Consider the following 56,127-nt stretch of genomic DNA (forward strand, 5'->3'; position numbering starts at 1 on the left):
TGTTGCCGACGAACCCGAGCACATCGCCCTGGCGGACCGTCTGGCCCTCCTCGATCCCGGGCGCGTAGGCGTCGAGGTGGGCGTAGTAGAAGTCGTACTCGCCGTCGGGGCTGCGGAGGTAGAGGACCTTCCCGCCGAGCCGGTTCGTGTGGATTCGCGTGATCTCGCCGTCGGAGATCGCCAGGACCGGCGTCCCGCGCGGGGCCATGATGTCGATGGCGCGGTGCGTCCGACCGCCCGAGCGGCGGGCCGAGAACGTGTCGTCGAGATCACTTGGCGCGAGGCCCTCGACGGGCACGAGCAGGCGCTCGGCCGAGAACGAGAGGGCGCGAGTCGATGCGGACCGCTCGGAGACGGCGCGGACGGGCGGTGCGGACGTCGTGTCGGCCGTGGCGCGGACGGGGGCCTGGGCGAGCGACGGGACGGCGAGGGCGACCGCCAGAATCGCGGCGGCGAGCGTGCGGGGCATGGGCTCCGTGGTGGGGAGCGAAAAAACTAGCGGCACGCCGAGACCGTGGCACTCCTTTTTGCCCTGCCACCGCATTTTCCAGCCGACGCGCCGTTAGCCCGGCTCCCTCCGCCTCGGTGCCGAGGCGGGTGGGGTCAGCCGCGGACGAGGGCCTTCAGCACGAAGAACGCGTTCTCCTTCCGCTCGCGGAGCCGGCGCGAGAAGTAGGGGAGCCACTCGGTCCCGTATGGCACGTAGACCCGCATCCGGTACCCGTCGTTGATCAGCTGGCGCTGCGTCTCGGGCCGGAGCCCGTAGAGCATCTGGAACTCGAAGGCGTCACGTGAGACGCCCCGCTCCTCGACGAGCTGCTTCACGGACTCGATCAGCTCGTCGTCGTGCGTCGCGATGCCCGGGTAGCGGGCGTCGGTGAGGAGCCGGTCCGCGTAGCGCCGGTAGTGCCAGCGGATCGTCGGCATGTCTGGGTAGGCCAGCGACGGGGGCTCCTTGTAGGCCCCCTTGCAGAGGCGGACGCGCGCGTTCAACGCGCACATCCGGGCCACGTCGGCGTCGGTCCGGTGGAGGTAGGCCTGGAGGACCGGCCCGACGTGGTCGGGGAAGTCGGGGTAGACGGCCTCGAACACGTCGAGCGTCGACTGCGTGAGGGCCGAGCCCTCCATGTCGAGGCGGACGAACACGTCGGCCTCCTTCGCTTGCGCCAACAGCGAACGGAGGCTGGCCTCGCAGAGGTCGCGGTCGACGACCTGCCCGATCATCGACAGCTTGATCGAGATCCCGACCGCTTCGGGCGCGGCGCCCCGCGCGTCGCGGTAGTCCGCCAGCCGGCCCACGAGGTCGGTGTAGACGCCCGCGAAGGCCGCCGCGCGGCCCCGGTCGGTGACGTCCTCGCCGAGCAGGTCGAGCGTGACGAAGCGGCCGTCGTCGAGGAGCGGGTCGAGCGCGGGAAGCGCTTCCGACAGGGTCTGGCCGGCGACGAACCGGCGGGCGAGGGCGAAGGGGAGCGTCATGGGCGGTCGGCGCGGGGCAAGACCAACCCGCGGCCCTCGAAGCTAGTGCCCGGCCCCGCCGCGCCTCCTCCCTCGAATCGCCACAGAACCCGCCCCAGGGGCGTAGAAGGCGAAGAATCCATTTCCCGGTACAGAGTGTGCGGCACGTGCCGATACACGTTTCGTCCTCCCGTTGAGCGCTCTCGGCGTCCAGCGCGTTACGAATCCTCCCTCATGACGCCCATCTCACCCCATTCGTCGTCTCACCCCGTGGCCGGGTGGATCGATCGGTGGATCGACCCGAACCGGATGCCGGAGGGGCCGCGCGGCATCCGCCAGGCACGGATCGTCGTGGTCGAGGGATGGCTCGGGTTGCTGGCTCACGCCATCCTGGGCGTGACGCTCGTGCTGGGCGAGGTCCCGATGCTGCCGCTGATCGAGGTGGCCGTCGCCATCGTGCTGACCGTGGCGGCCCTCGCGGTCGTCCGGTGGGGCGGGCAGGTCGAGGGCGCCGCCTGGGTCCTGGCCCTGTCGCTGGCCCTGACGCCGGTGTTCCAGGCGTCGGTCGACCTCGGCATCCGCGACCCCGCGCTCGCGCTCGTGATGCTGGCCCCGTTTGCGGGCGCGCTCACGTCGGGCGCCCGGCTGGCGACCGTCTCAGCGGTCGTCGGGGCGCTGGGCGCGCTCGTCCTGTTCGGGCTCGACGTGATGGGTCTCGCGCCGGAGCCGTTCTCGACGCCCGACGAGGCCGCGGGCTACGCCATCGTCATGGTCACGGTCGGGTCGGCGCTGTCGGCCACGGCCGGCGTCCTTTACGCCAAGCACACGCGCCACGAGCTCGTCGAGGCCGAAGGGCAGAGCACGCGGCTCGACGCCGCCCTCCGGGCTTCCGAGGAGCGGTACCGCTCGCTCTTCGACCACATCCCCGTGGGGATGTACCGGTCGGCCCCCGACGGGCGCGTCCTCCTGGCCAACGCCACGCTCGCCCGGCTCATCGGCGCGCCGTCGCCCGAGGCGGCCCGGGCCTACAACGCCATCGACTTCTACGTCGACCGCGTCGACCGCGACCGCTTCCGCGAGACGATCCACCGCGACGGGTTCATCCGCGGGTTCGAGACGCGCTGGCGGCGGCCGAGCGGCGACGTCCGCCACGTCCGGATCGACGCGCGCGTGGCGTTCGGCGCCGACGGGGAGCCCATGTTCTACGAGGGCGCGGTCGAGGACGTGACGGCCGAGCGGGAGGCGAGGCTCGCGCTCCACCGGAGCGAGGCCCGGTTCAGGGCGCTCGTCCAGCGCTCGTCCGACGTCGTCGTCGTGGCCGACCGGGCCGACCGGTTCACCTACGTCAGCCCGGCCGTGGGGCCGCTCCTGGGCCACCTCCCCGAGAGCCTGATCCACACCGCGCTCGTCGACCTCGTCCACCCCGAGGACCGCGACCGCGCCGAGGCGTTTCTGGCCGAGGCCCGCGGCGGCGTCCCGTCGGCGAGCGTCGAGCTTCGGCTCCGCCACACCGACGGGCACGACGTGTTCGTGGAGGGCGCCGCGACGGCGCTCTACGACGACCCGGCCGTCGGCGGGCTCGTGCTCAACCTCCGCGACGTGACCGAGCGGAAGCGGGCCCAGGCCGTGCTCGTCCAATCCAAACGCCAGGCCGAGGAGGTCGCCGCGCTCAAGAGCACGTTCCTGGCCAACATGAGCCACGAGATCCGGACGCCGCTCACGGCCATCCTCGGCTTCGCCGACGTGCTCGCCGAGGAGGTCACCGACGAGACGCAGGGCGAGTTCGTCGGGCTCATCGCGCGGAGCGGGCGCCGGCTTATGGACACGCTCAACTCGGTCCTCGACCTGGCCCGCCTCGAGGCCGGCCGTGGCGGGCTCGTCGAGGAGCGCGTCGACCTCGGCGACCTCGCCCGCGAGGCGGCCGACATGTTCGGACCGGCCGCCTCCGAGAGCGGGCTCGTCATCCGGGCCGAGGTCGAGCCCGGCGAGCACGCCGTGACGGCCGACGAGGCCGCCGTCGTCCGGGTCCTCCACAACCTCGTGGGCAACGCCATCAAGTTCACCGACGAGGGCAGCATCACGGTCGCCGTGCGGACGGACCGGAGCGGCAGCCCGCGTGTCCAACTCGTCGTTCGCGACACGGGCATCGGGGTCGACGAGGCGTTCCTCCCCCGGATCTTCGGCGAGTTCGAGCAGGAGTCGACCGGGGCGGAACGGAAGTACGAGGGGGCCGGCCTCGGGCTCGCCCTCTCGCGCCAGCTCGTCGACCGGATGGGGGGCGTGATCACGGTCGACAGCGAGAAGGGCGTCGGGACCGAGTTCACGGTCTCGTTCCCGGCCCTCGTCGCGGGCACCGAGGCGGCCGACGACCGTCCGGTCGTCCTCGTCGTCGACGACAACGAGCAAGCCCGCGAGATCGCCGTCCACACCCTGGCCGACACGTTCCGCGTGGCGACGGCGGGCGACGGCGAGGGCGCCTTCGCCGTCATCGAGGCGGACCGGCCCGACGTGGTGCTCCTCGACATCCACCTTGGCCTGTCGATCTCGGGCGAGGACGTCATGCGCCAGCTCCGGGACACGCCCGCGTTCGCGGGCCTGCCCATCGTGGCCGTCACGGCGTACGGTCTGCCGGGCGACCGCGAGCGGTTCCTCGCGGCCGGCTTCGACGCCTACCTCACGAAGCCCTACGCCCGCGCCGATCTCCGCGCGGCCGTCGCGCGGGCCACCCAGGCCCGGACGCACGGCGTGGCCCCGCGGCCCCCGACGCCCGCCGAAGGAGCCTGGGATGAGGACCCGCCCGGTGGCGGCGTCTACATCTCGCGTGCGGGCCCGTCGTCGGTTTCGCCACCGGCCCGGTCGGCTCCGGCCGTCCCCGACCCCGCGGCGTAGCGGAACCGCGTCGGCGGCCCCTGGTGGACCGCGGGCCCCGTCTCCGCCTCCATGCGTCTCGCCGTCATCGGTGCCGGCCCCGCCGGTCTCGCCGCCGCCCACGTCCTGTCGCCGGACGTCCACGTCACGGCCTTCGAAAAAAGCCGGGGCGTCTCGGGCCGCGCCGCCACGCGCTGGCGCGACGCGCCGGGCCAGCCGGCCCTCGCCGAGGCCCACGAGCCGTTCCGCTGGCGTTACGATCACGGCGCGCAGTACCTCGGCCCGGACCCCGACAGCGACGTCGGCCGCTTCCTCCGTGCCCTCCTCGACGACGACCTCGTAGAGATCGGCGGCGCCGTCTGGCCGTTCGACGACGCCGGCACGCTCCACCCCGACGAAGCCCGCCAGGACTCCGCCCGGTGGACGCTCCCCGACGGCATCGCCGGCCTCGGGCGCCGCCTCGCCGAGGCCACGCCGGACCTCGACCTCCGCCTCGAGACCCGCGTCACCCGGCTCGTCCGTGAGGGGACGTCGTGGACCGTCGAGGCCGACGACGGCGCGCGGCATGACGGGTTCGCCGCCGTCCTCCTGACACCGCCGGCGCCGCAGACGGCCGACCTCCTCCGCGCGAGTGACCTCGGCACCGCCGACGCCGCGGCGCTGGCCGACGCGCTCGGCGCCGCCGACTACCGCAGCCAGTTCACCGTCGTCTGGGCCTTCGACGCCGAGATCGACCGGCCGGCCGACGTGTACGCGCTCGTCAACGCGGCGGGCGAGAGCGGGGGCGGAGGCTATGACGTGGCGTGGGTCGCCGTCGAGAGCGACAAGCCGAACCGCGCGCCCGTCGGCGCCTCGCTCTTCATCGCCCAGATGGCGCCGGCCTGGACCGACGCTCGCTACGAGGACGCCCCCGCCGACGTCGTCCGCGCCGCGGCCGAGGCGGTCGAGGGGCTGTGGGGCCCGCTCCCAGATCCGCTCTGGACCGACACGCAGCGTTGGCGGTATTCGCTCCCAAACGGTGCGGCCGACACCGACACGCTGGAGGCCGCCTCGGAGCACGGCCTGTTCTTCGCCGGCGACTTCACGGCCGGCAAGGGGCGCGTCCACCTCGCGGTCGAGGAGGGGCGAAAGGCCGCCGAGCGGATCCGCCAGCGGCTCGGCTAGGCCCGCCTCGGTGCCGAGGCGGGCGGGGTCAGGTGCCCCGTCGTCCGTCGGCGAGCTGGCGGCCGGCGTCGGCGAGCGCCCGGTGCTTGACGGCCTCGCCGAACAGACAGAGGCCAGCGTTCACGACGCACAGCGCCGCCGTCCCATAGAGCACGAACGGCTCGCCGCGGCCCTTCCGCAGCGTGGCCTCGCCCACGAGCGACAGCCCGAACCCGACGGAGGCCAGCCCTAGCGGCGCGAACCGGCGCCACGTCTGGAGGTGGCTCTCGACGTTGCCGAGGCGGGCGGGGGCAGAGGGCGGCGGAGGGAGGTCGGGCATCGAACCGGAGCGGGCGCGTGTCGTCCTAGACCGTCCCGGACGCCGCCCGTTCCCCATGCCCCAGACGCCCTCCGTCGCCGACCTCCGCGAGTCCTACGAGCGCGCCGCGCTCGACGCCGCCGACCTCGCCGCCAGCCCGTTCGACCAGTTCGCCGCGTGGTTCGCCGAAGCGCAGGCCGCCGGGACGCGCGAGCCCAACGCCATGACGCTGGCGACGGCGTCGGCCGACGGCGTGCCCTCGGCCCGGATGGTCCTCCTGAAGGGCGTCGACCACGGCTTCTGCTTCTACACCAACCTCGAGAGCCGGAAGGGGCGCGAACTGGACGCCAACCCGCGCGCGGCGCTCGTCTGGTGGTGGCCCGAGCTCGAGCGGCAGGTCCGGGTCGAGGGCCGCGTCGAACGCGTCGAGGACGACACGGCCGACGCCTACTTCGCCAGCCGGCCGCGCGGCTCCCGTCTCGGCGCGTGGGCGAGCCCCCAGAGCCGGCCCGTTCCCGACCGCGCGACGCTCGAGGCCCTGCTCGACGAGATCGAGGCGGAGACCGACGGTGAAGACGTCCCGCGCCCTGGCTTCTGGGGCGGCTTCCGCGTGACCCCGGACGCCGTCGAGTTCTGGCAGGGCCGGCCGAGCCGCCTCCACGACCGCCACGTCTACCGGCGAGAGGGCGACGGTTGGCAGACCGAGCGGCTCGCGCCCTGAGCCGGTCCCGCCCGCCTCGGTCGGTCGACGGGGACCGAGGCGGGCGGGGCTAGGCGTCGTCGGGAGCCTCCTCGTCCCCGCGGTTGTCCGCCACGCCGCGGAGGTTGGTGATGACGAGGAAGCACTGGAGCGCGACGAGCGCCCACGCGGCGTCGTGCCAGCCCCAGGCGACCCAGAGGGCGTTCGACACGAGGAACAGGGCGAAGCCGACGAGCCGCCAGTGCCGCGTGTCGGAGGCGACGAGCCAGCCGGCGGCGACGGTGACGGCGAATGCGGGCCACTGGAGGAGATCGAGCCAGTCCACGGGCGAGGAGGGAGGGGAGCGCGCCAACGGCGACGGCCGCGCGGCGGTCCGGAGTCGGCGCCGTTCGTGGAACGCCCGAGAGGGCCGGCCGGACTCGCGCGATTTTTTTAACATGCAGCCCGTTCCGCTGCCGCCATGCTCCGCCGACTCGCATCTCTCGTCCTCATCCTCGCCGCCGTGGTGGCGCCCACGTGCGCGCAGGACGCGGCCGTCGTCGCCTTCGAGGGCGTCACCGTCGTCCCGATGGACCGGGAGCGGACGCTGCCCGGCCACACCGTCGTCGTCCGCGGCGACCGGATCGAGGCCGTGGGGCCCGACGGGAGCGTCGTCGTGCCGGACGGCGCGACCGTGATCGACGGGCGCGGGAAGTGGCTGGCGCCGGGGCTGGCCGAGATGCACGGCCACGTCCCCCCGCCGAGCGCGCCGGCAGAGCTCACCGAGGAGACGCTCTTCCTCTACCTCTCGCAGGGGATCACGACGGTCCGCGGGATGCTCGGGGCCGAGGGCCAGCTCGACCTGAAGCGCCGCGCGAACACGGGCGAGGTGCTCAGCCCGACGCTCTACCTCGCCGGGCCGAGCTTCAACGGCAACAGCGTGTCGTCGCCCGAGCAGGCCGAGGCGATGGTCCGCCAGCAGGTCGCGGATGGCTGGGACCTCCTGAAGGTCCACCCCGGACTGACGCGCGCCGAGTACGACGCGATGGCCGAGACGGCGAACACGCTCGGCATCCGGTTCGGCGGGCACGTCCCGGCCGAGGTCGGGCTCGAGCACGCGATCGCCTCCGGCCAGGAGACGTTCGACCACGTCGACGGCTACGCCGAGGCGCTCGATGCCAGCGCCGGCCCAGTCGACCCCGCCCGCCTCGGCGACCTCGTCCGCCAGTCGCGCGCGGCCGGCGTCTGGATCGTCCCGACGATGGCGCTGTGGGAGACGATCTACGGCGCGCTCCCGCTCGACACGCTCCGGGCCTACCCCGAACTGGCCTACCTCCCGCCGCAGCAGGTCGAGGGCTGGGTCGGGACCGTCGAGCAGATCCGCTCCGGGGCCGACTACGACGCCGAGGCCGCTCGCCGGCTCATCGAAGGACGCGACGAGATCCTCCGCGCGCTCCACGCCGGCGGCGTCCGCATTCTGATGGGCACCGACGCGCCGCAGCTGTTCAGCGTGCCGGGCTTCTCGCTCCACCGCGAGTTCCCGCGGATGGCGGCCGCCGGCATGAGCCCGTACGAGATCCTCCACTCCGGGACCGCGCTCGTCGGCGAGTACTTCGCCGACGAGGACACGTTCGGCGTCGTCGCGCCCGGCCACCGCGCCGACCTCGTCCTGCTCGACGCCGACCCGCTGGCCGAATCCGCGAATCTGGCCGAGATCGCCGGCGTCATGGCGCGAGGCCGCTGGGTCGACCGCGCCGACCTCGACGCCCGCCTCGACGCCCTCCGCTCCAAGTACGCCTCCAACTAACCCCGACTCCTTCCCGCTCTCGTCCTCCTGTTCGCCGCCCCGGCGTTCGCCCAGTCGACGGCACTCTCGGCCGACGAGGCCTCGCCGGAGGCCGTCGTCGAGGCGGCCTGCGCCGCCAGTCAGCGCGCGCCGGGCGAGGCCTTCGGCTGGGCGCGGTTCCGGTCGCTCTTTCTCCCGCAGGCCACGCTCATCCCGAACACCGAGCAGACCGGCGGCCCGTTCGTCGTCCACACGCCCGGCAGCTTCATCGACCGCGCCGACGCGAACACGGTCGTCGGCAGCGAGGGCGACCGCGGGTTCGCGGAGGAACAGATCCATGCAGAGGTCTTGGAGTACGGCGACATCGCGCAGGTCTTCTCGACGTACCAGAAGCGGTTCTGGGGCAGCGACGAGATTCTTGGGCGCGGGATCAACTCGTTCCAACTCGTCCGCCACGACGGCCGCTGGTGGATCGCCGGGATCGTGTGGGACGAGGAGACCGGTGCCGGGCCGATCCCGGAGGCGTACCGGTAAGGAGGGCACCCCGCCCGCTTCGGTGGGGATGCCGAGGCGGGCGGAGTCGGGGGCTACGCCGGGACGGCCTGCGCGGGCGGCGTCGCGCGGCGGGCGCTGCCGCCGGGGCCCGCGCTCTCGGGCCGCGCCAGCACGGCCTCCCAGTCGAGCCGGCCCGTCGCCTGCATCACCACGAACAGCGTCGCGACGGAGAGGAGCGTGACGGCCAGCCCGGTCATCCCCTCCAGGAAGAACGTCCCGGCGAAGGCGACGAGGTAGACCATCTGCGCGCCGCCGACCTCGACGAGCGCGAACCGCAGACCGGCCACGAGGCGGACGTACGACACCACGAGCCCGACGCTCACGGCCGACGCGATCAGCATGGCCGTCGCCACCGACACGTGGTCCACGAGGTAGGCCAGGAGGAGGTGGAATGCGAAGCACGCCGCGCCGAGGAAGAAGTAGTGCATCGGGTGGAGCCGGACGCCGCGGAGCACGCTCAGCACGAACACGCCGAAGAAGAACAGGAACAGCGAGACGGGCGCGAAGAACGTGACGCGGCTGACCCACGGGCCGGGGTTCAGGCGCTGCGGCATCTCGACGCCCACGTCGGCCGAGGCCACGAGCGTGCCGTGGTCCCAGACGAGCGTCCACCCGCCGTCGACGCGCTCCTTCGACGTCGGCGAAAGCGTGCCGTCGGGGAAGTCGATGGCGTCGAAGTCGGTCGTCACGGCCACGCGGACGTCGCGGGCGGTGCGGACGCCGCTGGCGCTCGGCACCGGCCGGCCGGTCTCGTCGAACTCGACGCCGCGGTGCTCGCCGCCGAAGGCGTAGCGCCACGTCCCGACGCCCTGCGACCCGTACCGCACGCGGACCTCGGACGATTCGCCTTCTTTCAGGTCGAACGCGTGGCGGATCCGCCCGCCCTCGGCGTCCACATCGACCGCCTTCCCGTCGACCTCGACCGCGAGATCGGAAAACACCGACGAGCCGGAGGGAAGCGGGAACGTGAGCTCGAAGCGCCCGGCCTCGCCGTCGTTCTCGACGCGGAACCGGCCGTCGACATCCGCGGCGTAGGTCGGGTACCACATCAGCCCCTTTTTGCGGTGGGCGAGGTGGAGGTCGGCGTCGACATCGGTGCCGGCGAGCGGGACGGACGTCCGCGTCGTCTCGGTGACGGTTTCGGCTACCGGCCGCGTCGAGCCGTCGGGCCGGCCGGTCGGCTCCTGGCGGGTCACCGTCCGCGAGCGCTGCCCGAGGCGGGCGACCGTCGGCGCGTGCTGCGTCTGCGGCCCGCCCCACAGCTCGCCGACGTCGCTCCGGGTGGAGGCGCCCGACGTCTCGGTGCGGTGGACGACCGTCCCGCCCAGGATCATCCAGGCGACGGAGCAGCAGGCGAAGATGAAGGCGATGGCAACCAGGCGTTTGATCATGGGTCCGGGGGAGAGGAGGTCGAGACGCCGGAGAAGGATCCGGACGAGGCCGCGGACGCCCAGGAAGACGAGCGTCGCGAGGGCCAGGAGAAGGGTGGAGAAGGCGACGGCGAACACGTCGGCTCAGGCGGCGAGGGCGCCGAAGCGGCGCTCGCGCTGACGGAAGTCGGCGAGGGCGTCGGCGAGCGTGGCGCCGGTGACGTCGGGCCAGGCGAGGTCGAGGAAGAGGAGCTCGGCGTAGGCGCTCTCCCAGAGGAGGAAGTCGCTCAGCCGCCGCTCCCCGCCCGTGCGGATCAGGAGGTCGACGGGCGGGGCCGGCGCGCCGTCGGGGTGGAGGGCCGCGGCGAGCGCGGCGTCGAACGCGGTGTCGTCGGGCGCCTCGACCCGCCCCGCCTCGGCGGTTCCCCTGAGCGAAGCCGAAGGGCCGAGGCGGGGGGCGTCGGCCAGCCGGGCGGCGGCCTCGCGGATCGCCCACCGCGCCGAGTAGTCGACGGCGATGCGGATCAGCAGGCGCTCGCCGCCGCGCGTCTCCCACTCGGCCCGCGCCGCCGCATTCCGGAGCGCGCCGGGCAGCCGGTCGCGCCGCCCGATGAGCTGGAGGCGGACGCCCGCGCGCTTCAGCCGGGCGGTCTCGGAGCGGAGGTAGCCGCCGAGGAGCGCCATCAGCGCCGAGACCTCAGCCGGCGGTCGCTTCCAGTTGTCGGCCGAGAACGCGTAGGCCGTGAGGGTGCCGACGCCCAGGCCGGGGGCCGCCTCGACGACGCGGCGGAACGCCTCGGCGCCGGCGCGGTGGCCGGCCACGCGCGGCAGGCCCTGGCGCGTCGCCCAGCGGCCGTTGCCGTCCATCACACACGCGACGTGGAGACCGGCTGGAATGGGGAGAGTTCTTTGCATAACAAAGCAACGGATGGTGAGAACGCCCGCCTCGGTGCCGAGGCGGGCCGACTCGGGGAGCTAGAACAGGACGGGGAAGGCGAGGACGACGACCAGGGCCCAGAGCGCGTAGACCGTCAGGAAGCGAGCCGTCCAGGCGTCCTCCGGCCCGGCTCCGCGCCCGAGCGCTCGCCGCACGAGCGGCCCGACCAGCCCGGCGAAGTGGGCAGCGATGAGCACGTTCAGCCCGACGATCGCCAGCCGGTTCGGCGTCAGCCCGCCCGCCAGCCGGGTGACGATCGAGCCGAGCGCGGCGAGGTCGGCCAGCAGCGCCAGCGCGACGAGCGCCGCGGCCACGCCGTCGGTCCAGACGCGCGTGCGGTCGGGCCGCTCGGCCTCCATCAGGAGCACGAGCGCGAGGACGGCGACGAGCGCGACGTTCAGGATCAGGAGCGAGTCGCGCTCGGCGAGCCCGCCATTCGCGACGAGCGTCGGCAGGTAGACGGCGAGGACGACGAGCGCCATCGGCCCGAACACGCGCGCCACGAGCGGCGCCAGCCGCCCGGCCTCGACCCGCTGGCTCGCGAGGAGCGCGCCGACGGGCAGCACGCCGATCGCGCCGTAGACGATCACCCACTCGAACAGGACGGTCTCGACGCTCACGCCGATCGCCTCGAAGAGCGCCGCCGTGAGGGCGAGCAGGATCCCGCCGCCGAGCGTCAGCACGCCCGCGAGCGCGGCCGTCTCGCCGCCGAACTGGAGGTAGGCCAGGCGGGCCTCCGCGTTCTGCCACCGCGACCCGAGCGCCAGCACGCCGCCCGCGGCCAGGAGCAGGATCGGCAGGTGGATGATCGATAGGATGCCGGCGTCGGAGTCGATGTCGCGGAACGACTGGAGCAGGAGCAGCGCCGCCAGCGCGCCGCCGACGCTCCACACGATGCGGGCCGGGGGCCGGTACCGCTGCAGCAGCACGCCGAGGAGCGGCAGCCCGACGAAGAACGGCGCGTACCGCGCGAGGAACGGCTCGATGAGCTCGCCCGACTCGCTCCAGCCGAGGAGCCACGGGAGTTTGGCCCACGTCCCGCCGAGGACGATGAGGGCGGCGGCGGTCAGCAGCAGCGCCCGCGCCCGCTCGGGCGTGAGGACGGACGCGAACGACCAGGCCGGGGCCGTGCCGTCGGCCTTGCCCTCGGCGACCGGCGGGAGGTCGAGGCGGGCGGCCCAGGCCTGGAGGACGAGGTCGGCGGGGGCGCGGTCGAGCGCCTCGGCGAGCGCGCGGGCGAAGCCGTCCGCGGCCCCGCGGTAGGCGGCCTCGAGCTCCTGCGGCTCGTGGCGGAGCGCGAGGATCGTCTCGGGAGACATAGCTTTGTGATTCAAAGTAGAGGCTCGTGCGGCGCCGTTGGTGGGAGGAGCGTCGGTCATGACGGGCGGGCGGTTTGGATGAGGGCCTCCATCTGGTCGAGGTACGCTTCGAGCGCGACGCGGCCCGCCTCGGTGAGCGCGTACTCCGTGAGCGGCGTCCGGTCGGCGAACGACTTGCGGACCTCGAGGTAGCCGGCGTCCTCCAGCTTCCGCGCGTGGACGGAGAGGTTGCCGTCGGTGAGGTCGAGGACCGTCTTGAGGTCGGTGAACGAGGTCGTGCCGCCGGCCGCGAGCGCGCTCAGGATCCCGAGTCGCACGCGCTGGTGGATGACCGGGTCGAGGTCGGGGACCGAGGGGACGGCCCGCGGCGCTCGCCGGAGGGAGGTCTGGTTGGAGTCAGGCATCGGAGTAGAAAGTCACAGCGTCGTCATCCCCCGTGGCGGCGGGCGACGACCACGCCGAACACGACGTGGAGCCCGCCGAAGCCGGCGGCCATGAACGCGTCGCCCCAGGCGGCCGGCGCGAGGAGCGCGAGCGCGCCGAGGAGCATGAAGAGGGAGCCCAGGAGCGGGACGAGGCGGACCGAGAACATCCCGGCCGAGGCCACGCCCGCGCCGTACAGCAGCAGCCACGCGCCCGGCAGCAGCCGGTAGCTGGCGACCGCGTCGGCCGCGCCGCCGCGCGCGAAATACTCGCCCGTCGGGCCGACCTCGTAGGCGTACACCGCGAGCGTGAGCGCGACGCCGACGAGGAGCGGCGGCAAGAGGCCGAGGAGGAACTTCCGCCCCTGGCCGCTGAGCAGCGGGGCCCCGCCGCGCCGGGCCTTCGCCCACGTCGTCCACGCGCCGATGACGACGCCGACGAGGGCCGTCGCCGTCCACACCGACAGCCAGTCGTTGACCGTCGACTGGCGCGCGGCGATCGCCGAGGCGGCCAGGGCCACGACGCCCATCGCCACGCCGCCCCAGCCGGGGACGGCCGTGAACGTGCCCGTCCGCGCCATCGTCTCGCGGATGAAGCGGAGGCTGGACGCCGCCGCGTCGTCGGGCGCGGTGTGCGGCTCGTGCCGGCGGAGGGCGGGGCGGTCGCGGGACATGGAGCGGAGGCTCTTTGTGATCCAAAGTAGAGAGCCCGCTTTGCGTTGTCAAGTGGTCGGCCGCGAAGCGCCCCGTCTACCTTCCGCGCGCCCCCACTCTCCCGCCATGCTCCGCCTCATCCCGCCACCTGCGTCGACCTCCCGCGTGGTCGCCCTCGCCATCGCGCTCGCGCTGCCCTCCGCCTCTGCCCAGACCGACGACGCGCTCCTCGGGCGGATCGACGACCTCGTCGCGGACGTGACGCCGCGCGTGGTCGAGTACCGCCGGCACGTCCACCAGAACCCGGAGCTCTCGAACCGCGAGGTCGAGACGGCCGCCTACGTCGCCGCGCACCTGGCCCGCCTCGGCATCGAGGTGGAGACGGGCGTCGCGCGGACCGGCGTCGTCGGCACGCTCCGCGGCGGGCGCCCCGGCCCGACCGTCGCCCTCCGCGCCGACATGGACGCGCTGCCGGTCACCGAACGCGTCGACGTCCCGTTCGCCTCGACCGTGCGGACGGTCTACAACGACATCGAGGTCGGCGTGATGCACGCGTGCGGGCACGACGCGCACGTCGGGATGCTGATGGGCGTGGCCGAGGTGCTGGCGGCGGTCCGCGACGACCTGCCGGGCACGGTCGTGTTTCTGTTCCAGCCGGCGGAGGAGGGCGCGCCGGCGGGCGAGGCCCCGGCCGGCGCCGAGCAGATGGTGGCCGAGGGCGCGCTCGAAGGCGTCGACGCCGTCTTCGGGATCCACGTGACCAGCAGCTTCGAGGTCGGCGAGCTGAAGACGCGGCCGGGCGCGATGATGGCCTCGGCCGACGACCTCCGCATCGTGGTCACGGGCAAGCAGACGCACGGCGCGTACCCGTGGGGCGGCGTCGACCCGATCGTGACCTCGGCGCAGATCGTGACCGGGCTCCAGACGATCGTGAGCCGCCAGATGGATCTGACGAAGGCGCCAGCCGTCGTGACGGTCGGGCGGATCGACGGCGGCGTCCGCTCCAACATCATCCCCGACTCGGTGATGATGATCGGGACGATCCGAGCGCTCGACGACGAGATGCGGGCCGGCCTCCACGAGCGGATCCGCCGGACGGCCACGAGCATCGCCGAGAGCCAGGGCGCGACGGCCGAGGTCACGATCGCCGGCGAGTACGGCTACCCCGTGACGGCCAACGACGCCGCGCTCCTCGACCGGATGACGCCCACGCTCCAGGCCGTCGCCGGCGACGGCTTCGATCCGGCCGTCGCGCCGGTCCTCGGCGCCGAGGACTTCTCGTACTACGCCAATGAGGTCCCCGGCCTGTTCCTCTGGCTCGGCATCCGCACGCCCGGCGCGGACCGCGAGCTCTTCCCGCCGAACCACTCGCCGCTGTTCCGGATCGACGAGGACGCCCTCCCGCTCGGCGTCCGCGCCCTCGCCCACCTCGCCGTCGACTTCCTCGCCGGCGACGCCTGACCCTGCCCGCCTCGGCGCCGAGGCGGGGCTACTCGGGGTAGCGGTCCGGGGCGTAGCGGCGGGCGAGCCGGCCCGTCGCCGTGCCCAGGTCGAGGTCCGCCACGAGCGTGCCGGGCTCGCCGTACGGGAGCCGCGCCACGAGCCCGCCCTCCGGGTCGATCACGGCCGTCGCCGACTCCGGGAAGCGCGTCGTCACGTTCACGCTCGCGACGTAGACCGTGTTTTCGAGCGCGCGGCACAGCACGGCCTTCTCGTAGTACGGCCCGGCGGGATCGGCCCACGTCGTGAGCGTCGGGCCGGCGGTGTCGCTCCCGGTCCAGTGCGGGTGGAACACGACGTGCGCCCCGCGCCGCGCGGCCCAGCGGACCGTCTCGGGGTACCGGAACGCCTCGTGGCAGATGGCGACGCCGAACCGGAGCCCCCCCACCTCGAAGAGCTGGCGGCCCGTCCCGGCGACGTACGGACCCTCCTCCGTCGGGGCGAGCTGCGTCTTGAGCTGGACGCCGAGGAGCGCGCCGTCGGAATCCCACACGGCCGCGCCGATGTGGCGCCTGGCCTCCGCGATCCACTCCACGCCCAGGACGACGGCGATCGCGTGCTCCCGAGCCCACCCGCCGACGGCCTCCGCCACGCGTTTCTGATCCGCCATCTCGTACGGCGGCACCTCGACGCCGACGCCGTGGAGGCCGGGCACGTACGCCTCCGGGAAGCAGACGACGCGGGCACCGAGGCCGGCCGCCTCGGCGACGTGGTGGCGGACGGCGTCGAGCGCCGCGTCGACGCTGGGGGCGATGCGCGGGGAGGCGAGGGCGATCCGCATCGGGCGGCCGGAGGGACGGCGGAGCTTACGCCTCGCGCAGCCGGTCCGGATGGAACCGGTGGTCGGCCGTGAACAGCCGCCGGTAGGCGAGGCCGACGACGCCGAGCGCCGCCAGCGCCACGCACGCCGCGATCATGAACACGATCAGGATCTGGTAGCGGACGGCCTCGGCGGGCGGCGCGCCGGCCAGGATCTGCCCCGTCATCATGCCCGGGAGGCTCACGACGCCCATCACGGCCATGCTGTTTGTGATCGGCACGAGGCCGGTGCGGACGGCGTCGCGGAAGAGGGGGCGGGCAGCTTCCCATCGGGTGGCGCCGAGCGCGAGCCGGGCCTCGACGAGACCACGGCCCCGGCTGGCGCCGTCCATGAACCTGTCGAGCGACAGCGAGATGCCCGTCAGCGCGTTGCCTAGCAACATCCCGTGGAGCGGGATGAGGTACTGCGGGTCGTACCACGGGTCGATCTGGAGAATCCCGAGGACCGCCGCGCCGGTGACCACGAACGATGCGCCGAGGACGCTCACGAGCGCGTCGGCCCAAATCTGGGGGTACCGCCGCGACGTCCGGCGCACGGCCGCGTGGCCGGCCAGCAGCGCCATCCCCACCGCGAGGGAGACGATCAGGAGCGCGCTCTCAGACGAAAAGACCCACTCCAGCACGAGCCCGACCAGGAACAGCTGGACCACCATCCGGGTGGCCGCGACCGCCAGCCCCTTCGTCAGCCCGAGCTTGAGGGCGACCGACAGGCCGATGGCGACGAGCAGCAGGACCGACGCGAGCGCCAGCTGCCACAGCGAGATGTCGACGGCGCCGGTCACAGGTCGAGGGATCGGTCGGTGACGCGGTCGAGCTGGGCCGCGTCGTGGCTGGTCCAGACGGCGGCGCGGCGCGCGTTGGCCCGGAGGGCGTCGGCGATGACGGCTTCGACCGCCTCGGCGCGCTCGGGGTCGAGGCCGGCGGTGGGCTCGTCCAAGAGGAGGACGGTCGGGTCGGTGAGGAGCGCGCGCATCAGCCCGACCGTCTGGGCCTCGCCGCCGGAGAGCCCGTCGACCGACTGGCCGAGAAGGTCGGCCGGCCGCCCGAGGCGGGCGAGGAGGGCGCGGGCGCGCTCGGCGTCGTAGCGCTGCCCGTCGCGGACGGCGAGGGCGAACGGCGCGCGGAGGTTGTCCTCGACGGTCCCGTCGAAGAGGGCCGGCCGCTGGGCGGCATAGGCGACCTCGGCGCGGTGGCGGGGGAGGCTCCGGACGGGGCCGCCCTCCGACAAGAGCTCGCCCTCGTCGAGCGCGTCGAGGCCAGCGAGCGCGCGGAGCAGGACCGTCTTGCCCGCGCCCGACGGCCCGCGGACCGCCAGCCGGTCGCCCGGCGCCACGTCGAGATTCAGTCCACGCCACACCCACCGCTCGCCGACGCGGCGGCCGGCGGTCTGGACTGAGACGAGAGGCGAGGCCATGCAGGGCAGACCGCATCGTGCCGGCGGGGTTTCCGGGCAACGGTCCCGCGACACGCCCGGCTCCGCCCGCCTCGACGCCGAGGCGGGCCTGGCCACGGGACGAGGTGCGGCAATGGCCTGGGTCGTGTCGTCCTGAACGCAATGAAGGGTCTCGTCTCGGCGGCCCCAGCGTGTCGATGAGCAGGGCGGTCGAGCCTGACGAGATCCTCCGCGTACGTCCAGGATGACGAGGGGAACGCCGCCCGGAGAAGAAAAGCGCTTCCGGAGGCGAATCAGGTCAGGGCGTGCTCGTCCCCCTTGCGCGGCGTGGACGGCGGTGGCTACCCTCCGTCCATGATCGTCGCCCGCCCCACGCTCTCCAGCACCTCGTTTTACTACGGGTATTGGTTTATGCGTCCGGCGGGCCGGAAGCGCTAGGAGACCCTTACCTCCTCGCCTCTTGCAGCCCGCCCTCCCCGGCGGGCTTTTTTGTTGCCCCACCCCCATGCCCGACTCCCCCGACCTCTCGACCCTCCGGTCCGACCTCGACGCCGTGGACCGCAAGCTCGTCGAGGCCCTCGCCGAGCGGCAGCGCCTCGTCTCCGACGTGGCCGCCGTCAAGGCCGCCGACGGCGCGCTCCCGATCCAGGACCCCGACCGCGAGCAGTCGCTCCTCTCGCGCGTCCACCAGCTGGCCGAGGCGGCCGGCGTCGACGGCTACTTCGCGTCGCAGCTGTACCGCCAGATCCTGCGCCACTCGGTCCGCTACCAGGCTGTCCGCCAGTCGGGCGAGGCCGGGCTCCGGGTGGCGTACCAGGGCGTCGAGGGGTGCTACAGCCACTCGGCCGCGCGCCACCACTTCGCGGCGGTCGACGGCGTGGGGTACCTCGGCACGAGCACGTTCGGCGGCGCCATCGAGGCGCTCAAGGGCGGGAAGGCCGACCGCGCGCTCCTCCCGGTCGAGAACACGACGGCCGGGCCGATCTCGGGCGTCTACGACCTCCTCGTCGAGCCGGGCCTCCACATCGTGGGCGAGGAGGTCCTGAAGGTGGAGCACTGCCTGCTCGGGCTGCCGGGCGCGTCGCTCGGGCACGTCGAGCGGATCGGGACGCACCCGCAGGCGATCCGCCAGTGCAGCCTGTTCCTGGACGACTTCAAGCACCACGGCGGCCACGTCGACTCGGAGGACGACACGGCCGGGGCGGCCAAGGCCGTCGCCGAGGCGGGCGACCCCACGCGCGCCGCGATCGCGGGCGAGGACGCCGCCGAGCACTACGGGCTCGAGATCCTCAAGCGGAACGTGGCGAACCGGAAGGACAACTTCACGCGCTTCCTCATCGTGGCGGCCGAGCCGCTCGCGCACGACCAGCGGCTCCCGCATAAGACGTCGCTCGTGCTCTCGACCGAGCACGGCCCCGGCAAGCTGGCCGCCGTCCTCCAGGTGTTCGCCGAGGCCGAGGTCAACCTCACCAAGCTCGAAAGCCGGCCGTCGCCCACGACCCCGTTCGAGAGCCTGTTCTACCTCGACCTCGAGGGCGGCACGCACGAGGACGCGGTCGCCGACGCCATCGAGGCCGCGGAGGCCCACACGAAGTCGCTCCGCGTGCTCGGCTCGTACCCCGTGTTCCGCGCCGAGACGCCGCGCGCCGCGCTGGGCGTGGCCGCCTCGGGCGACGGCGCGGCGCCCCGGGCCAAGGCCACCGCCCCGCCGAGCGTCAAGCCGAGTCGCCGGACGCTCGGTGACCGACAGGGCCGGCCGGACACGGTCGTCGAGATCGCGGGCGTCCGGATCGGGGGCGACGAGCCGCCGGTCCTCATCGCCGGGCCGTGCTCGGTGGAGAGCCGGGACCAGATCTTCGAGTCGGCCCGGGCCGTCCGCGAGGCGGGCGGGCTCATGCTCCGCGGCGGCTGCTTCAAGCCGCGGACGCTGCCCTACGACTTCCAGGGGCTCGGCTTCGAGGGGCTCGCCATGATGCACGAGGCGGGGCGGCAGAACGGGCTCCCCATCGTGACCGAGGTGGTCCACCCGAAGGACGTCGAGGCGATCGCCCGCGAGGCCGACGTGCTCCAGATCGGCGCGCGCAACATGCAGAACTTCGAGCTGCTCAAGGAGGTCGGGAAGAGCCACGCGGCGGTCCTCCTCAAGCGCGGGATGTCGTCGTCCATCGACGAGTGGCTGGCGGCGGCGGAGTACGTCCTCGCCGGCGGCAACGAGCGCGTGATCCTCTGCGAGCGCGGCATCCGGACGTTTGAGACGGCCACGCGCAACACGCTCGACCTCAGCTCAGTCGTCGTCGCCCGCGAGCGGACGCACCTCCCGGTGATCGTGGACCCGAGCCACGCGGCCGGCCTCCGGCGCTGGGTCCCGGCGCTCGCGAAGGCGGCGATCGCGGCCGGCGCGCACGGGCTCATCGTGGAGGCCCACCCGGACCCCGACCACGCGCTCTCCGACGGACCCCAGTCGCTGACCTGGGACCAGCTCAACGAGCTGGCGCGCGAGATCGGCGTGGCGCCGGCCGTCGCGGCCTAGGGACCAGCTCCGCCCGCCTCGGTGACGACGCCGAGGCGGGCAGGGCTCAACGGAAGCGGGACTCCACGTCGTCGTCCTCGACGATCTGGCGGAGGACGGGGTCCTGGATCTCGTCGGGCGCGCCGTCGCCCTCCAGCTCCTCCTCGACCGACTCGAGCAGCATCTCGGCCTCGGTCTCGCCGGCCCGCTCCAGCACGACGAGCGCGGCGAACCCGTCGGTCGCGCCGCCGCCGCCCATCGGCGAGGTCTGGGCCACGCGCCAGCCGGCGCGGAGGTGCTGGTCGAGGTCGTCGAGCGAGGCCGTCCGGGCGCCGGTCGGGCCGACGGTGACGACGAGGGCTTTCTGGGTCATGGCACGTCGCGGGGGGACGCTGAGAGGGCGCGAGGCGCGGTCCGGTTCCGCCCGGCCTGGGAACCCTCGGCAGACGTCGGGCGAACGTCTCGTTCCCTCCCGCCGCCCCCATGCCCCGTCTGTTCGCTCCTCTCCTCGCCGCTCTTGGGGCGCTCGCCGGCTGTGCCGGGACGCCGGCCCCCGGCACCGCCCGCACCCCGCCGATCACCGCCGTTGAGGCCGAGACCGCCGGCTTCGTCACCCGTCTCGGCGACGACACGCTCGCCGTCGAGCGGTTCACGGTCACGCCCGGCGGGATGGAGGCGACCGTCGCCGTCCGCGCCCCGCAGACGACCCTCGCGACCTACACCCTCGACCTCGACGACGACGGCGGGCTGGAGGCCTACGAGGCCGTCGTCCGGCAGCCGCTGACCGACGAGGTCCTCCGGACGCAGCGGGCCGAGCCGGTCGGCGACAGCCTGCGGGTCACGTCCTCCGAGACGATGGGGGAGACCGAGACGCGGATGGTGGCCGGCGCCGCGCGACCGCTCCCGTTCGTCGACCTCGTCCACTGGCCGTTCGAGCTGATGGTCCGGCGGGCCGTCGCGGCGGGCGGGCCGCTGGAGCAGCCGCTCTTCACGCCGCGCGGCGTCGTTGCCTTCACGAGCGACGTTGAGGACGACGGGTCGGTGACGGTCACGCACCCGTTCCGCGGGAGCATGGTCGTCGAGGCCGACGACGAGGGCCGGCTCCTCGAGCTCGACGCGGGCGCCACGACGCGGAAGCTGACCGTGATGCGCGTGGCCGACGTCGACGTCGAGGCTGTGGCGGCGCGCTGGGCCGAGATGGACGCGGCGGGCCTGTCGGCCGGCGAGCTCTCGGGTCGCGGCGAGGCCGTCGGCGAGATCGGGCCGGCGACGGTCTCGGTCGACTACGGCGTGCCCCAGAAGCGGGGCCGCGAGATCTGGGGCGCGCTGGTGCCGTGGGGCGAGCTCTGGCGGACCGGCGCCAACCGCGCCACGCACCTCGAGACGAACCACGCGCTCGTGCTCGGCGAGGGCGACGACGCGCTCGCGGTCCCGGCCGGCGTCTACACGCTCTACTCGATCCCCGCGGCCGATGGCGGCGTGCTCATCGTGAACCGCCAGACGGGCCAGGGCGGGACGACCTACGACGAGGCCCGCGACCTCGGCCGCGTCCCGCTGACGCGCTCGGCCCTCGGCGAGACCGTCGAGGCGTTCACGATCGCCGTCGACGAGACCGGCGCGCGGTCCGGCGTGCTGTCGCTGCGGTGGGACCGCGACGCGTTCTCCGTCCCGTTCACCGTCCCGGATTGACCTCCCCCGCCTCGGCGCCGAGGCGGGCCGACTCGCCCATGGACTTCGACCTCGACGCGCTCGCCCCGCGGGCCGGCTACAAGCTCCTCTCCGCGCTCGTCGTCCCGCGCCCCATCGCGTGGGTCACGACGCGCAACGCCGACGGGAGCGTCAACGCGGCGCCGTACAGCTTCTTCAACCTGATGGGCCACGACCCGCACCTCGTGGCGCTCGGCCTGTCGCAGCCCGGCGACCGGCACGCAAAGGACACCGCCGCGAACGTCCGCCGGACCGGCCGCTTCGTGGTCAACGTCGTGAGCGAGGCCGTGGCCGAGGCGATGCACCGCTCGTCCGGCCCGTACCCGCCGGGCGCGAGCGAGGTCGACGCGCTCGCGCTGGACCTCGCCGATCCGCCGGCCGGCGACGTGCCGCGGATCGCCGCGGCGCCGGCCGCTCTCGCCTGCCGCGAGCACACGACGCTCCAAATCGGCCGGTCACGCGTGCTGATCGGCGTGGTCGAGGGGCTCTATCTCCGTGACGACCTGTACGACGCCGAGCGCGGCTATGTCCGCCAGGAGGCCGTGCGCGCCGTGGGGCGGCTCGGCGGCGGCCTCTACTCCCACGTCGACGCGTTCTCGCTCGGCCCGCGCCCGTCGACCGAGGAGGTCGGCGGGAGGTAGCGCGCCTCGCGAACCTCGACCTCGTCGGCGAGCCCGTCGCCCGCGCCGTCGCCGCCGAGCGGAGCCAGCCCCGCGGCCTCCTCGATGGCGCCGACGGCCCGGCCCTCGGCGCGCGCGATCCAGCGGCGGAAGCGGCTCGTCGTCTCGGCCTGGGCCGCCTCGGCGTGATGGTCGAGGTAGTCGAGGAGCGGGTCGAGGTCGAGCGTCTCGGCGTGGACGCCCGCGCCGGCCGCCACGGCGTCGACGGCGTTGCAGCGCTGCTCGTAGTGGCCGGGCGTCGGGACGAGGAGGGCCGGCGTGCCGAGCCACATGGCCTCGGAGACCGTCTCGAACCCGGCCGTGCAGACGACGCCGCGCGCCGCGGCCATGCGCTTGAGGAATTCCGTCCCGCTGAGGCCGTGGAACGTCAGCGACGGGCTGTGGTCGTGCGGCTCGACGGCCGCGAACGTGTGGATCCGGACGCCCGGGTTCCGGTCGCTCCACGCCGCGAGTGCGGGCGCCATCGCCGGCTCCATGAGGTAGACGAGGATCGACCCGTCACCCGGCGCGTCGCCCAGGTCGAACAGCTGTGACCGGAGGAGCGGCGGGACGACGCGGACGCCCGGCCGGTCGGGCGCGTCGTAGAACGAGAGCGCGAGGCGCGTCTCGGCGCCGACGCCGACGAGCGACGTGTACGCCTCCATCGCGACCCGCTGGAGCGGCTGGCCCGGAAGGAGCGGGTAGCCCGGGTGCCCCGAGAAGAACTGGTGGCCGACGGCGACGACGGGCACGTCCGACACGCGGAGCAGCCCGTGAAGGCCCATCAGCCCCTCGTAGAAGTTGACGACGACGTCGGGTTCGAGCCGGTCGAGGACGGTCGTGATCCGGTCGAGGCTCGGGGCGAAGCGCCGCATCCGTGCGACGTTGGCGGCGAACGTGGCGACGGGCCGGATCCGGCCGTCGGCGCCGGACACGAAGCCGGGGCTCTCCACGGTTTCGACGCGCGCCGCCAGCCCCTCGCGGAAAAAGTCCGGCACGTCGCCCCAACGGCTCGTCCCGGCCACCGCCCCGACGACCTGATGGCCGCGACGGCGGAGCATGGCGGCCACGGCGAGCGCCTGCGTGAGGTGGCCGCGCCCCTCGCCCTGCACGGCGAAGAGCACGCGGAGCGGATCCCGTCTCATCGCTCCGCTCCGAGTGTCCCCGCGTCGAGCCCGAGGCGGGCGGCCTCGGTGCTGAGGGCGAGGCGGGGCACGAGCGCGGCGACCGGCTGACGCACGCCGTCGCCTCGTGCCTCGGCGTCCCGCTGGATCGCGCCCGTCCACCGGACGATCTCGAGCCGGCCGTCGTGGTGCTCCACGAGCGCCGTGCAGTTCTCGACCCAGTCGCCGCAGTTGGCGTAGAGCGTCGCGCCCGCCTCGGTCACGACGTCGCGGAGCTCGGGCCGATGGATGTGGCCGCACACGACGCCGTCGACGCCGGCCTCGACGGCTCGCATGGCGACGGCCTCCTCGAACCGGTCGATGTACTGGAGCGCCCGCTTCGTCCGGTCCTTGAGCGCCGCCGCGAGCGACCAGTACGGCTTCCCCATCCGCTCGCGCACGCGGGCCACGACCGTGTTGAGCGCCAGCGACAGCTCGTAGGCCCGCGCGCCGACCCGGCTCAGCCACGGCGCGAGGCGGACGACCCCGTCGAACTCGTCGCCGTGGAGCACGAGGAGCTTCCGCCCGTCGGCCGTCGTGTGGACCCAGTCGCGCTGGACGAGGATGCCCCCGAACGTGAGCCCGACGAACTGGCGCGCCGCGCCGTCGTGGTTGCCGGGCACGTAGACCATCTCGGACCCCTTCCGGACTTCCCGGAGCAGCTTCTGGACCACGTCGTTGTGGACCTGCTGCCACGTCCAGGACCGCGCGAGGGCCCACCCGTCGACCACGTCGCCGACGAGCACCCAGCGCTGGGCCTCGTGGTGGCGGATAAAGTCGAGCACGCGCTCGGCCTGGCAGCCGCGCATGCCGAGGTGGAGGTCGGACAGGAAGATCGTCCGGTACGAGGTCATCGGGCATCCGGGGGGGATGCCTCGAAACCTCCCCCACGGCGTTCGTTTTAGGATGACCGGCGTGCGACCAGACGGTTACGGTACCGTGTCGTCGGAGGCCGGTCCAACGCGAGGGCGGACGGTCCCGCCCGCATCGGCCCTGCCCACCTCGGCAGCGAGGCGGAGCCATCCAGTCGCGCACGGCTTTCCCGCCGTGTCATCCTGAGCGGAGTGGAGGGCGCCAGCTCGGAGCGGAGTCGAAGGATCTCGGGCGAGCACAGCCGCGATGAGGTCGCCCAGGCCCGGTGCACGTCGGAGATCCTTCGACTCCGCCACTGCGCGGCTTCGCTCAGGATGACCCAGTTGAAAGGCCGTGCGCGACTCGACCCTTCCTGCCTCGGCACCGAGGCAGGCGGACTCAGAGGCGCCGGCCCTTCGGCCCCCAATCCAAAAAGCGAGCGCCGGCCCCCTCCCACAGAGGGCCGGCGCTCTAGCTCAGTCGCGGCAGATGACGGGCAGCCGCGGCCGAGATTCGAGGCGTGCCTTAGCGGGCGACGCTCAGCTGGCGGGCGACGGCGCCCGTCTCGCCCTGGAGGCGGAGGACGTAGACGCCCGTCGAGAGCGTCGCGGTCGGGACCGTGGCCGCGGCCGCGCCGGCCGCGAACGCGCCCTCGGCGACCGTGGCGACCCGGCGGCCGAGCACGTCGTAGAGCGCGATCTCGACGCGCTGGGCGCGGTCGAGCGAGAACCGGACCGTCGCGTCGCCGCGCGTCGGGTTCGGCCCGACGGCGAGGGCGAGGCCCGCCTCGGGCGCGTCCTCGTTGGCGACGGCCGGGCCCGAGAGGATGCCGTTCTGGTAGAGCGCCGTCCAGCCGCCGAGCCACGTCGGCGTCGAGGCGTCGCCGGTCCCGCTCGTCGGCGCGAAGGCGCCGCGGTAGTCGACGACCTCGAAGAAGTCGTCGCCGTCGAGGGCGTTGCCCTCGAAGAGGGCGCCGGCAGCGGCCACGCTGCTCCCGAGCGGGCGCGGGTCGAAGCCCATCTCCCGGTCGACGTTGGCGAGCGACGGGTCGGCGATCGTGTTCGAGCCGGCGAGGGCGGCCTCGATGGCCTGCTGGCGGGCCGGCGAGTTGTCCGAGTCGTCGTTGACGAGGTCGGCGAACGTGCTCCCGGCGCCGAACCCGAAGAAGATGTTGTTGGCGATGATGAGGTCGTCGGTCCCCTCGGTGTTCGTGCCGAACCGGTTCTCGGTGTCCTCTCCCGACGAGAGCGCCTCGAGGTCGAGCGCCGAGCCGGGGAAGTCGACGAAGATCGAGTTGTAGATCCGGCCGCCGGTGTTGTCGCGGAGCTGCAGGGCCGCCGAGTTGAGCTCCTCGCCGAGCTGGGTGTCGTCGGCGTCCTCGCCGGCCCCGATGCACGTGATGTTCGAGTAGACCGGGACCGAGTACGGGGTGGCGTCCTCGCCGCCGAGGCTCGAGACGCCGCCGTCGTTCTCGAAGCAGCGCCCGGCGTCGTTGCCCGGGTTGTTGATCGAGAGGCCGAACTGGAACTTGCCCCGGAAGCCGCGGTCGGTGTCGAACGTGTCGTCGCCGTTGAAGGCGCCGACGAGGTACCGGGCCTGAGCCGTCCCGCCGAAGAACTCGAAGGCGTCGTCCGAGTTGGCGAAGACCTCGACGTACTCGATGGTCGTGCCCGAGCCGACGGCGCCGAACGTCATCCCGTTGATCTCGGAGTCGGTCTCGAACCCGAAGCCGGCGTGGCGGACCGAGACGTAGCGGAGCGTGCCCGAGTCGTCCGCGTCGTCACACTGGAACGTCGTGCCGTCGCAGCCGAAGCGCGTGTCGTCGCTGGCCGGGACGCCCTCGACGTTGTTGATGGCCGGGGTCGAGTTGGTCGTGGCCCGGCCCAGGACGATGAGCCCGCCCCACTCGGCGCGGTCGTCGGGCCCGAGGTCGGACGGGTCGTCGACGTTGTCGGCCTCGGCCGTGAAGATGATCGGGGCGTCGGCGCGCCCGTTCGCCTCGATGTTGCCGTCGACCATGACGACGAGGCCGGAGGCGAGGTCTCCGGTGGCGGCGCTCGGGATCGCCCGGCCCTTGATGATGGTGCCGGCCTCGATGGTCAGCGTCGCGCCGGGGCGGACGTAGATGAGGCCGTCGAGGAGGTAGACCTCACTGGCCGACCACTGCGTGTCGGTCGAGATGTCGGACGAGACCGTGACGGTCGGGGCCTGAGCGAACGCGGGCCCCGCGAGGAGCAGGGCGAGCAGGGCCGTAGCGAAGCGATACATGGGGGAGGGGTGGGGGGTGAGAGAGGAGGCGGACGTCGGGCTAGTCGCCCGACGCCGTGCCGGTGCCGATGGGGGAGGCGGACGAACCGGGCGCCGGGATGGACGCCGGCGCGCCGACCCCGAACGAGGGGTTGACCGAGATGCCGAGCGAGAACTGGGTCCCGCGGGCGTAGCGGAGGAACGGGGCGACCTCGGAGGGCCCGCCGAGGTCGAACCCGCTCACGTCGTAGGCCTCGAGATAGTCCGAGCCGAGGACGTTCTTGATCGAGCCCTTGAGCGTGAACGCTCCGAAGACCTGCTGCGAGGCGGTGAGGTCGAGCTGGGGCGCCGGCCGCTCGTAGACGTCCGGGAGCGGGTTGCCGACGCGCGACAGCCGCGGCCCGGCCACGTTGAAGAACACGCCGGCCGAGGTCCCGCGGAGCGGGTCGTCGTAGCTCAGGTTCGCGTTGAGGAGGTAGGGGCTCTGGCCCTGGAGGTCGCGCGTGTCGGGCGCCGAGGGGTCGAGCTCGCGGCGGGCGGCCAACTCGCGGCCCGTGATCGATATGCTCGACTGGGTCAGCGAGAGGTTGGCGCCCAGCGAGAGCCGCTCGCCGAGCACGCCGCCGAGGCCGAACGTCCCGAGCCGCTGGCGGGCCTCGAACTCGGCCCCGAAGACGTCGGCCGCGTCGACGTTGGCGTACGACGTCGCGCCGTTCTCGGGGTCCGTGATGATCCGCTCGATGGGGTTGTCGAGCCGCTTGTAGTAGGCGCTCGCGGCGAGGATGCCGCCGGGCTGGTTGAACCACTCCCAGCGGAGGTCGAGGTTCGTGATGAGCGTCCGCTCGAGGGCCGGGTTGCCCTGGAGCGCGCCGTCGGACGTGAAGTCGTAGGTCGTGACCGGAGCGATCTCGCGGAACGTCGGGCGGGCGAGCGTCCGCGTCGCGGCGGCCCGGAGGTTCATCGCGTCGCTGAGCCCGTAGACGAGGTTGAGCGACGGGAGCACGTCGTTGTAGCTCCGGTCGGTCCCGAGGAAGGCCGTCCCGTCGACGGTCACGACCGAGTCGGCCGGAGTGTCGGCGGTGGCGAGGGCCTGGGAGGCCACGAGGAGCCGGGAGCCCTCGTAGCGGGCGCCCGCGATGAGGCGGAGCCGGCCGAGCCCGACCTCGACCATCCCGTAGCCGGCGGCCACGTCGAACGTCCCGTCGTACTGGTTCTGGTCGCGCGTCGCGTCGATGAGGTAGTGGCCGAACTCGTACTGCGTGACCTCGCCGGCCGAGTTCGTTCGCGTGCCGATCACGCCGACGTTGTCGGGGCCGAGGTAGGTCGCGAGCGCGTCTCCGTCGGTGCCCCCGAGCGCCACGCCGCGGTCGAGCTCGTAGAAGAAGAACCGCTCGCCGTAGGCCCGGTCGGTCCGCTCGACGAGCCCGCCGACCTTGAGCTGCGCGCCGTTGCCGAAGGCCCGGAACGGGAGCGAGAGGTCGAGCGCGCCGCTGCCAAGCGTCTCCTCGAGGTCGCGGAAGTAGCGCTGCGGGCCCGGCGGCGTGCCGACGAGCGCGTACGACGTCGTCTCGTTCCCGTCCTCGTCGACGCTCACGTTCGAGCGGATGGCCGCTTGACGGAGGTCGGGCTGGTCGAGCTGCGTCCGCGAGAGGTTGGCCCGCCAGTCGACCTCGAGGTTGCCGAGGGCCGGGAGCGCGTGCTCGCCGCGGAGCTGGGCCGAGCCGAGCGTCCGCTCGGTGTAGCCCGTGACGATGTCGGTGACCGGCGTGCCGGCGGACAGGACGTTGTCGACGCCGGCGAGCGTCCGCGCCTGGCTCTCCGTGATGTGGCTGAAGAGCGTGTTGAGCGCGACCTCGTTGTAGCTGCCGAGCTGGACGGCGAGGTTGGCGATGCCGCCGACCTGGGCCGACTGCGTGGCCCGCTGGTCCGTCCGGAACTGCGTCGTGTCGACGGCGACCTGGCCGGTCGTGGCGTCGCGGCCCGTGAGGTCGAGGCGCGCGAGCGTCCCGCCGTCGTAGGCGCTGACGCCCTGGTCGGCCGTGAGCCCGACGATGTAGCCGACGGCGTTCCGCCCGACGGGCACGCGGTCGCCGATCGAGAGCGAGACGCTGCCCGTGAAAGGGACCGTCCCCTGCGTCGGGGCCACCATCGGCGTGAGGGCGTTCGAGAGGTCGTCGAGGCGCTGCGAGGCCGCGGCGTCCTGCCGGACGAGCGGGCCGGTGCCCGGGCCGCCCGGGCCGTCGAGCCGCGTCGTCGGGCGGATGAACTGGTCCCGCGGCGTGTCCGCGAGGAGGCCCGGCACGGCGAGGTCGCCGGCGCCGAACCGGAACAGGCTGCTCCCCTGGACCGGGTCGATGACGATCGCGTCGCCCGGGACGGCCTCGGTCGAGAACCCGGTCGAGACCGAGAACGACGACGTGAACGCGTCCGGGAACGACCGCGTCGTGATGTCGACGAGGCCGCCGGAGAAGCTGCCCGGCTTGTCCGGCGTGAAGGTCTTCAGCGTGACGATGTTCTCCAGGAAGCCGGCCGGGAACAGGTCGAACTGGACCGCGCGGCGGTCGGGGTCGGCGGTCGGGAGGACGGCCCCGTTGAGCTGCGTGTTGGCGTAGCGGTCGCCGAGGCCGCGGACGAACACGTACTGCCCGCCCTGGACGCTCGCGCCCGTCACGCGCTCCATGGCGTCGCCGGCGTCGGAGGCCCCGCTCTGCGAGATCGTCTCGGCCGAGATGGCGTCGCTCACCTGCGCGGCCCGCGCCCGGACGCGGAGGAGCCCGACCTCGCTGTTCGTCGCGATGATCTCCTCGGCCTCGACGACGACCTCCTCGAGCAGGGCGTCGGTCGTCAGCGTGACGTTGATCTGGGTCGGCGCCCCGGCCTCGATCTGGACGTTGTTGACGACCTGCGTGGCGTAGCCGACGAACGAGTACCGGACGGTGTACGTCCCGACCGGGAGCCGGTCGATCCGGTAGTTCCCGTCGACCTCGGTGGCGGCGCCGGTGCCCTGCTCGACGACGAGGACGCTGGCGCCGGGCAGGCCGCCGCCGAAGTCGCCGTCGACGACGGTACCGGAGAGGGTCCCGGTCTGCGCGAGCGCGAGGCTGGGGAGGAGGAACGCGACGAGAGCAGCGGCCCGTCGGGCGTGCTCCGAGGCCCGCGACGCGCGGGAGGTCCAGAACGACATGGGGAGGGGGTGTGGGAGTCTCGGCGCGGCCGAGCGAAAGCAGAGAATGGCGGGGGCGGTGGGGAGCCCCTGAGCCCGTCGACCCCCACACTAGCGGGCGCTCGTTACGTCGCGTTTACCCGCCCGTTATCGCAGCATTACGCCCCCCCGAGTTCCATGAAGCGCCGCCGAACTCTCGGGTTCGCACGCCGGTTCGGACCGCCGCTCCACCCCGCCCACTCCCGAACGGAGGTCGCGCGTGGTCGGCGAGCCGGAGCGGACCCTCCCACCTCGGCGCCGAGGCGGGGAGGGCCGTCGCGCGCCGTGTCTCTCGCGTCCTGAGCGGAGCCCGGCCGTGGCAGACGGAGGTCTCGTCGACTCCATCCGCTCGACGCGCACCCGGCGGCCCCACCTTCCGACACGCGATCCTCGGCGCCGCCGTCCCTCCCAGGTCGCTTCGCTCGATGGCAGGGAGTGGCGCGGTGACGAGAGACCAGCCCGCCTCGGTCCGTCCGCGAACGCGCCGAGGCAGCGGAAGGCGAGGCGCCTCGTCCCAGAGCGTCGGCGGTCCGACGTCCCGCTAGGCCGAACCTTTCGGCGGGCGCCGCCGTCCAGTAGATCCCTGTTGCAACGGACGCCTCTGACCCACTCCTCGCTCCGCACGACGGCGACGCTGTTCGCCCTCTGGCTCCTCGTCTTTACGGCGGCCAGCCAGACCATCATCATCACGCCCATCCTTCCGCTCATCGGCGAGGCGCTGGGCGTGGGGACAGGGCCGTTGGGGCTGCTCGTGTCGGTGTACTCGTGGGTCCTGGCCCTGGCCGCCCTCGTGATGGGGCCGATCTCCGACCGAGTCGGGCGGCGACGCGTCCTCCTGATGGGGTCCGGCGCGCTCGTGGTCGCCCTCGCGCTCCACGGGTGGGCCGACACATTCGAGGCCCTCCTCGTCATGCGCGTGCTGGCCGGCGCCGGCGGCGGGATGCTCTCGGGCGCGGCCGTGAGCTACGTCGGCGACGCGTTTCCGTACGAGAAGCGGGGGTGGGCCACGGGTTGGGTCATGAGCGGCGTCCCGTTCGGGCTCGTCATCGGGATCCCGCTGGGGCGTGCGCTGGCGGTCGCGTTCGGATTCCGGATGCCGTTCGTGGCCTTCGCTGGGGTCATGGCCGTCGCGTTCGTCCTCATCCTGACCGTCGTGCCCCAGCCCGACGTCCAGCTCTCGGAGGAGCGGCCGACGGTCCGCGGCGCGCTCCGCCAGTACGCCGAGCTCCTCCGCGGGACGGGCGGGACGGCCGCCGCCGCGGCGACGTACTTCCTGATGTACTTCGGGCTGAGCCTCCTCATCGTCTACCTCCCGCAGTGGCTGACGGCCCGGTTCGCGATGGAGGTCGCGCCGTTCGGCGAGCCGCTCACGGTGTTCGGCCTCCCGCTCGACTTTATCGCGACGCTGTTCCTCGTGGGCGGCCTCGTGAGCGTCGTCGTCGGGCCGCAGGCCGGGACGCTCTCCGACGCCGTCGGGCGGAAGCCCCTGATCCTCACGTCCTGCCTCGGGCTGGCCGTCGTCACGGCCGCGGTGCCCTACGTCGTGACCGAGCGGTGGGCGGCGTACCCGATCTACGTCGCCATCATGGGCCTCTTCGCGCTGCGGATGGCCCCGCTCCAGGCGCTCCTGACGGCGCTCGTGCCGAGCCGCCAGCGCGGGGCGTTCCTCTCGCTCACGATCGCGGTGGGGCAGATCGGGACGGGCGTCGGGGCCGCGGTCGCGGGCGTCCTGTACGCGGAGGTCGGCTACGCGGCGACCACGACGCTCTCGGCCGTCGTGGTCCTGGCGATGGCCGCGCTCGTGTGGAGGTGGCTCCCGGAGCCGACCGAGCAGGCCGTGGACCCCGAGCCGGAGCCCGTCGCGGAACCCGCCGAGGCGGGCGTGGTCGCGGGCGAGACGGGGGCGCCGTAGCCGGGCCTGCGCTACTCGCTCGTGTCGCCGGAGTCGAACGTCGCCAGGAGCGCCGGGAGGGTGTCGGGCGTCGAGAGGACGACGCGGGCGCCGGCGCCCATCAGCGTCCGCCCGTGCTCGAGCACGTCGAGGCCGGGGGGCACCACGCCGACCGCCACGCAGCCGGCCGCGACCGCCGCGCGCATGTCGTCGACGGTGTCGCCGGCGTAGACGGCCTCCTCCGCCTCGACGCCGAGGTCGGCGAGGGCGAGCTCGAGGCCGTAGGGGTCCGGCTTTTCGCGGCCGGCCTGCCGGTCCATCCCCACCACGACCGGGATGTGGCCGTGCCACTCGAACCGTCGGAGCGTCCAGAGGGCGTCGGCCTCGGGGCGGCCGGTCACGAGCGCCAGCTTGTAGCGCTGGACGAGGTCCTCCAACGTCGACGTCTGGATGGCCGGCGGCTCGGTCGCGATGAGCCCGTCGTACTTCGTGCCCTGGTAGATCTGGTTGAACCGGTCCTTGATCGCCTCGAACGGCGCGTCGGCCTCGGCGACGCCGGCCTCACGGACGAACGCCTCGCTCAGCACCCAGTCGTTGTTGAACCCGCCGGCGTCCTTCTTGGCCTGGATCTGCTCGGGCGTGGGGCCCTCGCCAGCGAAGTGGGCCACGGTCTCGGTGATGGCCCGCCGGTACGAGCCGCGGACGTCCACGAGGACGCCGTCCATGTCGAGGAGAACTGCTTTCAAGGGGAAGAGGGCGGGGTGCGAGATGGGGGACGCGGGGAGCTCATGCCTCGATCCCGTAGCCCCCGATCCCTCCTAGCTGTTCATCGTCTCGAGGAACGCCTCGTTGCCGTCCGTCCCGCGCATCTTGTCGAGGAGGAACGTCATGGCGTCGGTCGGGCCCTGGTCGGCGAGGAGCTGCCGGAGGACCCAGATGCGGGCGAGGCGGTCCTGGGGGAGGAGGATCTCCTCGCGGCGCGTGCCCGAAGCGACGAGGTCGATGGCCGGGAACGTCCGGCGGTCGGCGAGGTCGCGCGAGAGGACGAGCTCCATGTTGCCGGTCCCCTTGAACTCCTCGAAGATGACGTCGTCCATGCGCGAGCCCGTGTCGACGAGGGCCGTCGCGATGACCGTCAGCGAGCCGCCTTCCTCGACGGCCCGGGCCGCGCCGAAGAGCCGCTTCGGGCCCCGCAGCGCGCTGGCGTCGAGGCCGCCTGACATCGTCCGGTTGCTGGTCTCGACGGCCGCGTTGTGGGCCCGCGCGAGGCGCGTGATCGAGTCGAGGAGGACCACGACGTCCTGCCCCGCCTCGACGAGCCGCTTGGCCTTCTCGAGCACGAGGTCGGCGATGTGGATCTGGCGCTCGGGCGACTCGTCGAACGTCGAGGCCACGATCTCGGCCGCCGGCACGGTCCGCTCGAAGTCCGTGACCTCCTCGGGCCGCTCGTCGATGAGGAGCACGATGACCGTCGCGTCCGGCTCGTTCCGGACGATCCCCCGCGCGATCTTCTGCAGGAGCACCGTCTTGCCCGACTTCGGCGGGGCCACGATGAGCCCGCGCTGGCCCTTCCCGATCGGCGCGAACAGGTCGATGATGCGCGTCGAGAGCTCGTCGGGCTCGGTCTCGAGCGTGAGCTGCTCGTCGGGGTAGGCCGGCGTAAGGAAGTCGAAGCTGAGCCGCTCGTCGAAGGCCTCCGGCGAGCGCCCGTTGATCGAGTGGACGCGGATGAGGGCGAAGAACCGCTCGCCCTCCTTCGGCGGCCGGACCTGTCCGTCGACCGTGTCGCCGACGCGGAGCGAGAACCGCTTGATCTGGCTCGGGCTGACGTAGATGTCGTCGGGCGAGGGGAGGTAGCTGTACTCGGCCGACCGGAGGAAGCCGTACCCGTCGGGGAGGATCTCGAGAATGCCCGTTTTGCGGATGAGGCCCTCCAGCGTCATCGCGTATGGGTCGAACCCGTGCATGTAGTCCGGCCAGCTCGCCGCGATGGGCTGGCGGACGCGCGGTGCGCGGCGGCGGCGGGCCTCGCGGCGCGGCGTCTCGGCCTCGGACCGTCGCGCGGCGGTCCGGGACCGCATCGCCGGCCGGTCGCTGACGGTAGTACGCTCCTCGTCGTCGTCGTCGCCGTCGTCGGACTCGACGTCGGCCTGGGCGCCGAGGATCTCGTAGATCAGGTCGCGGCGGCGGAGGTCGGCGTAGCCCTCGATCCCGAGTCGCCGCGCGATCTCGTAGAGCTCCGAGACCTTCTTCTGCTCGAGGGCTGCGATGTTCATGGGGGACGGGGCGCGGCCCGCAAAGCGGGCCGAGAGGAGAGGCGAGAGGGGATCGGCGGAGAGGGGCAGGAGGGCCGATCCATTAAGAAAACGAGACCTGGGCGCCGATGGAAGCGAAAATGTCGGCACGGGCTCTAACCCGCCCACTGCGGACGGGTTCGCCCGATCAGCGCTCGACGGCCTCGATCCGCCGCCGGTCGCCGCCGAGGTGAGCGAGGCGGAGCCAGACGGTCCGCGCCGGGAGCCAGCCGCCCGCCCGCTCAGGCCATTCGACGAGGGCGACGGCGTCGCCGTCGAGCAACTCGCCGAGGCCGAGCCGGCCCGCCTCGGCCTCGCTCTCGACCCGGTAGAGGTCGAGGTGGAGGAGCGCGCCGTCGCCGTGCTCCTGGACGAGCGCGAACGTCGGCGAGGTCACGGCGTCGCCGTCGAGGCCGAGCCCGTCGGCGACGCCATGCGCGAGGTGCGTCTTGCCGGCGCCGAGGTCGCCGGAGAGCGCGACGACGTCGCCGGGCTCGAGGCGCTCCGCCAGCCGGCGGCCGAGCGCGCGGGTAGCCTCGGCCGAGTCGGTCTCGGCGGGGAGGAGGTCGGAAAAGTCGGGCGCGTCCATGCGACGCCAACGCCGGCTCCGGCGCGTCGTTCTCCCGGATCCCCGCCCGCGCCGGCGCGTCCCGTCGCGGTGCCGACCGTTCACGACCTCGCCGACCACCTCGCCGGGCCGCTCGACCGCGCCCGCTACCACGCCGAGGGCGACCCGGCCGGCGTCTGGCTCGCCTCCGACCGCGAGGTCCGCCGCCTCGGCCTCCGCCTCGAGCCGGGCCGCCCGCCGTACGACTGGGCCGCGGCCTTCGACGCCGTCCTGCTCCACCGGCCGTTCGGGCTCTGGCCGGCGCGCTGGCCCGACGGCGTCGGCGTGCTCGCCGCCCACCGCGCGCTCGACGACCGGTTCTCGACCGGCCTCAACCCCGACCTGGCGACGGCCCTCGGTCTCGTTGCGGATGACGAGCCGCTCCGCCGCGACGGCAACGCCATCGGGTTCGTCGGGAGGCTCACCGAGGCGGGCCGCCTCGACCCTCTCGTGGACCGCGTCGCGGCCGAGTTTGGCGGGACCGACGAGGCTCTGGGCGATGGGCCGGGGTCCACCGATGCCATCGCGCTGGTCGGCGCGATGACGGCGGAGTTGGTGGAGGCGGCGGCCGAGCGTGGCGCCGGGCTGTACGTGACGGGCCAGATCCGCGGACCGGCGCGCGAGGCCGTCCACCGGTGTGGGGTCCGCGCGCTCGCCGTCGGCCAAGAACGGGCCGAGGCGTGGGGGCTCCGCCACCTCGGCCGGCTGATCGAGGCGCGCTGGCCGGACGTCGAGGTCGTTGAGGCCGGGTCGTCGGGGCGCGTGGCTTAGCTCGCGATCGCAGGGCGGGCCCTCGGCGCTTTCTCCCGGTCGAGCGCGCCCCCCTCGGGGGCGACGGCGTCGGCCACGAGGCCACCCGCGTCTGAGACCGCATTCGCCAGTTCGTCGGTCGTCGCGTCCGTCGCGAGGCCGCCGACCCAGGCGTAGGCCCGGGCCGTGACGGCGGCCAGCGCGTCCTCGGCCGGCACATCGGTGCCGACGACGCACAGCGCCCTGGACTCCGCCGCCGGCCGGTCGCGGATGGCGTCGGCGCCCCCCTCGGCCGCGGCCAGCACCCGGGCGAGGGCGTCGGGCGCGGGCCGCGCGTCGAGGTCGAGCGGGACCACGAGCCCGTCCGGGTCGCCAGCGGCGAGGAGCCGCGTGCACGCCGCGTCCGCTGCGATCTGGCGGGCCCGCCCGGGCCGGCCCGCGGCGTCGTCGAGGCGGACGGGGACGATCCGGAGCCACGGGTGGACGGTCGCCAGCGTCGCCAACTCGGCGGCCGACACGTCGAGGTCTGCGTCGAGGGCGATCAGGACCTCCGCCACGTTCTCGGCAAACGGCGACGCCCCGTCCACGCGTTGCGCGGCGAGCGCGGCGGCGAACGGACGGAGCCGCCCGGGGCGCTCGGTGAGCGCTACGGCGACCGAGACCCGGAGATCGCGCGGGACGGGTCCGAAGTCGTCGGTCCGCGCCCGGCGCCGGACGTCGGCCTCGCAGGAGCGGCCCCGAAGCGGGGTCCGGGGACGAACGGGATAGGGGATCATGCCTCGGCGTCGACCTTCTGCGTGCGCACCTCGACCTCGTGGTCGTCATTCCACGACGGGTCGAGCACGACCTTGACGCAGTCGTCCTTCTTATCGCGGAACGTCTCGTAGAGCTCCGGGGCCTTGGCCAGCGGGGCCTTGTGCGTGATGATGTAGCTCGGGTCGAGGTCGCCCGCCTCGATGTGCTTGAGGAGGTCCTTGATGTACTTGTGGACGTGCGTCTGGCCCATCTTGAACGTCAGCCCCTTCCCGAAGGCGGCCCCGATGTTGAAGTGGTTGATGACGCCACCGTAGACGCCGGGGATCGAGACCGTCCCGCCCTTGCCGCAGCTCTGGATGGCTTCGATGAGCGCCGTCCCGCGGTCGGTCTGGAGCTTGAGCGTCTGCTCGACCTTCTGGGCCGCGCCCGTCAGCCCGAGCCCGTGGGCCTCGAGCCCGACGGCGTCGATGCAGGCGTCGGGCCCGCGGCCGTCGTTGAGGCCCTTGAGCTTCTCGAACACGTCCTCGTCCTCGAAGTTGATCGTCGCGGAACCGGCGAACTGCTCGGCCATCCGGAGCCGCTCCGGCTCGCGGTCGATCCCGATCACGTTGGCGCCGAGCATCTTGGCGCTGATCTGGGCGAACAGCCCGACCGGCCCGGACCCCCACACCACGACCGTGTCACCCTCCTCGATGTCGCAGTTGACGGCGGCCTGGTACCCCGTCGGGTAGATGTCGGTCAGGAACAGGACCTGCTCGTCGGTCAGCGAGTCCGGCACCTTCATCGGGCCGACGTCGGCGTAGGGCACGCGGACGTACTCGGCCTGGCCGCCGTCGAACCCGCCGAGCATGTGGCTGTAGCCGAAGATGCCGGCCGCGGCGTAGCCGTAGGCCTCGGCTTGCATCTCGCCGTTGCGGTTCGAGTTGTCGCAGAGCGAGTACTGGTCCGTGTTGCAGTAGTGACAGTGCCCGCATGCGATGGGGAACGGGACCACGACCCGGTCGCCCTTCTTCAGGTTCTGGACCTCGGACCCGACCTCGACGACGCGGCCCATGAACTCGTGGCCGAGGATGTCGCCGTCCTCCATCGTCGGGATGTAGCCGTCGTAGAGGTGGAGGTCGCTGCCGCAGATGGCGGTCAGCGTGGTCTCGATGATGCAGTCGGTCGGCTCGAGGATCTGGGGGTCGTCGACGGTGTCGACGGACACGTCACCGGTGCCGTGCCAGCGGAGGGCTTTCATGACGGGAGGGGAGAGGGAGGGGCGTCGGGAAACGAACCGTGCGGAGCGCCGATCCGTCGGTGCGCGGCGTCCCGTCGCTTCCCCAGGGGCGCTTCAGGGATTCCCCACGGCCGCCTCAAGGACCCGTTGGCGCTCGGGGTCAACCCCGCCCGCCTCGACGCCGAGGCAGGCGGAGTCGGGTCGCGTGGAGGGCCCGGAGCGGGGCCGGCTGCCGGTACCTTCCGGCATGCGATACAGCGGTCACGAGTGGTTCCCCTGCCGGTACGCCTGGCTGCCCAAGGCCGTCCGCGCCCTCGGCGACGATCCGGGCGCGCTGCGCGACGAGGAGGGCGCCGTCGAGCGGCTCGGGATCGGCAAGAACATGGTCCGCGCGCTCGTCTTCTGGGCGACGGCGATGGGCGTCATCGAGTCGACCGACGAGGGGCACGCCGTGACGCCGTTCGGCGAGGCCGTCTTCGGGTCTGGGGGCCTCGACCCCTACCTCGAAGACGTCCGCACGCTGTGGCTCTTGCACTGGCGCGTCGCGACCGCCGAGGACCCGCTCTTCGCGTGGGACTTCCTCCTCAACCGCTGGCACCGGCCCGAGATCGTCCGCAGCGTCGTCTTGCCGGAGTTCATCCGCGAGGCCAACAGCGGCGCGCGGACCTACTCCGAGACGACGCTGAAGCAGCACTTCGACGTGTTCATGCAGGTCTACACGCCGGTCTCCCGGACGCGGGCGGGCGCCGGGGAGGACCACCTCGACAGCCCGCTCGTGGGGCTCGGCCTCATCGAGACGGTCGGCGAGCGGACGGTCGGGGCGAAGCGCGAGCCGGTCTACGCCTTCCGCCGTGAGGCGCGCCCCGAGATCCCGCCGGCGTTGTTCGCGTTCTGCCTGACCGACTTCTGGCGCGCCCATCGCGCCGCCGAACGGACGCTCACGTTCCGCGACGTGGCGACGGCACCGGGCAGCCCGGGTCAGGTCCTCAAGCTCCCCGAGGCCGACGTCCGCGACCGCCTCGAGGCCATCGCCGACGACACCGACGGGCGGTTCGGCTACCAGGAGTCGGCCGCGCTCGCGCAGGTGACGCGGCCCGCCTCGACGGACGTCTCGGACCCCGCCCTCGCCCTCGATCTCCTGCACCGGGCCTACGAGCCCGCCCTCGTCGCGTGAGCGCCGCCGACCTCCTCGCCCCGCCCGCCCGTTTCCTGCGGACCGCCCACCTCGAACGCGACGTCGGGCGGCCGGGCGCGCTCGACGGGTACGTCGCCACGCCGCACGTCCGCGACGTGGCCGGCCGGATCGCCGCGGGGCTGCGGCCGGACGGGTCGGGCCGCGCGTGGCGGATCACGGGCGACTACGGGACCGGCAAGTCGTCGTTCGCCCTCGCCCTCGCGCACGTCCTTTCGAATGGAGGGGGCGATCTCGCGGATCTCCGTGCCGCCGTCTCGGATGGACTCGGAGGCGCTGAGCAACCGCGCCTGCTTCCCGTCCTCCTGACCGGCTCGCGTGAGGGCATGGCGCCGGCCCTCGCCGACGCGCTGACGGCTGCCCGTGCCCGCCTCGGCGAGGCGCCGGGCACGCTCGACCTGTTCGAGGGGACCGACGCCGACGTGCTCGGCCTGCTGGCCGGGACCGTCGAGGCCGCCGCGGCGCACGACGCGTGGGACGGCGTGCTCCTCGTGATCGACGAGCTCGGCAAGTTCCTGGAGCACGCCGCGCTCCACCCCGACCGCGTCGACGTCCACCTCCTCCAGCAGCTCGCCGAGGCGGCCGACCGGAGCGGCGCCGCGCCGCTCGTGGTCGTCGGGATGCTCCACCAGGGGTTCGGGGCCTACGCCGAGGCGCTCACGCGGAGCGCCCAGCAGGAGTGGGAGAAGGTCGCTGGCCGGTTCGCGGAAGTCCTGTTCGACCAGCCGCTGGAGCAGGTCGCCGACCTCGCCGCGCGGGCGCTCGGGACGGACGCGGAGGCCCTCCCCGAAGACACCGCCGACGCCGCGCGCGAGGCGATGCGCGAGGCCGTCGAGGTCGGCTGGTACGGTCCCGGCGCCTCCGCCGACGCGCTCCGGAAAACGGCGCCTGCGCTGTACCCGCTCCACCCGACAGCGCTGCCGGTGCTCGCCCGCGCGACGCGGCTCTACGGGCAGAACGAGCGGTCCCTGTTCAGCTTCCTTCTCTCGGCCGAGCCCGCCGGTCTCCGCGAGGCCGCCGAGGCGGCCGACCTCGGCGCGTTCGTCGGCCTGCCCGCGCTCTACGACTACGTGGCGACGGCCTATGGGCACCGAATCGCCGCGCGGAGCGCCGGGAGCCACTGGTCGGCGATCTCGTCGCTGGTGGACTCGTTCCCCGGCAGCGCCGACGAACTGGCGGTGCTGAAGGCCGTCGGGCTCCTCAACCTGCTCAATACGGACCGGCTGCTCGCGACGCCCGAGACGTTGGAGGCCGCCTTCGTCGGCTCGAACGTTGACGTGCCGACGGTGCTCGCGTCGCTCCACGAGCAGGGCGTGCTGTTCGACCGCGGGGCCCGCGGGGGCGTCTGCCTCTGGCCGCACTCCAGCGTGGATCTGGAGGCCGCGTTCCGGTCGGCGCGGGAGGCGCTCGGTCCGGTCCGGTCGGTCGCCGCTCACCTCGCCGGGACGCTCGATCTCCCGCCCATCGTGGCCAGGCGGCACTACATCCAAACCGGGACGCTCCGCCACGTCGAGGTCCGCCCGACGACCGTCGCGGCCCTGGCCGCCGCTGCCGGTCGGCCGAGCGAGTCGGACGCCGTGCTGCTCGTCGCCCTCTGCGACACCGCCCACGAGCGTGCCGAGGCGCTGGAGGCCGCGCGTGGGATCGACGACCCGGCCGTCGTGGTCCTCGTGCCGCGCCCGCTCGCGGGCCTCCGCGACGCCATCGAGGAGGAGGCCGCGTGGCGCCACGTCCTCCAGCACACGCCCGGCCTCGGGACCGACGCGTATGCCGCCGAGGAGGCGTCCCGGCAGGTCGAGGCCGCCGCGACCGCGCTCGCCCGCCGGCTCGACGATGGGCTCGGCGTGACGACCGGCCGCGGCGCCGTCGGGGCCGAGTGGGTCCGCCTCGGGGACAGGGTGGAGGTGGCCGGGAGCCGGGCCGCGCTCGCGTTCCTGTCGGAGGTCTGCGGAGAGGTGTATCCCGAGGCGCCGCGTGTGGCGAACGAGCTGATCAACCGGGCGTCGCCCAGCTCGGCGGCGATCTCGGCGCGGCTGCGTCTGGTGGATGCCGTCCTGACGCAGGCGCACGAGCCTCGCCTCGGGATGCCTGACAAGGCGTTCCCGCCGGAAAAGGCGATGTACCTGTCGATCCTCCGCGCGGGCCGCCTCCACCGGGAGGTCGACGGTGCCTGGGGCCTCCACCTGCCGACCGAGGCGGACGACCCCGCGAACCTCCGCCCGGCGCTCCTCCACCTCCACGACACGCTCCGCGCGGCCGACCTCGCGACGGTCCCCGTACCGGATCTGTTCGCGGAACTGGCCGCCCCGCCGTTCGGCGTCCGCGAGGGGCTGCTGCAGCTGCTGCTGGCCGTGTTCGTCGCGGTCCACGAGCACGACGTGGCGCTCTACGAGGACGGCGTGTTCGTGCGACGCGCGACGCCGGAGCACTTCCAGCGCCTCTACAAGGCGCCCGAGCGGTTCGCGCTCCAGCACTGCGCCGTCGAGGGCGTCCGCGCCGACGTGTACGGGTCGCTGCTCGACGTGGTCGGGGCGGAGGGGCCGACGGGCGGCGACCTGGACGTGCTCGGCGTGGTCACGCCGCTGTGCGTGTTCGCGGCCGAGCTGCCCGAGTACGCGCTCCAGACGCAGACCGTCCCGCCCATCGCCCGGGCCGTCCGCGAGACGCTGTTGGATGCGCGCGAGCCGGCGACGCTCCTCTTTTCCGATCTCCCCGCCGCGTGCGAGGTCGACCCCGACGATTCGGACGCGTTCGTCGGCGCGCTCCGGGAGGCCCTCGACAGCCTTCGCGCCGCGACCCCCGAACTCCGCGCCCGCGTCGGTGCCCGGATCGCCGAGGCGTTCGACCTCGGGAGCGCGATGGACGAGGCCGCCCGGTCCGCCGTCGGTGCCCGCGCCGCGGCCGTGCTCGGCGCCGTGACCGACCGCGACCTCAAGGCGTTCGCCGGCCGCCTCGCCGACGACGCGCTGCCGCTCGACCGCTGGATCGACTCCGTCGCCGCGCTCGTCGCCGCCAAGCCGCTCGCGCGGTGGACCGACGACGACGAGGCCGGCTTCGGCGCCGAGCTCTCGCGCCGCGCCGCGCGCTTCCTCCGGACCGAGGCCGCGGTCTTCGCCACGCGCGACTCGTCGGGTGATGGCGCCCCGTCGGGCGTGGCCGCCGTCCGCTTCGGCGTGACGGAGGCCGACGGGTCCGAGACGATGCGTGTGCTCGTCGTCCGCGAGGGCGAGACGGCCCGCCTCGGCGACCTGGAGGCTGAGGCCGAGGCCCGCTTCCGCGACCTCGACCGGCTGGAGCTGCTGGCCGCCGTCCGTGCCCTCGGCCGCGTGCTGTCGGAGGACGCCCCCCACGACGCCCCCGAGGCGGACCGACCCGATGCCTGAGCCCCGCCACATCCTCTCCCTCTCCGGCGGCAAGGACTCCGCCGCGCTCGCGGTCTACCTCCGCGACCGCGTGCCCGAGATGGAGTACGTCTTCCACGACACGGGCCACGAGCTGCCCGAGACGTACGACTACCTCGACCGCCTCCAGGCCCTCCTCGGCACGGAGATCGTCAAGACGACGGACAACCTGGAGGACCCCTTCGAGCACTGGCTGACGATCTACGGCGGGATGCTGCCGTCGAACCACCGCCGCTGGTGCACGAAGATGATGAAGCTCCGCCCGTTCGAGGACTACGTCGGCGACGACCCCGTCGTCAACTACGTCGGCCTCCGAGCCGACGAGCGGGTCCGCGAGGGCTACATCTCGACCAAGCCCAACATCACCGCCGTCTACCCCTTCCAGGACGACGGGCTCGTCAAGGAGGACATCGTCCAGATCCTCGAGGAGTCGGGTCTCGGGATGCCGCCGTACCTCGACTGGGGCCGCTCGCGGTCGGGCTGCTACTTCTGCTTCTATCAGCAGAAGGTGGAGTGGGTGCGGCTCAAGGAGGCCCATCCGGACCTGTTCGAGAAGGCCAAGCGCTACGAGGAGGTCAGCGCGCGCGACGGCGAGGCGTTCTACTGGTGCCGCACGGAGCCGCTCGCCGAGCTGGAGCGGCCAGAGCGGATGGCCGAGATCAAGGCGAAGGCGGAGGCCAAGGAGAACGCGCCCCGTCGCGCGACGCGGCTCGTCGAGACGCTCGGCGGGATGGACGTGGCCGAGGAGGAGCGTGAGGGCTGCCTCATCTGCTTCCTGTAACGATGACGTCTCGGCCGTGTCATCCTGAGCGAGCGGAGCGAGTCGAAGGATCTCAGACGGGCACGGCACTCATGAGGGCGCCCGGACGCGGTGCGCGACGGAGATCCTTCGACTCCGGTCGCTGCGCGACCTCCGCTCAAGATGACACTGCGCGGGAGCAGAGCGAACTGGTTCGACTTCGCCCGCCTCGGCGCCGAGGTGGGCCATGACGCGCGCGCAAGTCCTCGACCGGTTCGACGGCATCGCGCGCGGGCGGACGTCTGGCGGTCGGCGAGCACCCCACAAGCCGCTGTTGCTCCTGTACGCGCTCGCCCGGTTCGCAGACGGTGAGACGCGGTTGGGCTACCGAAAGGTCGAAGCCCGCGTCCGCGAGCTGCTGCGTGACTTCGGGCCGGCTGGAAGCTCCACCCGGATTCACTACCCGTTCTGGAGGCTCCAGAAGGACGGCCTGTGGACCGTCGGGGGCGCCGACGCGCTCACCGAGAACGCCTCTGGTGACGTGAGCGTCGTCGCGCTCCGAAAGCTCGACCCCGTCGGCCGGTTCACCGACGAGGTCGCCGATGCGCTCCGTTCACATCCCGGTCTGGCCGGCGAGCTGATCGACCGCCTGCTGGCCGACGAGTTCACCGAGGCCTACGACGACGAGATCCTGACGGCCATCGGGTTCGACCCCGACGCTCGGGAGACCGCGCCGAAGCGGCGTCGGGACCCGGCCTTCCGGCGGCGCGTGCTGGCGGCCTACGAGTACCGCTGCGCCGTCTGCGGCTTCAGCGCCCACGTCGGCGACGCCCCCGTCGGGCTCGACGCGGCGCACGTCAAGTGGCACCAGTACGGCGGGCCCGATGAGGTGAGGAACGGGCTCGCCCTCTGCGCGCTCCACCACCGGCTGCTGGACCGCGGCGCGTTCACCGTCGCCGCGTCGTCGGCGCGTGAGCGGGTCGTCGCGGTGTCTGAGGCGGCCCGCGGCAACGAGGGCTTCGAGCGGTGGATGCTCGCCTACCACGGCCGGCCCCTCGCCGCGCCCGTCCGGTCGGAGTACCGGGTCGCCGAGCCGATGACGGCGTGGCACGCCCGTGAGGTGTTCAAGGGCCGCCCGCGCTCCTGACCCCGTCCGCCTCGTTGCCGAGGCGGGGGAGTTCGGGTGGGTGGCTGGGCCATCGGGAGAAGCCCTGAGCGGCGCGTCGGGGCGGACCGGGGCTTCGGGGCGGGTGGGGACCGGGCGACGGCTTCCTCGTTTCTGGAAGCCCTCCCATATGCTCCGCCCATGCCGTTTCCCCGGTCGAGTGTCGCCACTCCGGCGACCTCCGCCTGCCCCCGATTCCACAGGTCTGGCGGGCCGATCGCCGGTCCGGCGCTGAGCGGTCTGTCGCGCGAGTTCGAGGTTCGGCAGCGGGCTCGTCCAGATACGTTCGGGCCGATCTCGCCCGGCCTCCAGTCCGTCGTCGCGGTCCCGGCGCGGGACGAGGCGGGCGCGCTCCCGCGGCTCGTCGCCGCGCTCGACGCCCAGCGCGACCCGGCGGGCTCGCCGTTCGCCCGGCGCGAGGCCGAAGCGCTCGTCGTCCTCAACAACTGCTCCGACGGCTCGGCCGGGGTCCTCGCTGCGCTCGCCGCCGACCGGCCCTGGCTCCGCGTGACGTCGGTCGTGCTCGGCCCGGGCGAGGCCCACGTCGGCCGGGCCCGCCAGATCGCGATGGACGCCGCGTGCGCTCGGCTGCTGGCGGCCGGCCGGCCCGACGGGCTCGTCCTCTCAACCGACGCCGACTCGGAGCCGGCGCCCGACTGGATCGCGCGGACGGCTGCTGAGGTCGCCGCCGGCGCCGACGCCGTCGGCGGGCGGGCGCTCCTCCGGGCCGACGAGCGGGTGGCGCTCCACCCGGGCGTCCGTCGGCTCTACCTCCTCGACCTCGCCTACCGCCGCGCCCTCGAAGAGCTCCGCGACCTCTACGCGCCCGACCTCCACGACCCGTTCCCGCGCCACCACCACCACTTCGGGGCGAGCCTCGCCGTCACGGCCGGGGCCTACGCCTGGGTCGGCGGGCTCCCGGCCGTCCCGTCGTCCGAGGACGTGGCCCTCACCGACGCGCTCGTCGAGGCCGGCGCGCGGCTCCGCCACAGCCCGGCGGTCCGCGTGCGGACCTCGGCGCGGAGCGTCGGGCGGGCCCCCGGCGGGCTCGCCGACGCGTTCCGGTTCTGGGCGGGCGCCGTCGCCGACAGACGCGAGCCGCTCGTGGAGCCGGCGGCCGACGCCGAGCGCCGCCTCGCCCGCCTCGGGCTCGTCCTCGCCGAGGCCCCCGACGGGCCGCCGCCCCGCGCCCTCCGCACGACGCCGGAGCCGCTGCCGGGGCTCGGCCAGGCCCTCCCCGCCGCGATCGACGACCTCCGCCGCCGGATCGCTGCGCTCCGCCCCCTCTCGCTCGCGACGCGGCTCGACCACGCCGCCCGGCTCGTCGCGCCTCCCGCCCTCGCCCTCGCCGCATGACGCCGCTCCCCACCCTCTCCCTCGGCGGCGACGGCCAGGCCGCGCCCTGGGCCGACGCGCTCTCTGCCGCCCGCGAGGTCGCCGAGATCGCCGCCGCCCACGCCGAAGCCGACGACCGGCCCGGCGGCTTCCCCGAGGCGGGACTGGCCGCGCTTCGCGAGACCGGTCTGCTCGCGGCGCCGCTCCCGCCCGTGCGTGGCGGCCTCGGGCTCGGCACGGCGCGGGGCTCCGACCACGCGCTGTACCTCGCGCTCGCCGAGGTCGGCCGCGGGAGCCTCCCGCTCGGGCGCGTCTGGGAGGGCCACGTCAACGCGCTCGTCCTCATCGAGGCGTACGGGATTGACGCCCAGAAGGCGCGCTGGGCCGCCGACGCCCGCGACGGCCACCTCTTCGGCGTGTGGAACACCGAGATCCCCGGCGACGGCGTCCGCTACGTGCGCGACGGCGAGCGCGTCCGGGTCGAGGGCGCCAAGACGTTCGCGACCGGCGGGGCCTTCGTGACGCGTCCGCTCGTGCCCGGCGCCCTCAACGATGGCTGGCAGATGGCGGTGCTCCCCACCGACGATCTCGACGTTGAGGACCAGCCGGAGTGGTGGCGGGCGGAGGGGATGCGCGCGTCCCGCAGCGGCCGGGTCGATTTCTCGGGCGCCGAGGTCGCGGCCGACTGCCTCCTCGGCCAACCGGGTGATTACCTCCGTGAGCCGCTCTTTACGGGCGGATCGGTCCGGTTCGCGGCCGTCCAACTCGGCGGCGCCCAGGCCCTCGCGGACGCCGCCGTCGCCTACCTCGCCGACCTCGGGCGAACCGAGCACCCGGTCCAGCAGGTCCGCCTCGGCGAGATCGCGACGCGCCTCGAGACCGGGCGCCTGTGGCTCCTCGGCGCGTCCCGCCTGGCCGACGCCGACGCCGATGCGGTCCGCGCCTACGCCCAGATGGCGCGGACGACCGTCGAGCGCGTCTGCCTCGACGTCCTCGAGCGGACCGACCGGGCCGTCGGCGCGCGCGGGCTCGGGCGGCCCGGCGTGCTCGAGCGCGTCGGCCGCGACCTCCGGCTCTACCTCCGCCAGCCCGACCCCGACGGCGCCCTCGCGCAGGCCGGCGCCTTCTCCGTCGCCGAGCGCCGCCCCACCCTCGGCTCTGACCTCTAAGCCCATGTCGCTCCTCCTCCATCCCGAACGCCACCCGCTCCGCCCCCCGCACGACGCGCTCTCCCTCGGCGCGACCGCCGTGCTCGCCCCGCACCCCGACGACGAGTCGCTCGGCTGCGGCGGCCTCCTCGCGCTCCTCGCCGAGGCCGGCGCTCCCACGCGCGTCGTGGTGGTCACCGACGGGTGCCAGTCGCATCCGAACTCGGCCGCGTACCCCGCCGAGAGGCTCCGCGCGCTCCGCGAGGCCGAGGCCCGGTCCGCCGTCGCCGCGCTCGGCCTCGACGCCGACGCCGTCACGTTCCTCCGCCACCCCGACTGCGGCCTGCCGGACGAAGGGACGCCGGCGTTCGACGAGGCGGCCCGTGAGCTGGCCGAGGTCCTCGACGGCGTGGAGACCGTCCTCGTCCCGTGGCGGCGCGACCCGCATTGCGACCACGTCGGGACGTGGGCGCTCGCGTGCGCGGCGGCGGCGCAGATGGACGAGCCCCCGCGCTGGATCGAGTACCCCGTCTGGGCGTGGGCCGCGGCGGAGACCGACGCGGCACCCCAGGACGGCGAGGCCGAGGCGTGGCGGCTCGACGTGACGGCCGTCCTCGCCCGGAAGCGCGAGGCCATCGCCGCCCACCGCTCCCAGATGACGGCGCTCATCGACGACGACCCCGACGGGTTCATGCTCGACGGCGAGACGCTGGCCCACTTCGAGCGGCCATGGGAGCTGTTCCTCGAGACACGCCGGCCGTGGCGCGCGCCCCCCTCCGGACATGCCTAACCCCCCGCCCACGAGGGCGCACCGGACGGCGTCGGGGTCCATCGACCCGGCCTACTTCGAGCGGCTCTACCGGGCCGAGGCCGACCCGTGGGCCTACGCGACGAGCCCCTACGAGACGGCGAAGTACGCGGCCACGCTCGCCGCGCTGCCGCGGGACCGTTACGCCTCAGCCCTGGAGGTCGGCTGCTCCATCGGCGTGCTGACCGAGCGGCTCGCCCCGCGGTGCGGCCGGCTCCTCGCCGTCGACGTGTCGGAGGCGGCGCTCGCGCGGGCGCGACGGCGGTGCGCGCGGCTCGGGCACGTGGCGTTCGAGCGGCGGGCGCTCCCGTCCGAGGCGCCCGCCGGTCCCTTCGACCTCGCGGTCGTGAGCGAGGTCGGCTACTACCTCGCCCCGGTCGACTGGGCCGAGGCCCTGGACCGGCTGGCGGTCAGCGTCGGGGCGGGCGGCCACCTCGTCCTCGTCCACTGGACCGGCGAGACGGACTACCCGCAGACGGCCGACGCCGTCCACGGAGCGGCCCGGGACCACGCCGCGTGGGAGGGCCACTGGTGCCACCGGGAGGAGGCCTATCGGGTCGACGTGCTCACGCGGGCGGCGTAGCCTCGGCGAGGAGCGCGCGCACGTCGAGCGGGCCCGTCGTCATCGCCAGGGCGCCGTCGGCATCGCGCGGCCACTCCGCCTCGGGGCGGTCGCGGTAGAGCTCGACGCCGTTGCCGTCGGGGTCGCGGAGGTAGAGCGCCTCGCTGACGCCGTGGTCCGAGGCCCCGTCGAGCGGCCAGTTGGCGACGACGAGTCGGCGGAGCGCGTCGGCGAGCGTCGCGCGGTCGGGGTAGAGGATGGCGACGTGGTAGAGGCCCGTCGCGCCGCGCGGCGGGGGCGATCCGCCCCGACTCTCCCACGTGTTGAGCCCGATGTGGTGGTGGTAGCCGCCGGCCGAGACGAACGCGGCCTGCGTCCCGTAGCGCTGCGTGACCTCGAACCCGAGGACGTCGCGGTAGAAGGCGAGCGCGCGGTCGAGGTCGGCCACCTTGAGGTGGACGTGCCCGATGCCGACGCGCGAGTCGATGGGAGCGTTCATGCGTGCGGGGACGAGGGGAGAAGGGGGGCTCTTACGCCGTCGGCCTCGACGCCGAGGCGGACGAGGCTCGGGCTGCGGACCGGCGTCGGCCTCCGGGGTCGGGACGGCGACCTGGCCACGGGCCTCGACGGCCCGGGCGCCCCAGGCCCGCACCGTCGGCGCGGCGAGCGGGAGAAGACGTCGCCCCTGAGCCTCCGCAGAAGGCCGGGTCCCTTGGATCACGTCCCCCCGGACCATGCCCCCCCGTCCGATCCTCTTGCGGAGGAAGGGGCACGGGTCTTTCTGCCCGAGTAGTCACCAACCCATGTCCCCATGCGACACCACGTTCTCCCTCTGATCGCCGCCACCCTGACGCTCGCCGCCTGCGACGCCGTCGGCCCCGCGTCCGCGCCCTCCAAGGCAGGCTCTTCACCGGACACCCAGGCGTCGGCCGCGACGCCGTCGGCCCTCTCCGCAGTACGGCGTGCGACGGCCGCGTACCATCGCGTCGACGAGGCCGTCGCCGACGGCTGGGGCGCCGTCGTCATCAGCGAGTGCGTCGCCCACCCCGAGCTCGGCGGCATGGGCCACCACTACGTCAACCTCGGTCTGATGGACGGCGAGCTGGACCCCGTCCAGCCCGAGGTCCTGCTCTACGAGCCGACCAAGAACGGCCGCCTCCAGCTGGTCGGCGTCGAGTATGTCGTCCCGTTCGGCGTCGTGCCGGAGACCGGCCCGGCGCCCGAGCTGTTCGGCCAGACGTTCCACCCGAGCGCCGGCGCCGGCGGGTGGGCCCTCCACGCCTGGGTGTGGCGCCACAACCCGGCCGGCCTGTTCGCCGACTTCAACCCGACCGTGTCCTGCGACGACGCGTCCTGACCCGACTCCCAGCCACGACCTCGTCGGGACGGCACGGCCGCGCCGGCTCGGGGCTTCGGCCTCGGGCCGGCGCGTGTGTCGAGCCCCTCCGCCTCGGTGAGCCCGTCGCCGAGGCGGGCGGGGCTAGAACGGGGCGTCGGTGGCCGGCGGCGGGAGCGGCGGCGGCGCGTCGTAGCCGCCCCCGTAGCCGTCGCCGCCTCCGAGCTCGCCGCCCGGCGGCGGGTAGTCGTCGTAGCCGCCCGACGTGTCGGAGGCCACGTAGCTCGTGAGGTTCTCGAACCGGGCGTACTGGTTGACGAAGGCCACCTTCACGTCGCCGATCGGGCCGTTCCGCTGCTTCCCGATGAGGAGCTCGCCGAGCCCCTCCGTCGAGTTGCCGTTCTCGTCGACCGTGATCCCGTACCGCTCGGCGCGGTAGATGAACATGACCACGTCGGCGTCCTGCTCGATCGAGCCCGACTCGCGAAGGTCGCTCAGCTGCGGCCGCTTGTCTCCACCACGCGTCTCGACCGCACGAGAGAGCTGCGAGAGCGCGATGACGGGCACGTCGAGCTCCTTCGCCAGCCCCTTCAGGGACCGCGAGATCTGGGCGATCTCCTGCTCGCGGTTGCTGCCCTTCGTCTGGGCCGTCCCGTGCATGAGCTGGAGGTAGTCGACGATGACGAGGCCGATCCCGTGCTCGGCCTTCAGGCGCCGGCACTTGGCCCGGAGCTCGAGGATGCCGAGGCCGGGCGTGTCGTCGATGAAGATGTTGGCCGCCGAGAGGCGGCCGGCGGCGCGGGCCAGCTTGGGCCAGTCGTCGTCGTGGAGCCGGCCCGTCCGCGCGCGCTGGGCGTCGACGCGGGCCTCGGACGTGAGGAGGCGCTGGGCGAGCTGCTGCGCGCTCATCTCGAGCGAGAAGTAGGCCACGCCGGCCGGCTTCTCCGGGTGGAGCGCCGCGTTCCGCGTGATGGCGAGCGAGAACGCCGTCTTGCCCATCGACGGCCGCGCCGCCACGATCACCATGTCGGACGGCTGCCAGCCGCCGGTCATGGCGTCGAGGGCCGTGAACCCCGACGGGACGCCCGTGATGCCGCCCTCGCGCCCGTGGATCGACTCGAGGTGCTGCATCGTCTGGTGCACCACCGAGTTCATGTCGACGGCGCCCTTCCGCAGCTGCGACTCCGAGATCTGAAAGATCTCGCGCTCGGCGTTGTCGAGGAGGTCGAACGCGTCGGTCGTCGGGTCGAAGGCCTGGCCGACGACGCCGGTCATCGTCGTGATGAGCTTCCGGAGGAGGCTCTTCTCCGCGATGATCCGGGCGTGGTACTCGACGTTGGCCGCCGACGCGACGCGCGTGGTCAGCTCGGTGAGGTAGTACCCCCCGATCTGGTCGTAGTCGCCGCGGCGCTTGAGCTCCTCCGTGAGCGTGATGAGGTCGACGGGGTTTCCGCGCTCGAAGAGGGCCTCGATGCCCTCGAAGATCCGCTGGTGCTTCGGCTCGTAGAACGCGTCGGAGGGGAGGATCTCGATGGCCTTCGGGATCGCCTCGCGCTCGATGAGCATGGCGCCGAGGACCGACTGCTCGACCTCGGTGGCCTGGGGCGGCATCCGCCCGGCCTGCTGCTGCATCGGCAGCACGTTGAGCGGCCGCCGCCGCCCGCCCGCCATCTTCTCGATGGGGACGCCCGGCATGTCCTCGTCGATGCGGAGGGGGCGCTGCTGGAACTCGTCGGGGTCGGCCATGGGGGGCGAGGCGGTCCGCCTCGGGCGCGAGGCGAGGGAGTCGGCTAAGCGCCGCTCGTGATCTGGTCGTAGCGGGTGCGGAGGAGCTTGACGTCCTCCCACGTGGGCCGCTTCCACTGGGGGTTGCGGAGGAGCGCTGCCGGATGGTACGTGACCATCAGCGGGAGCCCGTAGAAATCGTTGAACTTGCCCCGCAGCGACGCCAGCGACGACTTCTTGCCGAGGAGCCCGTTGCCGGCGCTCTTCCCCACCGCCAGGATCACCTTCGGGCGGACGAGCGCGATCTGCTTGTAGAGGACCGGGATGTGGGCCTCGACCTCCTCGGGGAGCGGGTCGCGGTTGTTCGGCGGCCGGCTCTTGAGGATGTTCGTGATGTAGACCTCCTCGCGCTGGAAGTGGACGGCCTCCAGGATCTTGTTGAGGAGCTGGCCCGCGCGCCCCACGAACGGCTCGCCGGTCCGGTCCTCGTCGGCCCCCGGCGCCTCGCCGACGATCATGAGGTCGGCGTCGGGGTCGCCGGTGCCGAGGACGGGGTTGATCCGGTCGCGGTCGATGGGGACCAGCTCGTTGGCCGCGAGCCACGCGCGGACGTCGCCGAGCGAGTCCATGCCGTGGAGCGGGTGGCCCTCGGGGATGAGCGCTTCGATCCGCTCGTAAGGCGAGAGCGTCTCGTCGAGGCTGGGGTCGGGGAGGTCGCCGAAGAGGTCGGGCACGTCGTCGTCGGGAAGGTCTTCGGCGTCTACGGCCGCGGGCGCGGGGGGCTCCGCCTCGGCACGACGCTCAGGGGAGTCGGCCGGAGCGGCGGGCGCCGGCTCGGCCAGCGGCTCGGTCGGGCGCCCCGCCAAGGCGGGCGGGGCGGCCTCCGGTTCGGCGATCCGGCCGGCCTCGATCGCCGTCTTCGCATCCGCACCGCCGAGGTAGCGGACCGGGCCGGCGAGCCGGCGCTGGAGGGCGAGCAGGGCGCGCGCCTCGCGCAGGACGTCGGCGAGGGCGGGGGCGGCGTCGGCCACGCGGGTGTCTGGGGGGAGCGTCAAGGTAGGGGGCGCCGCCGGAGGCCCGCAACGTCGGTGTGCACACCGTGGATAACGGTGTGGACAACTGCCGCTCGGGTGAAGCCGCGGCGGAGGGGTTCGGGCGCCGCGCGAGGTCCCGGCGTCCAGGTCCGCAGGCCCTCAGACCAGCCGCTCGCGGAGCGCCTTCGCCACGACCTCGCCCCGCGTGTGGACGTGGAGCTTGCCGTACACATTCCGCACGTGGCCGTCGACGGTGTGCGGGCTGAGGCAGAGGGCCTCGGCGATCTGGCGCTTCGTCTGGCCGGCCACGAGGTGCTGGAGGATCTCCGTCTCGCGCTCCGAGAGGCCGTAGTCGGGTGGCGGCGCGGCGAGCGACGTGAACAGCGTCAGCACGCGGCGGGCGATCTGGGCGTCCATCGCCGCCCCGCCGGCCCGGACCTCGTCGACGGCCGCGAGGATGGCCTCGGGCGTCGCTGTTTTCAAGAGGTACCCCGACGCGCCGGCGCAGACGGCCTGGAAGATGGTGTCGGTGTCCTGGTGGACCGTCAGCATGACGACGGGGACGGCCGGCGCTCGGGCCTGGAACACGCGGGCGCCCTCGACGCCGCCCATCCCTGGCAGCCCGATATCCATGAGCACGGCGTCCGGCAGCGCCCCCGCGTCGAGCGCCGCGAGGGCCTCCTCGCACGACGGGAACGCCGACGCCACGTGCGGCGGCGCCGCGTCGATCACGTCGGCGATGGTCTCGCGGTAGAGCGCGTTGTCCTCGACGAGCCAGACATGGACGATCGGTTCTGGCACGGGAGCGGGGACGGACAGGAGGCACGGTGTCTCCGCCGTGTCCTCCTGAGCGGAGCCGCTCGCTCAGGAGGACACGGTAGGGAGGGCGCGCGCGGAAGGACGACGTCGGACTAAGAAAGGGCCCCGTCGCCGCCCGGGGCCCGGCGCGTTCGCGCCGTTCCGGCCCTGCCCGCCTCGGCGTCCGCGCGGGGCACGTGGAGGTAGACGCGCGTGCCGGCGCCCGGCCGGCTGTCGACCGTGAGCGTCCCGCCGAGCTGGCCGGCGCGCTCGCGGAGACTGGAGAGGCCGTGTCCGGACCGTGCGTCCGTCGGGTCGAACCCGCGGCCGTCGTCCTCGACCGTCAGCGCGAGCGCGTCGGGCGACGCGTCGAGGCGCACGCGGACGGTCGCGGCGTCGGCGTGGCGGGCGACGTTGTGGAGCGCCTCCTTCGTCACGAGCAGGAGGTGGCGGCGGACTTCCATGTCCAGTGGAAGGTCATCCTCCGTTGGCGCCTCGACGGTCCAGGCCACGCCCGGCAGGAGAGAGCTCGCCGTGTCGCGGAGCCGCTCGGCGAGGTCGCGGAGCCGGTCCGATGACGGGTCGATGGCCCAGACGATGTCGCGGAGGTCGTCGACGAGCGTCCGGGCCGAGGCGCTGAGCCGGTCGAGACGGGAGCGGTCGGTCTCGGGCAGCGCGTCGTTGCGGCGGACGAGGTCGCTGAGGACGGCCATCGACGAGAGGCTCGCGCCGATGTCGTCGTGGAGGTCGCCGGCGATGCGGAGGCGTGTGTGGGCGACTTCGAGCTCGCGCGCGCTGAGCTCGCGGAGGAGGCGGAGCCGCTCGGCCGCGCGGTCGTGGCGCCGGCCAAGTTCTGCCAGCAGCGCGAGGTGGTCCTCCGTCAGCTTCGCACCGCTGAGGCGCCGCCCGAGGCGGGCCGTGCCGGCGTCGCCGAGCGGCACGTGGGCGGCCTCGACGAGCGACGCGTCGAGGCTGACGCCCTCGGTCGAGCGGACGTCGAGGACGCCGGGACGGGCCACGATCTCGGGCGTCGCGTCGGGGCCGACCGTGCAGCCGTCGAGGTCGAGGCCGTCGCGGATCGTCTCGGCGAGCGCCGCGCGGAGGGCGTCGTCGGTCTGCGCCGTCTCGACACGCGCATCGAACGCCGCCAGCGTCGCCCGCCGCGCCCGCTCGTGGCGGTTGAACACGCGGTCGATCGACGCGAACAGCCGCCGCTGGACGGGGACGAGAAGCGCGAAGAGGGCGGCGGCGAGGGCGATGGCGGCCGGCGTCGGGAGCGAGCCGGGCGCCCGGCCGAGCGCGTGCACCAGCCCCCCCGCGAGCGCGGCGTAGGCGACCACGAGGAGCACGACCGTCGCGCCGTAGGCCAGCCCCGGCGTCACGAACCGGTCGATCCCGAACAGCCCCTCCCGCGTGACCGCGATCCCGATGCCGACAGGGATGAGGAGGTAGCTCATCCCGACGAGCGCGTTGACGGTCCCCATGCTCCCGAAGACCGGGAGGCCAGCCGCGCCCGGGAGCTCCCACAGGAGGAGGTCAAGCGTGGTGTAGGCCGCGACGGCCGCGAGCACCCACGCCGCCTTCTGGCGCGTCCGCTGCGTCGGCGCGCGGGCGAACTGGACGACGCACAAGACGAGGACGAGGGCGGCGACCGCCCCCGCGCGGAGGTAGAGCCACGCCTCGGGCACGGATCCGGAGCCGACCGTCCCCACGAGGAGGGACCCGACGACGGCGCCCGCGACGACGTAGACCGCCACGATCGCCCTCCGCCCCCCGATCCGCCGCGGGAACGACAGCAGCCAGTGGAGGCTGAACGCCTGGAAGAGCCCCGTCACGACGACGTCCCACGCGAGGTGGAGGTCTTGCATCGAGGCCGTCCACACCAGCGACGGGCCGACGGCGGCGTAGACGGGGGCCGCGGCGGCGGTCGAGAGCGCGAGCGGGACCATGCCGGGCGCGTCGGGGTTGCGGGAGGCGATCCACCACCCGATCCCGAGGGCTGTCAGCCCCACGCCGACGAGCACGACGCGGTACCACGGCAGCCACAGGAGCCGCTGCGCCAGCGTCGGCGACTGGCGGGGCAGGTCGAGCACGAGCGTCCGGCCGCCGCGGACCACGCGGATCGACGCGGGTGCCGGCCCCGCCCGCCAGCGCGCGGCCTCGCCGTCCGCCAGTCGGTCGCCGACGCGGAGGCCGGCCGAGTGTGCCGCCGAGCCCTCGGCGACGTGGGCCACGACGCCGTCCGACGGCACGGCGAACCCGGCGTGGGGCTCCATCGCCAGCCGCACGACGTAGCCGGCCGCCAGCGCGAGCCCCACCACGAAGGCGAGGGCGAGCAGCCGGCGGCTGCGGCGGTCGAGCGGGGCCGGGCCGTCCATGGCGGAGCGCGTTCGGCGGTCGCCCCGAACCTACGGGCGCGCGTCGTTACCGCAGCCGGGTGACCGTCCGTGTGAGGCGCGCGCCGCCGGCTTCGAGGCTCACGACGTAGACGCCGGCCGGCAGCGCCGCGGCGTCGAGGGCGGTCGCGTGGCGGCCCGCGGGGCGGTCCACCTCGACGACGACGGCGACCTCGCGGCCGAGCACGTCGAGCACAGCCAGCCGGACCGAACCGGGCGCGGGGAGGTCGTACGCCAGCGTCGTCCGGGCGCCGAACGGGTTGGGCCGCGGCGCGTGGAGCGCGAGCGCGGCGGGCCCGTCCGCCTCGGCCGCGACGTCGCCGAGGCGGACGAGGGCGAGCCGCGCGGCGTCCGTGCTCGACGCCGAGCCGTCCGACGTCACGACGCGGTGCCATGCCTCCGTCGTGTCGCCCGCCGGCACGTCGCCGACGGCGGCGAGGATCGCGGCGAGCGTCGTCGTGATCTCGGTGTCGGAGCCCGCGTCCTCATCGAGGAGGAGCGTGGCGAAGTCGGCGCTGGCGGCCAGCTGCCAGCGGTAGGCGAGCGCGTCGCCGTCGGGGTCGGTGCCCTCCGTCCACGAGACCGTGAGGGGCGCGTCGGGGTCGAGGTCGTCGAGGACGAACTCGGTGCCGTCGGGCGGCGAGATGATCTCGGCCGGGGCCGGCGGCGCGTTGGCCCCGCCAGCCGCGGCCGACTGGGCGACGTACCAGAAGCCGCTGCGGAGCGTGACGGCCTCGCTGGCCGAGACGCCGATCAGGGCGTCGCCGAACGAACTCACGCGGAGCACCGGCGATTGCGCACTGGCGGAGGTCGCCAGCTGCACGGTCGACGCAGTCAGCAGGACGGAGAGGAGGGGGAGGAGGCGCGTGCGCATGGGACCGGGGGCTGGCGAGGCGGGCTACTTCGCGTTGACGAGGACGCGGATGAGGCCCGAGCCGTCGCCGTCGAACGGCTCGAGCGCCTTGCCGAGCACGACGCCCACGCGGAGCGCGGCCGGGTCGGCGCGCATGGCGTGGCCGGGCGTCGCGGCCGTCACGAGGAGGTCGCCGCGGCGGATCGGGCCGTTCTCGGCCGTCACCTTCGTCGGCAGCACGCCGACGACGCCCATCGGCACGAGGTCGTCGAGGTCGTCGTCGATCCCGCGCTCGGTCAGGACGAGCCCCGGCCGCGTCGCGTAGACGCCAACGACGAGTGAGGAGTACGCCTCAGCGCTCTTCTCGACCGTCCGGTTCGTCCGCGTCGAGATCACGAGGACGTCGCCGGGCGCGTAGGCCTCGACCGGCCCCTCGACCGCGAAGGCCTCCGCGACGTCGGCCCCGGACGACTGGACGCCGCCGTTGAAGTAGCCCACGCCGAGCCGGTCGATCCGCGCCTGGTTGACGCCGGTCGTGGCCTGGAAGACCGCGATATCGT

50 protein-coding genes (2 of these 50 only partly in view) are annotated in these 56,127 nt (G+C 73.8%); 20 read left to right on the forward strand and 30 right to left on the reverse strand.

Translation table 11 applies throughout. The features are described from left to right. A protein-coding gene (locus BSZ37_RS04805; protein ID WP_095509453.1) for a M23 family metallopeptidase crosses the window boundary here: on the reverse strand, positions 1-469 show its 5' portion. It extends 137 nt beyond the left edge of the window; 469 of the gene's 606 nt are visible here — the first part of the coding sequence; the start codon lies at positions 467-469; the stop codon falls past the left edge of the window. A 134-nt stretch (positions 470-603) separates the two neighbouring features. After that, a complete protein-coding gene (locus BSZ37_RS04810; RefSeq protein WP_095509454.1) occupies positions 604-1,476 on the reverse strand; it encodes a proline dehydrogenase family protein in 873 nt (290 codons plus the stop codon). 213 nt (positions 1,477-1,689) lie between these two features. On the opposite strand from BSZ37_RS04810, the gene BSZ37_RS04815 reads away from it, so the two are divergent. Both BSZ37_RS04815 and BSZ37_RS04820 read left to right on the forward strand, forming a co-directional pair. Beyond that, the gene (locus BSZ37_RS04815) at positions 1,690-4,344 is read left to right on the forward strand and encodes a PAS domain-containing hybrid sensor histidine kinase/response regulator (protein ID WP_095509455.1); all 2,655 of its coding nucleotides are present in this window, start codon (positions 1,690-1,692) and stop codon (positions 4,342-4,344) included. A gap of 51 nt (positions 4,345-4,395) precedes the next feature. Continuing rightward, positions 4,396-5,487, forward strand: coding sequence for an NAD(P)/FAD-dependent oxidoreductase (locus BSZ37_RS04820; protein WP_095509456.1), 1,092 nt, complete (start codon positions 4,396-4,398; stop codon positions 5,485-5,487). Between the two features lie 28 nt (positions 5,488-5,515). Here the strand turns inward: BSZ37_RS04820 and BSZ37_RS04825 are convergent, their stop codons facing one another. Then, positions 5,516-5,806, reverse strand: coding sequence for a hypothetical protein (locus BSZ37_RS04825; protein ID WP_095509457.1), 291 nt, complete (start codon positions 5,804-5,806; stop codon positions 5,516-5,518). Between the two features lie 55 nt (positions 5,807-5,861). Here BSZ37_RS04825 and pdxH point away from each other — a divergent pair, with 55 nt between their 5' ends. After that, the gene (gene pdxH, locus BSZ37_RS04830; protein WP_095509458.1) at positions 5,862-6,506 is read left to right on the forward strand and encodes a pyridoxamine 5'-phosphate oxidase; all 645 of its coding nucleotides are present in this window, start codon (positions 5,862-5,864) and stop codon (positions 6,504-6,506) included. A gap of 49 nt (positions 6,507-6,555) precedes the next feature. On the opposite strand, the gene BSZ37_RS04835 is transcribed toward pdxH, so the two are convergent. Further along, positions 6,556-6,810 (reverse strand): hypothetical protein, encoded by a 255-nt coding sequence (locus tag BSZ37_RS04835; protein WP_095509459.1) that lies wholly within the window; start codon positions 6,808-6,810, stop codon positions 6,556-6,558. Between the two features lie 135 nt (positions 6,811-6,945). Here BSZ37_RS04835 and BSZ37_RS04840 point away from each other — a divergent pair, with 135 nt between their 5' ends. Continuing rightward, entirely contained in the window at positions 6,946-8,271 is a 1,326-nt protein-coding gene (locus BSZ37_RS04840) for an amidohydrolase family protein (RefSeq protein WP_095509460.1), read from the forward strand. Between the two features lie 119 nt (positions 8,272-8,390). Here BSZ37_RS04840 and BSZ37_RS21845 read toward each other — a convergent pair whose 3' ends face one another. Beyond that, a complete protein-coding gene (locus BSZ37_RS21845; protein WP_179299476.1) occupies positions 8,391-8,540 on the reverse strand; it encodes a hypothetical protein in 150 nt (49 codons plus the stop codon). 58 nt (positions 8,541-8,598) lie between these two features. Here BSZ37_RS21845 and BSZ37_RS04850 point away from each other — a divergent pair, with 58 nt between their 5' ends. Continuing rightward, positions 8,599-8,784 (forward strand): hypothetical protein, encoded by a 186-nt coding sequence (locus BSZ37_RS04850; RefSeq protein WP_095509462.1) that lies wholly within the window; start codon positions 8,599-8,601, stop codon positions 8,782-8,784. 53 nt (positions 8,785-8,837) lie between these two features. Here BSZ37_RS04850 and BSZ37_RS04855 read toward each other — a convergent pair whose 3' ends face one another. From BSZ37_RS04855 to BSZ37_RS04875, 5 genes are read right to left on the reverse strand one after another with little or no spacing between them, the layout of a single operon-like run. Next, positions 8,838-10,313, reverse strand: coding sequence for an inner membrane CreD family protein (locus BSZ37_RS04855; protein ID WP_095509463.1), 1,476 nt, complete (start codon positions 10,311-10,313; stop codon positions 8,838-8,840). 6 nt (positions 10,314-10,319) lie between these two features. Further along, complete coding sequence (gene uppS, locus BSZ37_RS04860) at positions 10,320-11,090, reverse strand: polyprenyl diphosphate synthase (protein WP_218830396.1); 771 nt, start codon at positions 11,088-11,090, stop codon at positions 10,320-10,322. A gap of 60 nt (positions 11,091-11,150) precedes the next feature. Next, positions 11,151-12,431 carry a hypothetical protein gene (locus tag BSZ37_RS04865; protein WP_095509465.1) on the reverse strand — a complete coding sequence of 427 codons (1,281 nt, stop codon included), beginning with the start codon at positions 12,429-12,431 and terminating at the stop codon, positions 11,151-11,153. A gap of 56 nt (positions 12,432-12,487) precedes the next feature. After that, positions 12,488-12,835: a winged helix-turn-helix domain-containing protein gene (locus BSZ37_RS04870; protein WP_095509466.1), complete on the reverse strand. Its 348-nt coding sequence runs from the start codon at positions 12,833-12,835 to the stop codon at positions 12,488-12,490. A gap of 23 nt (positions 12,836-12,858) precedes the next feature. Beyond that, positions 12,859-13,527 carry a hypothetical protein gene (locus tag BSZ37_RS04875; protein ID WP_095509467.1) on the reverse strand — a complete coding sequence of 223 codons (669 nt, stop codon included), beginning with the start codon at positions 13,525-13,527 and terminating at the stop codon, positions 12,859-12,861. A gap of 106 nt (positions 13,528-13,633) precedes the next feature. On the opposite strand from BSZ37_RS04875, the gene BSZ37_RS04880 reads away from it, so the two are divergent. After that, positions 13,634-14,968, forward strand: a complete 1,335-nt coding sequence (locus BSZ37_RS04880; RefSeq protein WP_095509468.1) for an amidohydrolase — start codon at positions 13,634-13,636, stop codon at positions 14,966-14,968. Positions 14,969-14,996: 28 nt separating this feature from the next. Here BSZ37_RS04880 and BSZ37_RS04885 read toward each other — a convergent pair whose 3' ends face one another. Genes BSZ37_RS04885 through BSZ37_RS22320 form a run of 3 tightly spaced genes read right to left on the reverse strand, consistent with a single transcriptional unit; the run spans position 14,997 to position 17,240 of the window. After that, positions 14,997-15,788, reverse strand: a complete 792-nt coding sequence (locus BSZ37_RS04885) for a carbon-nitrogen hydrolase family protein (protein WP_095509469.1) — start codon at positions 15,786-15,788, stop codon at positions 14,997-14,999. Between the two features lie 25 nt (positions 15,789-15,813). Continuing rightward, positions 15,814-16,608: an ABC transporter permease gene (locus BSZ37_RS22315; protein ID WP_218830397.1), complete on the reverse strand. Its 795-nt coding sequence runs from the start codon at positions 16,606-16,608 to the stop codon at positions 15,814-15,816. Further along, complete coding sequence (locus tag BSZ37_RS22320) at positions 16,605-17,240, reverse strand: ABC transporter ATP-binding protein (protein WP_218830398.1); 636 nt, start codon at positions 17,238-17,240, stop codon at positions 16,605-16,607. Before BSZ37_RS22320 ends, BSZ37_RS22315 begins: the two co-directional genes overlap by 4 nt. A gap of 484 nt (positions 17,241-17,724) precedes the next feature. Between BSZ37_RS22320 and aroF the strand changes: the two genes are divergently transcribed. Then, positions 17,725-19,749, forward strand: a complete 2,025-nt coding sequence (gene aroF, locus BSZ37_RS04895) for a 3-deoxy-7-phosphoheptulonate synthase (RefSeq protein ID WP_095509470.1) — start codon at positions 17,725-17,727, stop codon at positions 19,747-19,749. A 46-nt stretch (positions 19,750-19,795) separates the two neighbouring features. On the opposite strand, the gene BSZ37_RS04900 is transcribed toward aroF, so the two are convergent. Next, positions 19,796-20,101, reverse strand: a complete 306-nt coding sequence (locus BSZ37_RS04900) for a hypothetical protein (RefSeq protein WP_179299477.1) — start codon at positions 20,099-20,101, stop codon at positions 19,796-19,798. A gap of 110 nt (positions 20,102-20,211) precedes the next feature. Between BSZ37_RS04900 and BSZ37_RS04905 the strand changes: the two genes are divergently transcribed. Together BSZ37_RS04905 and BSZ37_RS04910 are read left to right on the forward strand one after the other, a co-directional pair. Continuing rightward, complete coding sequence (locus BSZ37_RS04905) at positions 20,212-21,417, forward strand: DUF2911 domain-containing protein (protein WP_095509471.1); 1,206 nt, start codon at positions 20,212-20,214, stop codon at positions 21,415-21,417. 38 nt (positions 21,418-21,455) lie between these two features. Beyond that, positions 21,456-22,076 carry a flavin reductase family protein gene (locus BSZ37_RS04910; RefSeq protein ID WP_095509472.1) on the forward strand — a complete coding sequence of 207 codons (621 nt, stop codon included), beginning with the start codon at positions 21,456-21,458 and terminating at the stop codon, positions 22,074-22,076. Here BSZ37_RS04910 and BSZ37_RS04915 read toward each other — a convergent pair. From BSZ37_RS04915 to BSZ37_RS04930, 4 genes are all read right to left on the reverse strand, one after another. Next, a complete protein-coding gene (locus BSZ37_RS04915; protein WP_095509473.1) occupies positions 22,010-23,239 on the reverse strand; it encodes a glycosyltransferase family protein in 1,230 nt (409 codons plus the stop codon). The two genes, BSZ37_RS04910 and BSZ37_RS04915, sit on opposite strands and share 67 nt — an antisense overlap. Continuing rightward, complete coding sequence (locus BSZ37_RS04920; protein ID WP_095509474.1) at positions 23,236-24,111, reverse strand: UDP-2,3-diacylglucosamine diphosphatase; 876 nt, start codon at positions 24,109-24,111, stop codon at positions 23,236-23,238. Before BSZ37_RS04920 ends, BSZ37_RS04915 begins: the two co-directional genes overlap by 4 nt. 523 nt (positions 24,112-24,634) lie before the next feature. Further along, positions 24,635-26,377 (reverse strand): T9SS type A sorting domain-containing protein, encoded by a 1,743-nt coding sequence (locus BSZ37_RS04925; RefSeq protein ID WP_095509475.1) that lies wholly within the window; start codon positions 26,375-26,377, stop codon positions 24,635-24,637. Between the two features lie 40 nt (positions 26,378-26,417). Then, complete coding sequence (locus tag BSZ37_RS04930) at positions 26,418-29,540, reverse strand: TonB-dependent receptor (RefSeq protein ID WP_095509476.1); 3,123 nt, start codon at positions 29,538-29,540, stop codon at positions 26,418-26,420. A gap of 604 nt (positions 29,541-30,144) precedes the next feature. Between BSZ37_RS04930 and BSZ37_RS04935 the strand changes: the two genes are divergently transcribed. Continuing rightward, positions 30,145-31,470: an MFS transporter gene (locus BSZ37_RS04935; RefSeq protein WP_218830399.1), complete on the forward strand. Its 1,326-nt coding sequence runs from the start codon at positions 30,145-30,147 to the stop codon at positions 31,468-31,470. Positions 31,471-31,481: 11 nt separating this feature from the next. Here BSZ37_RS04935 and BSZ37_RS04940 read toward each other — a convergent pair whose 3' ends face one another. The 3 genes from BSZ37_RS04940 to tsaE form a co-directional block, all read right to left on the reverse strand. Next, on the reverse strand, positions 31,482-32,195 hold the full coding sequence (locus tag BSZ37_RS04940; protein WP_218830400.1) for a TIGR01548 family HAD-type hydrolase: 714 nt from the start codon (positions 32,193-32,195) through the stop codon (positions 31,482-31,484). Positions 32,196-32,267: 72 nt separating this feature from the next. After that, positions 32,268-33,725 carry a transcription termination factor Rho gene (gene rho / locus BSZ37_RS04945; protein WP_095509478.1) on the reverse strand — a complete coding sequence of 486 codons (1,458 nt, stop codon included), beginning with the start codon at positions 33,723-33,725 and terminating at the stop codon, positions 32,268-32,270. Between the two features lie 166 nt (positions 33,726-33,891). Beyond that, complete coding sequence (gene tsaE / locus BSZ37_RS04950; protein ID WP_095509479.1) at positions 33,892-34,332, reverse strand: tRNA (adenosine(37)-N6)-threonylcarbamoyltransferase complex ATPase subunit type 1 TsaE; 441 nt, start codon at positions 34,330-34,332, stop codon at positions 33,892-33,894. A gap of 69 nt (positions 34,333-34,401) precedes the next feature. Here tsaE and BSZ37_RS04955 point away from each other — a divergent pair, with 69 nt between their 5' ends. Then, positions 34,402-35,121, forward strand: coding sequence for a Nif3-like dinuclear metal center hexameric protein (locus BSZ37_RS04955; protein ID WP_095509480.1), 720 nt, complete (start codon positions 34,402-34,404; stop codon positions 35,119-35,121). On the opposite strand, the gene BSZ37_RS04960 is transcribed toward BSZ37_RS04955, so the two are convergent. Together BSZ37_RS04960 and BSZ37_RS04965 are read right to left on the reverse strand one after the other, a co-directional pair. Next, complete coding sequence (locus tag BSZ37_RS04960; protein ID WP_095509481.1) at positions 35,118-35,876, reverse strand: hypothetical protein; 759 nt, start codon at positions 35,874-35,876, stop codon at positions 35,118-35,120. The two genes, BSZ37_RS04955 and BSZ37_RS04960, sit on opposite strands and share 4 nt — an antisense overlap. Next, positions 35,873-37,096, reverse strand: coding sequence for a zinc-dependent alcohol dehydrogenase (locus tag BSZ37_RS04965; protein WP_095509482.1), 1,224 nt, complete (start codon positions 37,094-37,096; stop codon positions 35,873-35,875). Before BSZ37_RS04965 ends, BSZ37_RS04960 begins: the two co-directional genes overlap by 4 nt. A gap of 226 nt (positions 37,097-37,322) precedes the next feature. Here BSZ37_RS04965 and BSZ37_RS04970 point away from each other — a divergent pair, with 226 nt between their 5' ends. The 8 genes from BSZ37_RS04970 (at position 37,323) to BSZ37_RS05005 (ending at position 47,446) form a co-directional block, all read left to right on the forward strand. Beyond that, entirely contained in the window at positions 37,323-38,249 is a 927-nt protein-coding gene (locus BSZ37_RS04970) for a DUF4007 family protein (protein ID WP_179299478.1), read from the forward strand. Then, positions 38,246-41,650 carry a hypothetical protein gene (locus tag BSZ37_RS21850; protein WP_095509484.1) on the forward strand — a complete coding sequence of 1,135 codons (3,405 nt, stop codon included), beginning with the start codon at positions 38,246-38,248 and terminating at the stop codon, positions 41,648-41,650. The genes BSZ37_RS04970 and BSZ37_RS21850 overlap by 4 nt, the downstream gene beginning before the upstream one ends. Beyond that, the gene (locus BSZ37_RS04980) at positions 41,643-42,449 is read left to right on the forward strand and encodes a phosphoadenosine phosphosulfate reductase family protein (RefSeq protein ID WP_095509485.1); all 807 of its coding nucleotides are present in this window, start codon (positions 41,643-41,645) and stop codon (positions 42,447-42,449) included. The genes BSZ37_RS21850 and BSZ37_RS04980 overlap by 8 nt, the downstream gene beginning before the upstream one ends. 205 nt (positions 42,450-42,654) lie before the next feature. After that, positions 42,655-43,554, forward strand: coding sequence for a phosphorothioated DNA-binding restriction endonuclease (locus BSZ37_RS04985; RefSeq protein WP_095509486.1), 900 nt, complete (start codon positions 42,655-42,657; stop codon positions 43,552-43,554). A gap of 159 nt (positions 43,555-43,713) precedes the next feature. Then, on the forward strand, positions 43,714-44,928 hold the full coding sequence (locus BSZ37_RS04990; RefSeq protein WP_095509487.1) for a glycosyltransferase family 2 protein: 1,215 nt from the start codon (positions 43,714-43,716) through the stop codon (positions 44,926-44,928). Beyond that, positions 44,925-46,076 (forward strand): acyl-CoA dehydrogenase family protein, encoded by a 1,152-nt coding sequence (locus tag BSZ37_RS04995; protein WP_095509488.1) that lies wholly within the window; start codon positions 44,925-44,927, stop codon positions 46,074-46,076. Before BSZ37_RS04990 ends, BSZ37_RS04995 begins: the two co-directional genes overlap by 4 nt. A 4-nt stretch (positions 46,077-46,080) precedes the next feature. Then, positions 46,081-46,845, forward strand: coding sequence for a PIG-L deacetylase family protein (locus BSZ37_RS05000; RefSeq protein ID WP_095509489.1), 765 nt, complete (start codon positions 46,081-46,083; stop codon positions 46,843-46,845). Further along, a complete protein-coding gene (locus tag BSZ37_RS05005; protein ID WP_095509490.1) occupies positions 46,838-47,446 on the forward strand; it encodes a class I SAM-dependent DNA methyltransferase in 609 nt (202 codons plus the stop codon). The genes BSZ37_RS05000 and BSZ37_RS05005 overlap by 8 nt, the downstream gene beginning before the upstream one ends. Here the strand turns inward: BSZ37_RS05005 and BSZ37_RS05010 are convergent. After that, positions 47,430-47,924, reverse strand: a complete 495-nt coding sequence (locus tag BSZ37_RS05010) for a VOC family protein (protein ID WP_095509491.1) — start codon at positions 47,922-47,924, stop codon at positions 47,430-47,432. The two genes, BSZ37_RS05005 and BSZ37_RS05010, sit on opposite strands and share 17 nt — an antisense overlap. A 312-nt stretch (positions 47,925-48,236) precedes the next feature. On the opposite strand from BSZ37_RS05010, the gene BSZ37_RS05015 reads away from it, so the two are divergent. Continuing rightward, positions 48,237-48,782 carry a hypothetical protein gene (locus BSZ37_RS05015; RefSeq protein WP_095509492.1) on the forward strand — a complete coding sequence of 182 codons (546 nt, stop codon included), beginning with the start codon at positions 48,237-48,239 and terminating at the stop codon, positions 48,780-48,782. Between the two features lie 123 nt (positions 48,783-48,905). On the opposite strand, the gene dnaB is transcribed toward BSZ37_RS05015, so the two are convergent. The 6 genes from dnaB to BSZ37_RS05045 form a co-directional block, all read right to left on the reverse strand. Further along, positions 48,906-50,507, reverse strand: coding sequence for a replicative DNA helicase (dnaB, locus tag BSZ37_RS05020; protein ID WP_095509493.1), 1,602 nt, complete (start codon positions 50,505-50,507; stop codon positions 48,906-48,908). Positions 50,508-50,551: 44 nt separating this feature from the next. Beyond that, on the reverse strand, positions 50,552-51,517 hold the full coding sequence (locus BSZ37_RS22325) for a uracil-DNA glycosylase (RefSeq protein ID WP_218830401.1): 966 nt from the start codon (positions 51,515-51,517) through the stop codon (positions 50,552-50,554). Between the two features lie 162 nt (positions 51,518-51,679). Then, on the reverse strand, positions 51,680-52,321 hold the full coding sequence (locus BSZ37_RS05030) for a response regulator transcription factor (protein WP_095509494.1): 642 nt from the start codon (positions 52,319-52,321) through the stop codon (positions 51,680-51,682). Positions 52,322-52,431: 110 nt separating this feature from the next. Continuing rightward, entirely contained in the window at positions 52,432-54,696 is a 2,265-nt protein-coding gene (locus BSZ37_RS05035) for an ATP-binding protein (RefSeq protein ID WP_095509495.1), read from the reverse strand. A gap of 46 nt (positions 54,697-54,742) precedes the next feature. Next, positions 54,743-55,588 (reverse strand): T9SS type A sorting domain-containing protein, encoded by an 846-nt coding sequence (locus tag BSZ37_RS05040; protein WP_095509496.1) that lies wholly within the window; start codon positions 55,586-55,588, stop codon positions 54,743-54,745. A gap of 24 nt (positions 55,589-55,612) precedes the next feature. After that, a protein-coding gene (locus BSZ37_RS05045; protein WP_095509497.1) for a hypothetical protein crosses the window boundary here: on the reverse strand, positions 55,613-56,127 show its 3' portion. It continues 1,249 nt past the right edge of the window; the window shows 515 of its 1,764 coding nt (coding positions 1,250-1,764); the start codon falls outside the window, past its right edge — the gene reads right to left on this strand; it ends in the stop codon at positions 55,613-55,615.

This window comes from Rubrivirga marina, assembly GCF_002283365.1.
Lineage (GTDB): Bacteria > Bacteroidota > Rhodothermia > Rhodothermales > Rubricoccaceae > Rubrivirga > Rubrivirga marina.

Bases quoted from the DNA above. Each gene is read 5' to 3' on its own strand.
- BSZ37_RS04995 (WP_095509488.1), top strand. From the start codon at position 44,925: ATGACGCCGCTCCCCACCCTCTCCCTCGGCGGCGACGGCCAGGCCGCG.
- BSZ37_RS04985 (WP_095509486.1), top strand. From the start codon at position 42,655: ATGACGCGCGCGCAAGTCCTCGACCGGTTCGACGGCATCGCGCGCGGG.
- BSZ37_RS04900 (WP_179299477.1), bottom strand. From the start codon at position 20,101: ATGACCCAGAAAGCCCTCGTCGTCACCGTCGGCCCGACCGGCGCCCGG.
- BSZ37_RS04960 (WP_095509481.1), bottom strand. From the start codon at position 35,876: ATGATCCCCTATCCCGTTCGTCCCCGGACCCCGCTTCGGGGCCGCTCC.
- BSZ37_RS04920 (WP_095509474.1), bottom strand. From the start codon at position 24,111: ATGACCTCGTACCGGACGATCTTCCTGTCCGACCTCCACCTCGGCATG.
- BSZ37_RS04820 (WP_095509456.1), top strand. From the start codon at position 4,396: ATGCGTCTCGCCGTCATCGGTGCCGGCCCCGCCGGTCTCGCCGCCGCC.
- BSZ37_RS04810 (WP_095509454.1), bottom strand. From the start codon at position 1,476: ATGACGCTCCCCTTCGCCCTCGCCCGCCGGTTCGTCGCCGGCCAGACC.
- BSZ37_RS04915 (WP_095509473.1), bottom strand. From the start codon at position 23,239: ATGAGACGGGATCCGCTCCGCGTGCTCTTCGCCGTGCAGGGCGAGGGG.
- BSZ37_RS04970 (WP_179299478.1), top strand. From the start codon at position 37,323: ATGCGATACAGCGGTCACGAGTGGTTCCCCTGCCGGTACGCCTGGCTG.
- uppS (WP_218830396.1), bottom strand. From the start codon at position 11,090: ATGCAAAGAACTCTCCCCATTCCAGCCGGTCTCCACGTCGCGTGTGTG.
- BSZ37_RS05010 (WP_095509491.1), bottom strand. From the start codon at position 47,924: ATGAACGCTCCCATCGACTCGCGCGTCGGCATCGGGCACGTCCACCTC.
- aroF (WP_095509470.1), top strand. From the start codon at position 17,725: ATGCCCGACTCCCCCGACCTCTCGACCCTCCGGTCCGACCTCGACGCC.
- BSZ37_RS22320 (WP_218830398.1), bottom strand. From the start codon at position 17,240: ATGGCCTCGCCTCTCGTCTCAGTCCAGACCGCCGGCCGCCGCGTCGGC.
- BSZ37_RS04875 (WP_095509467.1), bottom strand. From the start codon at position 13,527: ATGTCCCGCGACCGCCCCGCCCTCCGCCGGCACGAGCCGCACACCGCG.
- BSZ37_RS04870 (WP_095509466.1), bottom strand. From the start codon at position 12,835: ATGCCTGACTCCAACCAGACCTCCCTCCGGCGAGCGCCGCGGGCCGTC.
- BSZ37_RS04990 (WP_095509487.1), top strand. From the start codon at position 43,714: ATGCCGTTTCCCCGGTCGAGTGTCGCCACTCCGGCGACCTCCGCCTGC.
- BSZ37_RS04840 (WP_095509460.1), top strand. From the start codon at position 6,946: ATGCTCCGCCGACTCGCATCTCTCGTCCTCATCCTCGCCGCCGTGGTG.
- BSZ37_RS05015 (WP_095509492.1), top strand. From the start codon at position 48,237: ATGCGACACCACGTTCTCCCTCTGATCGCCGCCACCCTGACGCTCGCC.
- pdxH (WP_095509458.1), top strand. From the start codon at position 5,862: ATGCCCCAGACGCCCTCCGTCGCCGACCTCCGCGAGTCCTACGAGCGC.
- BSZ37_RS04885 (WP_095509469.1), bottom strand. From the start codon at position 15,788: ATGCGGATCGCCCTCGCCTCCCCGCGCATCGCCCCCAGCGTCGACGCG.
- BSZ37_RS04865 (WP_095509465.1), bottom strand. From the start codon at position 12,431: ATGTCTCCCGAGACGATCCTCGCGCTCCGCCACGAGCCGCAGGAGCTC.
- BSZ37_RS05035 (WP_095509495.1), bottom strand. From the start codon at position 54,696: ATGGACGGCCCGGCCCCGCTCGACCGCCGCAGCCGCCGGCTGCTCGCC.
- tsaE (WP_095509479.1), bottom strand. From the start codon at position 34,332: ATGGACGCGCCCGACTTTTCCGACCTCCTCCCCGCCGAGACCGACTCG.
- BSZ37_RS04925 (WP_095509475.1), bottom strand. From the start codon at position 26,377: ATGTATCGCTTCGCTACGGCCCTGCTCGCCCTGCTCCTCGCGGGGCCC.
- BSZ37_RS04910 (WP_095509472.1), top strand. From the start codon at position 21,456: ATGGACTTCGACCTCGACGCGCTCGCCCCGCGGGCCGGCTACAAGCTC.
- BSZ37_RS05005 (WP_095509490.1), top strand. From the start codon at position 46,838: ATGCCTAACCCCCCGCCCACGAGGGCGCACCGGACGGCGTCGGGGTCC.
- rho (WP_095509478.1), bottom strand. From the start codon at position 33,725: ATGAACATCGCAGCCCTCGAGCAGAAGAAGGTCTCGGAGCTCTACGAG.
- BSZ37_RS04880 (WP_095509468.1), top strand. From the start codon at position 13,634: ATGCTCCGCCTCATCCCGCCACCTGCGTCGACCTCCCGCGTGGTCGCC.
- BSZ37_RS05040 (WP_095509496.1), bottom strand. From the start codon at position 55,588: ATGCGCACGCGCCTCCTCCCCCTCCTCTCCGTCCTGCTGACTGCGTCG.
- dnaB (WP_095509493.1), bottom strand. From the start codon at position 50,507: ATGGCCGACCCCGACGAGTTCCAGCAGCGCCCCCTCCGCATCGACGAG.
- BSZ37_RS05000 (WP_095509489.1), top strand. From the start codon at position 46,081: ATGTCGCTCCTCCTCCATCCCGAACGCCACCCGCTCCGCCCCCCGCAC.
- BSZ37_RS04825 (WP_095509457.1), bottom strand. From the start codon at position 5,806: ATGCCCGACCTCCCTCCGCCGCCCTCTGCCCCCGCCCGCCTCGGCAAC.
- BSZ37_RS04930 (WP_095509476.1), bottom strand. From the start codon at position 29,540: ATGTCGTTCTGGACCTCCCGCGCGTCGCGGGCCTCGGAGCACGCCCGA.
- BSZ37_RS04815 (WP_095509455.1), top strand. From the start codon at position 1,690: ATGACGCCCATCTCACCCCATTCGTCGTCTCACCCCGTGGCCGGGTGG.
- BSZ37_RS04905 (WP_095509471.1), top strand. From the start codon at position 20,212: ATGCCCCGTCTGTTCGCTCCTCTCCTCGCCGCTCTTGGGGCGCTCGCC.
- BSZ37_RS04980 (WP_095509485.1), top strand. From the start codon at position 41,643: ATGCCTGAGCCCCGCCACATCCTCTCCCTCTCCGGCGGCAAGGACTCC.
- BSZ37_RS04965 (WP_095509482.1), bottom strand. From the start codon at position 37,096: ATGAAAGCCCTCCGCTGGCACGGCACCGGTGACGTGTCCGTCGACACC.